Raw genomic sequence first — 55,761 nt, 5'->3', positions numbered from 1 at the left:
TGGTCATGAACACGCCGTTCGGCAACGCCATCACCACGGCCGAACACGCCATTGCCATGATGTTCGCGCTGGCCCGGCAGATCCCGCAGGCCAACGCCTCCACCCACGCCAGCAAGTGGGAAAAGAGCCGCTTCATGGGCGTCGAGCTGACGGGCAAGACGCTCGGCATCATCGGCTGCGGCAACATCGGCTCCATCGTCGCTACGCGGGCCATCGGCCTGCGCATGAAGGTGCTGGCGTTCGACCCGTTCCTGACGCCTGACCGCGCCGTGGATCTGGGCGTGGAGAAGGTCGAACTCGACGATCTGATCGCGCGCGCCGACATCATCAGCCTGCACACCCCGCTGACCGACAAGACCCGGGGCATTCTGGACGCCGAGGCCATCGGCCGCATGAAGAAGGGCGTGCGCATCATCAACTGCGCGCGCGGCGGGCTGATCGACGAGGCGGCGCTGAAGGCGGCGCTGGAAAGCGGGCACGTCGCCGGGGCCGCCCTGGACGTGTTCGAGAAGGAGCCGGCCAAGGATAACCCGCTGTTCGGTCTCGACACCGTGGTGTGCACGCCGCACCTGGGGGCGTCGACCAGCGAGGCGCAGGAGAACGTGGCCCTGCAGGTGGCGGAGCAGATCAGCGATTTCCTGCTGACCGGCGCCGTGACCAACGCGCTCAACATGCCGTCCGTGACGGCGGAGGAGGCGCCGCGCCTGCGCCCCTACATGAAGCTGTGCGATCAGTTGGGCGGCTTCGCCGGCCAGATCACCGAAACCGGCATCCGCACCGTCCGGATCGAGTATCAGGGCGGGGTCGCGGGCCTCAACACCAAGCCGTTGACCGCCACCCTGCTGCGCGGTTTGCTGTCGCCGCTGCTGGAGGCCGTGAACATGGTCAGCGCGCCGATCGTGGCGCGGGATCGCGGCATCGAGGTGCTGGAGACCAAGACCGAGACCTGCCGCGACTACCACAGCCTCATCAAGCTGGAGGTTACGACGGAGCGCCAGACCCGCGGCGTCGAGGGCACGCTGTTCGGCGACGCCCTGCCGCGCATCGTGGACATCAACGGCATCGGGGTCGAGGCCGAGCTGGGTGCCGACATGCTCTACCTCATCAACGACGACAAGCCGGGCTTCATCGGCAGCTTGGGCACGACCATCGGCGAGGCCGGCATCAACATCGCCTCGTTCCACTTGGGGCGCGCCAAGGAAGGCGGTCAGGCGATCTGTCTGTTGCAGGTCGACGGGCCGGTGCCGGAGGAGGCCCTTGCGGCCGTCAGCGCCCTGCCGCATGTGGTGCAGGCCAAGGCGCTGAAGTTCTGACGGACCGCCAGTCGCGGATCGGGATGGGGGCGTGCCGCCGGGCGCGCCCCCTTCGTTTTCGGGAGCGGGCGAGCGGCGTTATTCCACCGCCTGACGCAGGGCGGCGCTGGCCGCCCAGGGGCACAGCACCAGGGCCGCGAGCAGCATGGCACCCAGGATCATGAGCTGCGCCTGGCTCTCCAGCCCCATCACGGCCGCGTCCACGGCCGAAACCCCGAACACCAGCACCGGGATGTAGAGCGGCAGCACCAGCAGGGACAGCAGCACGCCGCCCCGCCGGGCGCCCAGCACCAGGGCCGCGCCCACGGCGCCGATTAGGCTCAGCGTCGGGGTGCCCAGCGCCATGGCCGTCAGCAGCACGCCGTAGCCCTCCGGCCGCATGTGCAGCAGCAGCGCCAGAACGGGCGAGGCCACGATCAGGGGAAGGCCGGTGGTCAGCCAGTGCGCCGCGACCTTGCCCAGTACGATGGCCATGGTGGGCGTGGGCGTCAGGGTCAGCAGGTCGAGGCTGCCGTCCTCGTAGTCGGTCTGGAACAGCCGATCCAGCGACAGCATGGCGGCCAGCAGCGCCGTCACCCACACCACGCCCGCGCTGATGCGCTCCAGCACCGTGATTTCCGGGCCGACGCCGAACGGAAACAGCGCCACCGTGATGACGAAGAACGCCACCACCATCAGGCTGTCCGCGCCCTGACGCAGGGCTAGCCGCAGATCGCGGCGCAGAACGGCAAACACGGCCCCGATCATACCGGCATCTCCTCGTCGGGGTGTGCGTTGCCGGGCAGACCCCAGGCCCCCGCCTGTTCCACGGCGTAGTCGTCGAGGTTCAGCACCCGCGCCTCGGGCAGTGTGACCGGCTGGTGCGTGGACAGGGCGATCATGCCGCCCCTGGCGCGGTGCTCGGCGAGGATTTCTTCCAGGATGGCGATGGAGCCCACGTCCAGCGCGGTGGTCGGTTCGTCCATCAGCCACAGCGGTGCCGGCGCGGCCAGCAGGCGGGCGAGGTTGAGCCGCCGCTTCTGGCCGGCGGACAGCATGCGCCCGGGCACGTCGGCCAGATGGGACAGCGTCAGCCGATCAAGCGCGGCGGCGACTCGGGTGTCGAGATCGGCGCGTGTGTCGTCCGGTCCGGCGCAGACCCGCGCCCAGAAGGTGAGGTTCTCGCGCGCGCTCAGCACCGGCTTGATGGCGTCCGTGTGCCCGACGTAGCGGGTGCGGGCGCGGTGGCGCTCCGGCTCGTCCGCGACTGGCCCGTCGTGCCACGCCAGCTTGCCGCCCGCGGGCCGCAACAGCCCAGCCATCAGGCGCAGCAGCGAGGACTTGCCCGAACCGTTCGGGCCCAGCAGCAGAAGGGCCTCTCCGGCGCTCAGGGCGAGGTCGAGATGCGCGAACACGATCCGCTCACTGCGGATGCAGATCAGGCCTCGACCTTCGAAGCCCCCCTCGAAGCGGGACGTGGCGGTGTGCGCGGGCGAAGGCGGTGGGGCGGAGCGGGGCGCGGCGGACATGCGCGCGATCCTACGCGAGCCGAGGGGTGAAGGAAAGGCGAGGAACGGAGTGGTGCCGGGAGGCGGGCCACCGCCCGCCGCCGGTTAGCCGCCTCGCAGCACAGCGAGCAACCCGTCGTGGATCTCCGCCGTCGCGGCGGCGACCACGCGGCCGTCGGATTCCAGCGTCAGCGGTGCGCCGGTCCAGTCCGTGATGATGCCGCCCGCGCCCTCAACGACTCCGACGGCGGCCATATAGTCGTAGGGGAACAGGCCGTGGTCGATCACGCCGTCGACCCATCCGGCGGCGAGTTGGGCGTAGGGGTAGCAGTCCACGGTCGGGCGCAGGAACCGCCCCGTGCGGACCAGGCGCTCGGCGACGTCCGGCTGGTCGCGGATCAGGGTGCCGAGGTCGTTGCCGCACAGGAAGGCATCGGCCAGCGCGACGCCCTTGCGGCAGTGCACCGGGCGGCCGTTGAAGCGGCAGCCCAGGCCGGCCCCGCCGCTGAAGGTCTCACCCAGGCCGGGCATGTGGATGGCCCCGGCGACCACGCGGCCGCGATGCAGCGCCGCCACCAGCACGCCGAACAGGGGCACCCCGGAGATGAACGACTTGGTGCCGTCGATGGGGTCGATCACCCATATGATGTCGCGGTCGGTGTTGGCGCTGCCGTACTCCTCGCCGACGATGCCGTGGTCGGGGAAGCGGGTCGCGATGATGTCGCGCAGGCGGGCCTCCGTCTCCCGGTCGGCGCGGGTGACGGGGGAGGCGTCGGTCTTGCTGTCGTAGGCCAGCCCGGTGCGGAAGTGGCGCATCGGGATGTCGCCGACCCGGCCGGCGATGTCCTCGGCGGCCTCCAGGAGGACGTCGCGCTGGTCAAGGGCGAGAGGTTCGATCGCTGGCGGCACGGTGGGCGTCCTTGCGAGAGAAAGGGGAGCGGGCGGCCGGTCAGGGGGACCCGACGGTTCGCCCGGTGTCCCGCAGCAGGCGGACTAGGCCCGGGAAGGCCGGATTGGGATGCAGGACCACCCGGGTCGGCACCCCGGCCAGATAGTCGCGGAACCGGCCCTTGGCCTCGAAGCGGTCGCGGAACGGCGAGGTCTGGAACCGATCCCGGTTGGCCGGCACGATCCCGCCGAGGATATAGACCCCACCAAGGGCGCCGGCCGACAGCACGAGATTCCCGGCCACCGTGCCCAGAAAGGCGAACATCATATCCACCGCGCGCACGGCGCGGGCGTCAGTGCCCGCCTGCGCGGCGGCGGCGATGGCGCGCGGGCCGGTCTGGGCGGGCGGTTCGCCGTCCAGGGCACAGAGCGTTTCGTACAGCAGTGCGAGGCCCGGACCGCTGACGAGCCGTTCGGCGGAGACGTGGTCATAGGTGTTCCACAGGTGGGCGATGACCCGGGCTTCCTCGGCGGTGGTCGGGGCCAGCGTGACGTGCCCGCCCTCCGTGGCGAGCGGACGCCACAGGTCGGGGCCGTCCGGCACCAGCAACGCCACGCCCAGGCCCGTGCCTGGACCCAGCGCAGCGATGGGGGCGGAGATGGGGGTCGTGGCGGGTGCGGGCTCCGGGCCGACGTTCAGCGTATCGGCGGGGCTAAGCTCGGGAATCGCCATGGCGTTGGCGACGAAGTCGTTGACCACCGTCAGGGCGTCCAGCCCCAGCGCGGCCCGGCTGCTCGCGATGGAAAAGGTCCAGGGGTGGTTGGTCAGGCTGACCTCATCCCCCCCCACGGGGCAGGCGATGCACCATGCGGCGCGGTCCGGCGCGTTTTCGTCGCGCGCATGCCGGGCCAGGAAGGCGCGCGCGGCCTCCACCGGACCCGGGAAGTCACGCGTCGCCAACCGTTCGGCCGCGATCACACGGCCGTCCGGCTTGACCAGGGCGAAGCGGGCGTTGGTGCCGCCGATATCGGCGATCAGGCCCGGGCGGGGCGGGGCGGGCATTGCGGTGCCGGTCCGGGACGGCTCAGGCACCGGCGACCGACGTGGCCTTCGAGGCCGCTCCGGTGTCGCGGCTGGACTGCAAGGCCATCGGGGTCGGCACGGCGCGCAGCACCTTCAGGAATCGCTCCCGCCAATGCTCCAGCGAGTTCTCGCGCACCTTGGCCATCATGCTCTGCCAGCGTTCGCGGCGTTCCTCCAGCGACATGACGAGGCCCTGGTTGAGCGCCGCTGCGACCGCGTCGTGGTCATAGGGGTTCACCAGCAGGGCGGTGTCCAGCTCCCGCGCCGCGCCGGCGAAGCGGGACAGCACCAGCACGCCCGGATACTGCGGGTCCTGGCTCGCCACGTACTCCTTGGCGACGAGGTTCATGCCGTCGCGCAGCGGGGTGACGACGCCGACACGCGACAGGCGGAAGAACCCGGCCAGGGTCTCACGCTGGAAGTTCTTGGTGAGGTAGTGCAGCGGCATCCAGTCGAAATCGCCGTAGCGACCGTTGATGTAGCCGGCCTGCCCCTCCAGCGTGTCGCGGATGTTCTTGTACTCCGGCACCTCGGAACGCGACAGGGGCGCGATCTGCATCATGGAGACCTGCCCGCGATGGGCCGGATACAGCTCCAGGAAGCGCTCGAACGATTTGAAGCGGTCAGGAATGCCCTTGGAGTAGTCGAGGCGGTCCACGCCGATCATCAGGCTGCGGTTGTGCAGGGTGCGTTCCAGCCGGCGGGCCGCGCCCTGTTCCACCGCGCGTTCGGCCGCCGCCTCCATCTGCCCGCGCTCGATGCCAATGGGGAAGACCTCGGTGTGCACCAGCCGGCCGTAGGCGCGCATGGTGGTGGCGTCCAGCTCCTCGCCGTTGGCCTCGTGCACGATGTAGTCGCGAAAGGCGCGCAGGTCGTTCTCGGTCTGGAAGCCGACCACGTCATAGGCGCACAGGCTTTCCACCAGCAGGGCGTGGCTGGGCAGGGCCAGCAGCACCTCCATGGCCGGGAACGGCGTGTGCAAGTAGAAGCCCATCGGGTGCTCGATCCCCAACGCCCGCAGTTCGCGGCCCAGCGGGATCATGTGGTAGTCGTGCACCCAAATGTGATCGTCATCCCCGATCAGGGGCCGGACCTTCTCGGCGAACAGTGTGTTGACCCGCAGATAGCCAGCGTAGTTCTCGTGGCTGAACTCCGCCAGATCAAGGCGGTAGTGGAACAGCGGCCACAGGGTCCGGTTCGCGAAGCCGTTGTAGTATTCGTTGTAGTCCTTGCGACCCAGGTCGAGGGTCGCATAGGTGACCGGCCCGATTTCGGTGATCGAGGGGGTTTCGGCGGTCTGGGCGGCGGTCTTGCCGCTCCAGCCGAACCAGACGCCGCCGCAACTTTGCAGCGCATCGCGCAGGGCCACCGCCAGGCCGCCGGCCGTCGCGGACTGAGCGTCCGGCACGGCCACTCGGTTGGACACGACCACAAGACGCGACATATTTGCTCCTCCCTTCGGTCCCCGCGCCGGCTCATGCCGGACCATCCACCGGGACCGCTCCATCAGGACAAGCGGCGCCCCGACTCTGTCCGAGCACCGCCGTCGGTTTTGCCTAATTTTAGGCGATCCGGGGCCGTAACGCCACCCGTCGCGAGTTGACCGCCGCGGCGCGCCACCGCGCGCCGGGCATTGCCTCACGTGGCCTTACGGGCCCTCATTTGACGTGTCCTCAGTTAACGTGTCTTCACTTGGCGGCGGCCGGGGCCGCCTTGCCCGCTTTCTTGGGCGCCTTGTCCCGGTGGTTCAGGTCGAACACCATGGTTTCGCCGGGGTTCAGCTCCCGCTCCTCGCCCCGCACGCAGATGGTGAGGGGATCGGCCCAGCCGTGTTGCGCCGTCACCGTCATTTCGTCCGTGCCGACCACCACCTGAAGCCAGCGGCCCCGGTGGCGCAGCTTCAGCTTCACGGTGCCCATGCGGTCGGTGAACACCGGATCGAAGTGCAGCGCGTGGTCGCGCACGTCCAGGCCGGTGAAGCAGCGTTGCACCAGATCGACCGTGCCGGCCATGGCGCCCAGATGGATGCCTTCCGGCGTGGTGCCGCCCTGGATGTCGTCGATGTCACTGTGCAGCGCCTGGGTGAACAGCTGCCAGGCCTTTTCCGGGTGACTGCGGGCCATGACGGCGGCATGGACCATGTACGACAGCGTCGAGCCGTGCGACGTGCGGGCCAGATAGTAATCGATGTTGCGCTGCCATTGCTCCTGCGTCAGGGGATTGTAGCCCAAACGCTCGAACTGGGCCGAGAGTTCCTCGCGCGAGAACAGGTAGAACAGCATCAGGACATCGGCCTGCTTCGACAGCTTGTAGCGGTCGGCGCTGTCGCCCTCGGCCTCCAGAATGCGGTCGAGGCGCTGGATGTCGCCGTACTTCTGGCGATAACCCTCCCAGTCGAACTCCTGGAGGTTCTCGTAGCCCTCGAACTGGCTGATGATGCCCTCTTCGTGGAAGCAGACGGTCATCTTCCGACTCATCTCGTCCCACAGCGTCAACTCGCGCTCGTCGAGCATCAGCTTGTCCAGCAGCTCGTCGCGGTGCGTCGCGTCCAGGCTGGCCAGGGCCTTGAGCGCCACACTGCACAGCCACGCTACCATGATGTTGGTGTAGGCGTTGTTGTTCAGGCCGGCGTCGTCGCTGTCCGGATAGGCCTCGTGGTACTCGTCCGGCCCCATGACGTGATGGATCTCATAGCGGCCGGTGTGCGTGTTGAGGTGGGCGAGCGAGGCGAAGAAGCGCGTGATCTCCAGGATCAGCTCGGCGCCGCGCAGCTCCAGGAAGTGGTCGGCCCCGCTGATCTCGAAGTGGCGCCAGACGTTGTAGGCGATCGCCAGACTGACGTGGCGTTGGATGCAACTGTTGTCCGGAACCCAGCGGCCGGAGCGGGGGTTCAGGTGGACCTTCTGGCTTTCCTCGCGGCCGTCGCTGCCCGACTGCCAGGGGAACATCGCCCCCTTGTGGCCGTCCTCCACGGCGGCGCGGCGCGCCTCGGGCAGGCGCAGGTGGCGATAGCGCAGGCACGAGCGCGCAATGGCCGGCAGGCGGAAGTTCAGGAACGGCAGGATGAACAGCTCGTCCCAGAACACGTGTCCGCGATAGGCCTCGCCGTGCCAGCCGCGCGCCGGCACACCGACGTCGAGGTCGATGGTGTTGGGCGACAGCGTCTGGAGCAGATGGAAGATGTGCAGCCGCAGGATCATCTGGGTGTTGCGGCCGTCGTCCAGCTCGATATCGCAGCGGTCCCACAGAGTGCGCCAGACCCGGGCGTGATCCTGGGCCAGCCGGGAGAACGCGGGGGCGTGAGTCACGGCCTCGCGGGCCGCGATGCCGGGTTCGGCGATCGCGGAATCCCGCGACGTGTACAGGCTGGCCAGCTTCTCGACCACGAGGGTCGCCCCATGCTCGACCTGCGCGGTGACGAGTTGGCGCACATAGCCTTCCTCGTTGTCGGCCCGGGTTTTGGATTCAAAGGCGTGCGGGTTGGAGACCACGCGGGTCCGTGCCGCCTGGGCGACACGCAGGCGCGACTGTTTGGTCTCGACCACGATTTGGGCCATCTGCTCGCCAGTGTCCGGGTTCTGGAACGTATCGGCGGCCAGCGGGGTCAGGTGCGAGCTGTTGAGGTCGCGGTAGCGCTTCACGCCGGCGTTGATGACACGGCCATCCAGGCCGGACTGCACCTCCACGGTGCCGGACCAGTTGTGCGCCGTCAGCATCATCTGAATGCCGGCCATGTGCATGTCGGCCATGCTGACGAGGCGCTGGGTCTTCAGCGTGCTTTCGCGGTTCTGCTTGTCGCGGAACCGGACCTCGACCTCCAGAACGCCCTCGCGCATCTTCAGTTCCTGGCGGAACGACAGGATGGTGACGGCCTGGATGTTGAACCAGTCGCCGTCGTCGATGCGGAAGGTGATGGCCGACCAGTTGGGCAGGTTGACGAGGTCTTCGTTCTCGATGACCCGGCCGGCGATCTCCGTCTGGGCGCGGTTGTAGCCGCCGGCCAGATAGGTGGCCGGGTAGTGGGTCTCATCGGCCATGACCCAACTGAAGGCGCCGCGCGTGACGAAGTAGCCGTTACCGGTGGCGGACAGAGCCTCGCGGAGGCCCTGGTTCTTAGGATCGAACTGATCGTAGACCAGCGACCATGTGGACATAGCGCGGTCCTTTCGTGGCTGAGGCGGTGGGACCGTGGACAGGAGACAAACACGGATACGCGGAGGGAACGGGCGGCCGTTAGGGTGTGAGCCGCCGCAGAAGGTCGAGAACCTGGTCCGGGTCATCCACCCGGAAGTCGGCCGCCGACACCCGGCCCTGATCGCTGTCGCTGGCCGGCGCGGCGAGGACGCCGATACCGTTCATGCCTTGCAGCGCCTTGAACGCATCCTCGTCGGTGACATCGTCGCCGAAGAACATGGGGGCGTGTTCGGGGTCGTCCAAGCTGAGCGTGCCAAGCAGGTGTTGCACCGCCTTGCCCTTGTCCCAATCGATCGCGGGCTGGATTTCGAACACCTTTTTGCCGGGCTTTTCCTTCAGCCCGTGCACGGCGCCCAGAACCCGGTCCAGGACGCTGCGGAACAGCGGGTAGTCAAGGTCCGGAACCAGACGGTAGTGCGCGGCGACGGAGAACTTCTTGCGCTCCACCAGGGCGCCGGGGATTTCGCTCAGGCCGGCTTTCAGGCGGCTTTCGACCTCATCCATCAACGCGGTGTAGTCGCCGATGCCCTCCAGCGTGAGCACGCCGGCCGCAGGCGTGCGGATGTCGAAGCCGTGGCTGCCGGCGAAGGTCAGGGAGTCGATGCCGACCAGCTTTTCGACGTCGGGCCGGTCGCGGCCGCTGACCACGGCCACCGGGCGCTTGCGGGCCAGGGTGTCGACGACAGCGCGGCCCTCGTCGGACAGGATGGCGTCCTCCGGGCGGCTTACGATGGGGGTCAGGGTGCCGTCGTAATCCAGGAAAATCGCGGGTTCGCGCCCGTTCAGGGCCGCGTCCAGGGCGTCAAAGGCCTCCAGGGCGTGCGGCAGGTCGCGCACCGGGCGCAGGCGGGGTTCAGTGGTCACCGAAAAAATCTCCCAAATCCTTGACGACAATGTCGGCGCCGTTCTCGCGCAGGGCGGCGTCACCCGCGCCCCGGTCGATCCCGATCACCAGTCCGAAACCGCCATCGCGCCCGGCCTGGACCCCGGACAGCGCGTCCTCGACCATGATGCTCTCGGCAGGGGTGACCCCGGCGAGGCGGGCTCCCTCGATGAAGGTGTCCGGCGCGGGCTTGCCGGGCAGTCCCTTGGCGGCCGCGTACACACCGTCCACCTGGGCGTCGAACAGGTCGAGCAGCCCGGTGCTGGCAAGCACTGGGCCGCAGTTCTTCGACGAGGACACCACGGCGGTGCGCAGGCCCTCCGACCGCAGTTGCCGGATGAGGGCGACGGCTCGGTCGAACACGGTGACACCATCGCGTTGGATGACGCTGTTGAATTCGGCGTTCTTGCGATTGCCGAGTCCACAGATCGTGTCCAACTCCGGAGAGTCCTCCGGCGACCCCTCGGGCGGGGCGATGCCGCGCGAGGCAAGAAACGTGCGGACCCCGTCATAGCGGGGCCGGCCATCCACATAGAGCAGGTAGTCTTCGGTGGAGAAGGGGACGAACGGCACCCCCTCCCGTTCGGAGTGCGCGCGCAGCACGGCGTCGAACAGGTTCTTCCAGGCGGTGGCATGCACCGCCGCCGTGTCGGTCACGACCCCGTCGAGATCGCAGATGATAGCCTTGAGGCCTTTGCCCGCCCAGGGCCACGGTGTCGGGTGCGGCATCTCTCCCCTTTCCGGTTGTGAGGCGCGCGTTCCGCCAATGGGGAACGGATCATCCGACGGCACGGACCGGGCGTGTCACCCAATCCGGACACGGGTCATAAAAACCCTCGCCGGAGGACAGCCCTCGCGGGCTCGACGACAGCGATGACGGGTATCATAGCGACATTGTCCGGCTGAGGTCACCCCCCGCGACACTGAAAACCCGTGACGCGCGTGTTGCATTGGTCCTTAGGGTTGTCGCGTCCATGGTGCTTTGGTCCGGGTCCCGAGCAAAAGGTGGGCCGATCAATCCGGCCTTGAAATGTGGCCGGGAGGGGGGCAGGGTGAGCCGAAGGCCCGCTCCTTTCGAAGGGCCTTCTTTCGGACCAACGACCTGGGTCGTCGCACGGTCCGCGATCGCGCCGGGGTCACGGGAGATCGACCGCCATGTTCCCGTTCTTTCCCTTCGGACCGGTGCCGCCGGTGCCGTTCCTGTTCCCGTTCAAGGCTTTGTCGGCGTGGTCCGACGCTCTGGCGTCCGCAGGGCCGTTCGGTCCGCGGGCGGCGGCCGGGGATGACGCGGGCGCGGCCCGATCCGCCTTCGGGGCGGGCTTCGGCGCGGGACCGGCGTCCCTGATGAGCATGGCCATGATGCCGGTCCTGGCGCCGTTCGCCATGGGCTCGCAGATGGCGCGGGTCATGGAGGACGCGGGGCAGGTGGCCGCCCAGGTGCGCGATTCGCTGGAGCGCGACGACGGCCCGGTGCATGTCGTGGTGGGCGATCCGGACGGGCCGCTTGGCCTTGCCATCGGCCTGACGTTCCTGCGCGGGGGTGGGCGGAGCCATCTCGCGGACGGCACATCCCGGCCCGAGGCGCTGGTGGACGTGACGCCGAAGCCGGCGGAGGAGTGAAAGCGCCGTCCGGCTCTTGCGCCGCCCCTCTACTCCGCAGATTGCGCGTGACGGCAGGTGGGCTGTGGATCGACCAGCACGCCGTCGCGCAGGCGGAGCGTGCGCGTGACCACCTTGCGCCGGAAATGGGCGTCGTGTGAAATCACGATCATCGCCTGCGGCAGCGCGTTGAGCACCGTGACCATCCGGTCCGTCGTTTCCTCGTCGAGCGCGTTGGTGGGCTCGTCGAGCAGCAGCACGTCCGGCTCCATCGCCAGCACGCTCGCCAGCGACACCAGCCGCTTCTCGCCGCCGGACAGCTTGTGCGTGACCCGGTCCGCGAACCCGGTCAACCCCACTTGATCCAGCACCCGCGTCACGGTGCGCAGCGCCTCGTCGCGCGACTGACCGATGTTGAGCGGGCCGAAGGCGATGTCCTCCGCGACCGTGGGGCAGAACAGTTGATCGTCCGGGTCCTGAAAGACGTAGCCGGCCCGGCGGCGTACCTCGGCGAAGTCCGCCTCCTCCCGGCGCTCGGTGCCGAACGCCACGACCCGCCCGGCCTGCGGCCGCAGCAGTCCGACCAGGATTTGCATGAGCGTGCTTTTGCCCGCCCCGTTCGGGCCGGTGATGGCCAGCCGCTCACCAGGGACCAGCGTCATGGAGGCGCCGGCCAGGACCGGCGGCCGGTGCGGGTAGGCGAAATGAAGGTCGGTGGCCTCAAAGCAGGGCGACATGGCTCAGATCCAGAACAAGCAGGCCGGTCAGAACCCCGGCCAGGAGAACGGCGAACACGGCGTCGCGCGCGCCGAAGCGGAGCGTATCAAGCAACGGCAGATGGCCGGTGAAGCCCCGGCACTTCATGGCCTGAAGGATCCGCTCGGACCGCTCCAGGGCGCGCACCAGCAGCATCCCGATCAGATAGCCTACGCTCCGCAGCGTATGCCCGTTGGTGCGTGGCCGGAATCCGCGCGCCTTCATGGCGCGGCGCATGCGGTGGTATTCGTCGTCGATCACGCCGATGTAGCGCACCGTGAACAGCAGCAGATGGACCAGCGCCATCGGCGCCTTCAGGCGGGCGAGGGCATGGCCGAGTGTGGTCGGGTCCATCGACCCCACCAGCGACAGCAGCATCAGCACGATGGCGTTGGCCTTCAGCGCGATGGCGGCGGCCTTCTCCAGGCCCGGCCAGGAGGCCGGCCAGCCGAGAACCGTGAACGCGACCGGTCCGGGCACGGTAAAGGGCAGCATCAGCAGTAGGACAAAGATGAAGCCATCCATCATGACCATGCGCTTCAGCGTCGGGCCGGGTGCCAGACGGGCCGTCAGCATGGCCACCACCGCCAACAGCAGCGACACGGTCAACAGAACAAGGTCGCTCAGGCTGACGGTGACGACGGCGAACGCGGCGGCCGCCAGGATCCGTGTGCGTGGGTCGAGCGCCTGGATCGGGTCCGGACGCGGGGCTTCGCCGACCGCGCGCCCCGGGGTGTCCGGTGTCGCTGTCCGCTGTCCGAGAACGTGGCTCATTCGGCGGGGGTCGCCGGGCCGCCGCGTGCGTCGCGCCGCCGGGCCATGAGGAAGAACGCCAACCCGAACAGACCGACGATATAGCCGATGCCGCCCAGGATGGTTTGCAGGTCGTTCTTTTCCTTGTAGGCGCTGATCTCCCGGCGCAAGGGGCGCATTTCGTCGCGCACCGCCGTGGCGATCAGGGCCGTCAGTTCGGCCGGGGGCAGGCCGGTGGTGGCACCACCCGACGTGTCGGCCGACGGTGCGGCGCCGCCGGACGCTGGGGCGGGCATGTCGGCGGCGTCCAGGGTGAACTGGGCGACGTGACCGGCGCCCAGGTCGGCTCGGAACACATGGGTCACAGTCTGGGTCGGCGTGTACGTGAAAAAGCCATCGGCGTCGGTCCGGGCCTCGCCCATCTTGGTGCCGTTTTCGTCGAAGACCTCGACCACGGCGTCGGCGGCCATATCGCCGTTGGAGAAACCGACCTCGCCCTCGATCATGTCGCCGGCCGGGTAGGCGGCGGCGACGACCTTATGGGCCAGGGCAGGGGCGGCGGTCAGGGCCATCAGGCCCAGCGCCAGACACGCGGCGCGGATCATGGGGGTGTCCTCCTCAGGCGGGGCGGGCGGCGTTGGGCGCGGGGCCCATCACGCCGAACAGGTCCGGCTTCACACGGTGGATCAGAATGACGGCGGCGGCGCAGATCACGCCCTCGATCACCGCCACGGGCAGGTGCGCCAACACGACCAGTTTCGCGGCCGGGATGAAGGCGTCGCCCGACAGCCACAGGGTCAAGGCCACGATGAGGGCCGTCATAATAATGGCCGACGCCCCGGCCAGCAGGCCGCCGAACGCGGCCACGCGGACATTGGGCGCCGTGACCATGCCCCGGAACATCAAGCCGACCAGGACCGCCGGCAGCGCGATGTTGACCGTATTGACGCCCAGGACCGTGACGCCACCGAAGCCGAAAAAGACGGCTTGCAGCAACAGCCCGACGAACAGCGCCGGAAAGGCCGCCCAGCCGAGCACCAACCCGGCGAGGCCGTTCATGATGAGGTGAACGCTGGACGGCCCGATCGGAACGTGGATCAGCGCGGCGACGAAGAAGGTCGCGCTCAGCACACCGGCGGCCGGAATGCGCTCCAGCGTCAGGGCGCGCAAGCCGAGCGCGATTCCCCCAGCGGCGATGACCCCACCGGTAATGACCACCGGGGCGCTGAGCGCGCCGTCAACGATATGCATGGTGCCCCCTCCGTCCGCCGTGAACTACTTCAAGTCGTAGGCGCGGATCCAGATCACCGCATCCTGGCTCAGTTCCTTGCCCTCGTGCTCGGTTTCGGGACCCGACCCCAAGGCGGCGAAGCCCCAGTACCCGGCCTTCGGGATGCCGAACGTAAACGTCCCGTCGGCGTCCGTGACCGCGACCACGGACCCGCCCGGCAGGGGGGAGACGGTCGGTTCGGTTGTGCTGTTGGCCGCCATATCGGGTTCGGCGGCGATGTACTCGATCTCGATCTCGGCGCCGGGGACGGGCTCGCCGTTCGACAGCACGACACCGGAGAAGGTGGAGCCGGCGATGATGTTGGTCGGCTTGTTCAGCGGCACGATCTCGGTCGGCAGGCCCTGCGCCTCGGCCCAGTCCGTGGGCATGGTGCCCCGGTTCAGGTAGGCCTTGGTGATCTGCTGGATGTAGATGTCCTCGCTTTCCTCGTAGTAGGGCGCGGGCACGGTCACAAGCACGTAGTCCCCGGCGCGCTTGACCGGCACGGTGGCTTCCCAGGCGTCGGCGGTGTTGTCGGCCCCCTGGAAGGTGATCGGCGTGAGGCGGTCGGTCAGGTCGGTCTTCTCGCCGCGATGGATCATGTAGAAGTCGAGCGGCTTCGCCATATCCATGGCGTGGCCGTTCTCGAACGGGTGCCAGAAGATCAGCTTGACCGGCACGTCACCCGGCCGGTCGATCTGCACCTCGGGGGTATAGCTGAGCTGGAAGTGGGCGTTTGCGGCGGCCGGCAGCATGAACGCGGCGGCGGAGGTTAAGGCCAAGGCCGCCGTGGCGGCCCGGAAACGGAAGGTCATTGCGCGTCGCTCCCAAAGCGCGCAGGCGGCAGCGTGTCCGGGCTGCCGCGCGCGATCCATTGAAAGGACGGACGGGGAGAAGTGGCGCCGAGGGGGCGATGCCCGAAAAGAATACACTTCGGATCCGGGACCGCCGGCTTCGAACGCCAGACGCACACCCCGGCGTCCGGTCGAGCCCGCGTTCCGTCGTCAGGACGAAACACGGATCGGCGGCAGGTCTCCTGGCTCGCGGGTCGTTGCATGGGCGTCGCCTTCCCGGATCGGCCGTTGGCCGTGGATCCAGTGGCGGGGTGACGCCGGCTCTCCGCTTACAGTTGCGGGGGCAGCCACGGTTTTGGTCCCTGTTGGGTACGCCGCACCGTGTTCCCTTTTCACCCGGCCGCGTGGCGCCCGGGAACCGTCGATGCCCCGAGCTATCCCTATTCCCGAACGGGTGTCAAGAGGACGTCGGGATGGACTGCCCGCGATGCCGGGGCGTGACGTCTCAGGGTATCCCGGGGCGGGCATCCGGGTGTATGCCAGCGCTTGCGTGGCGGCGTGCGGCGTCCCAGGTTTGAGACCCATGCGCCCGCCCCGTGTTTTGCGTCCGCGCTTTGTTTCACGTCAGGAGACCCAATCCCATGCCGCATGGTCCGGCCTCCTCGTCGGTTTCCGGTTCCGACGAGGCCTTGGAGATCCAGTCCAGTGTCGCGATGATCCGCCGGCTGGTCGGGTTCGACACCACGTCGCGCGCGTCCAACCTGGCGCTGATCCATGCGGTGCGGGACCACTTGGCGGCGCACGGCGTGCCGGCGACCCTGATCCACAACGCGGAGGGGTCGAAGGCCAACCTGGTCGCGACGGTCGGGCCGGCGGTCGAGGGCGGCGTTGTGCTCAGCGGCCATACCGACGTGGTGCCGGTCGATGGGCAGGCCTGGGATAGCGACCCGTTCACGCTGACGGAGCGGGGTGGCCGGCTGTACGGGCGCGGCACCGCCGACATGAAGAGCTTTTCCGCCATCGCGCTGGCGCTGGTGCCGGAGATGGTGGCGGCTGGCCTGAAGCGGCCGATTCATCTCGCGCTGTCCTACGATGAGGAGGTGGGGTGCCTCGGCGCGCCCTCGATCATCGCGGAGATGGCGCGCACCGTCCCGACGCCCGCCGCCGTCATCATCGGCGAGCCCACCGGCATGAAGGTGGTCGGCACGCACAAGGGCATCCGCGTCTATCAGGTCGACATCACCGGCCTTGAGTCCCATTCGGCCCACGCCGACCGGGCCGTCAGCGCGGTCATGACCGCCGCCGAACTGATCCACTGGCTGGGCGAGCGCGCCCGGGAGCGGGCGGCGGCGCCGGTGCCGGGGTCCCTGTTCGATCCGCCGTACTCCACCATTACGGCGGAGGTCATCAAGGGCGGTACGGCCCACAACATCATCTCCAAGGCCTGCTCGTTCGTCTGGTCGGTGCGCGACGTGCCGGAGGACGACACCGATGCCCTGGAAGCGGCGTTCCACGCCCAGGCAGACGCGATGCAGGCCGCCATGCGACGCATTGCGCCGGAGACCGGGATTCGGATCGCGCGGCTGGCGAACGTGCCGGCCTTCCGCCGCGAGGCGGACTCCGACGCGGACCGCCTGGTGCGGCGCCTGACCGGGGACAATACGACGGGGGCCGTGTCGTTCGCGGCCGAGGCGGGCCAGTTCCAGCAGGCCGGCTATTCCACCATCATGTGCGGCCCGGGCTTCATTGACCAGGCGCACCAGCCCAACGAGTTCATCGCGATCGATCAGGTGCGCGCCGGGGCCTCGTTCCTGCGCGGGCTGATCGCTCATCTTTCCGCGTGAGGCCCGCCGCGCTGGCGAGCCGCCGGCGCGGTCGCTCCCGTCACGGAGACGTACGATCATGATCGGCAACACCGACTACGGACCTTCCGGCATCGTCGCGGAAATCGCCTGCGCGGGCTGCGGCAGTGTGGTCGATCCCAACATCACGCTGGGCCTGCGGTGCCCGCTGGCCGGCACCGGGGATGGGGTCGATCACAGCCTGAACCGGTTTCTCGACGGTCCCAAGCTGGGCTTTCCCGAAAGCCTGGACCGCAACCCGTTCGTCCGCTACCGCACGCTGATGACCGGCTACCACGTCGGGCGGCGGCTGGGCTTGACCGACGACGCCTATGTGTCGCTGGTCAGCGATCTGTCCCGCCGCGCCGAGGATCTGCTGGGTGAGCCGTTCCTTATGGCCCACATCGCCGAGTTGCCCACCGACAGCGCCGACCTCGGCATGCCGGTGCGCCGGCTGGAGGCGACCAGCACGATCCTGCCGTGGCCGACGCGCGGTCTGTTCGCGATCCTGGTCCATCTGGCTACGCTGGAGGCGGCGGGCCATCGCGCCGTCGCCGGCCGCGAGACGGCGCCGCTGGTCACCCTTGGCGATCCGGAGCTTGTGCGCACGGCCGTGGTGATGGCGCAGGTGTCGGCGCGACCGCTGCACGTCGTGGTGCCGAACCCGTGCCCGCGCGATCTGCTGGACTTCCTCCAGGCCGCGCGCGTTACGCCGGTGCCCGCGGACGGGGCGACCGGGGCGGCCTGCCGGGCGCGCTTCCATCAGGCGCTGCGCGAGGGCGGGGTGCCGTTCACGCCCTACGGCGCGCACGCTCTGCCGGCGCGCGACGGGCTGTCCACGCTGGCCTATGACATCGCCGAGGCGCTGCATGCCCGCTCCGAGGTGCTGGCCCTGATGGTGACGCCGGCGCGCGGCGGCGCCCTGGCCTCGGCGCTGGCGAGCGGCCTGTCGGAGGCGTTCCTGGTCGGGGGGCTGACGCGGTTGCCGCGTCTCGTGGCGCTGGACACCGAGCCGGAGGCGGTGCTGATGGGCGCCATGGAGCACCTCGACGCTGCCATGGGCGGGATTGAGGATCCCCGGCCCGAGGTCTATGTCCCGGCTTTGCGGGATGCAGCGCGGGATCCGGACGCGGTGCTGGTTCCGCCCGACGAGGACGAGGAGTCCGGTTTGCGGCCCTGGGCGGCGCAACCGCCGGACTGGCTGGCCTGCCTGGAAGGGGTCATCCGGACGCGCGGTGCCCTGGTGTCCATCGAGGGGGTGGACACCGATGACGACGCCGGCGGCGCCGATGCGGAGCGGGACGAGGGCTCGGCCTCGCTTGCGCTGTCCGTCACGCTGGAGGCGCTGCGCGAGATTCCCGACCGGCGGCCGCTGGACGACGACTACGAAGACGGCGTCGCCCTGATTATCAGCTAGTATCACTCGCCAGACCGGGGCATCCGCCCGACATACGCAAGGACCGCGTTTGCCGGGCGGCGCGCCGTCGGATCAGGGCGTCGCGATGTCGTCGGTGTAGCGTCCTTCGCCCATGCCATACCCCATCAGGTGCTGAAGCGGATTGACCGCGGCGTCGGCCACGTCCGCGTTGGCATCCAGATAGGCGCTGGTGTCGAACGCCGCCGACGGGTCGCGGCCTTCGCGCCAGCCGTACAGAGCGTAATGCTCGAACGGGTTCACCCCGGCCTCGGCGACGTCCGCGTTGTTGGCCAGGTAGAACGACGTGTCGAAGAAGGCGTTCGGGTCGCGGCCCTCCGCCCAGCCGTACAGCGCGTAATGCTGTGCCCCGTTGGCAAAGGCACCGGCACGGACGGCGGCCGCCACGTCATCGTTGGTGGCGAGGTACAGGGCGTCGTCGAACCAGCTTTTGGTTCCGAACACCGCGTCGTCACGGGCGTCGAGGTTCTGGATGCGCAGATCCCCGCTGGCGTCGGTGTCCACGCCCGCGTAGGCGCGCCCGTCCGGGTGGTTGGCGATCAGGTATTCGGCCAGGGCGTCCTGCTCGCTGCCCGGATCGGCGAAGGTCGAGGTGCCCGCGTCGGTCAGCACATCGCCGAGGTTGACGACGTTGGCCGTCTCCGCGCCCAGGGCTTCGGCAAAGGTCGGGAACGGGAAGCTGTCGCCGCCGTTCTCCACCAGGAAGTCGAGCCCCACCACGCGCACGGTGCCGTTGGCGTCGCCGACGAACTGGCCGTTGGCGACCAGAACCGTCACGACGGTGCCGTTGTCGTCCACGATGGCGGCGTTGACGATGCGGCTGCCGGCCTCAAGGCTGGTGTCGTAGCTGTAGCGCACGCCCGCGACCTGGGCGAACTGGCCAGGTGTGGCCCCCTCGCCGGACTCCGCGACGCCGTGCTCCAGCACCTGAACGAGCTGCTCCTGCGTGATGGTCTGCAACGCCAGACCGTTGTTGAAGCGCAGCGCGTTGACGATGTCGAGCTGGGAGACGTCGCCCACATCCTTGCCCGCGTCGGCGTTGCCCTGGGGTGCGACCAGGGTGCCGTCGGACTCGACCTCGCCGATCTGGGCGCGGATGCCGCCGCCGTTCTTGATCGAGACCATGACCGAGGAGTCATAGGACTTGGCCAGCGCCAGATTGGCGTCGGCGGTCAGGTCGCCCAGGTTGGTTTCCTGGGTGCGGACCTGGGCGCGGCGGCCTTCCAGGAAGACGTCGGTCGTGCCGGTCAGGGTGCCGTCCTGCGCGGTGACGATGGCCTCGACGCCGGCCACCAGTTCCCGGACCTGATCGCCCGGGCTGCCCTCGGTGAAGGCCGCGTCGGTGCTGCCGTACAGGCTGGACACCATCGCGTCGGTGGAGGCGTAGGCGCCGCTGTCAGCCGCGCTGATGCTGTCCGGGTTGAGCACGCCGTTTTCGTCGAAGCCGACGACCAGACGGCCGACGTAGCTGTACTCGCCGTCCGTGCTGACGATGACGGCGGCGTCGCCGTCGGCGTTGGTGGTGACGTAGGGATACGTCTCGGCGGCCACATCGCCCGGGCGCAGGGTGTCGGTCTCGTCGGCCAGCAGCGTGTCGGAGCCGCCCGCGACGATGATGTCGACACCGTGCAGCAGGCCGACCAGCTCCTTCTCCAGCGCGATCTGCTGGAGGTGCGAGGTCAGGATGATCTTGTTGGAACCGGCGGCGATCATCTGGTCGATGACTGGCTGCAGGATGGCGGCCAGCGCGGTCATGTTGTTGTCGCCGGCCGCGACCACGACATCACCGGTCGACGAAATGGTGTCCAGCATCGGGGTGGTGGCCCCGACCACGCCGATCAGCTCGCCGCCGACCGTGAACAGGGCACCCGGGGCGATGCGCGGCGATTCGGTGCCGGCCGCACTTTCGGTCGGTCCGCCGTGAACATAGGTGCTCATGTCCAGAATGTCGGTCGTCGCGGTGCCCGACAGCGAGCCGTCGGCGGAGAAGTCCAGGTTGGCCGACAGGTAGGGGAACGTCGTGCCCAGCCACTCGTCGTCCGCCAGGCCCTCGCCGCCCAACGACGGACGGATGTAGTCCGCCATGGTGTCGGTGGCGAGGTCGAACTCGTGGTTGCCCAGCGCCGAGGCGTCGAAGCCGATGGCGTTCATGATCGCCATGTCGATGCGGCCGCGCGCCCCTTCCAGTGCCGCGTACATCTCATCGGAGGTCAGGCCGAACAGCGCGTTCGCCGCCGTGTTGAACACCGCCGCGTCCGTGAACAGGGCGGCGTTGAAGAACGGCCCCGGGATCACGTTGTCGCCGGCCGAGAGCGTCAGCGTATTGCTCATCGTGCCTTGGAAGTGGTCGACGATGGCGGCGAAATTCGCGGCGCGGTCGATGGCGTCGACGCCCCCTTCCAGGTCGGAGGCATGCAAAAGCTGGAACGTAAAGGCGTCGCCGGAGGCGTGCGCCGGACTGCTGGTGCTCATGTGGCGGGTCCCCATCCAGGTGTCAGACATCGGGATCAGGACGCTACCAGCGGTGTGTTTCACCGCGATGTGATGCAAATGAAGAATTTGTTGTTGCTTAGTTCCGTTCGGGTGGGCCTGCCCCCCTTTAAGAATGGGTCTGGCGCTGAGACAGCCGGGAGGTGCCTACAGCCAGTCGCGCACCCGGTGCACCGCCATGGCCGCCACCAACAGCGGCGTGCGCAAGCGGCGCCCGCCGGGGAAGGGCAGATGGCGGATGCGGGCCATCAGGTCGAACCGTTCCTCCTGGCCCTCGATCATCTCGGCCATAAGCTGCCCGGCGAGGCTGGTCAGCCCGACCCCGTGGCCCGAGAAGCCTTGCGCGAACAGGGTCCTCCGGCCGATGCGCCCGAAGTGCGGCAGCCGGTTGACGGTGATGGCGACATAGCCCCCCCAGGCGTAGTCCACCGCCACGTCGGACAGGTCGGGGAAGGTCGCCAGCATGGTCCGCCGCATGGCGCGGGCGACGCTGGCCGGTTCGATCCGCGAATAGCTCACCCGGCCGCCGAACAGCAGGCGGTGGTCCGACGACATGCGGAAATAGTTCAGGACGAAATTGACGTCCGAGACCGCCTCGTTGCCGGGTATGAGCGCCCGGGCGCGCTCTTCGCCCAACGGCGCCGTGCCGATGATGTAGGTCCCGACCGGCATGATTCGGTGGCCGATGGATGGGACGCGCTGCCAGAGATAGGCGTTGCCGCCCAGGATCAGCCAGCGCGTCCGCACCACACCGTGCGGGGTCTGGACGGCGACGCGGTCGCCCTGCTCCTCGAACCCCACCAGCGGGGTCGCCTCGTGGATCACCGCGCCCGCGCGTTCGGCGGCCGCCGCCAGGCCCAGCGTGTAGTTCAGGGGGTGCAGATGGCCGCCGCCCGGATCGTACAGCGCGCCGATGTAGCGCGCGCTGGCCACGCGGGACTGCGTGAGGCGGCGATCCCACACCTCCAAGCCCTTATAGCCGAGTCGCCACCACTCCTCCGCCGTGTCCACCAGGTCCGCCACCTGACGCGGCTTCAGGGCCACGTCGATGTGGCCGGGGACGAAGTCGCAGGCGATGCCGTGGCGCTGGATCCGATCCTTGACCAGGGTGACGGCCTCGGTCCCAAGGTCCCAGTACGCCTGGACCTCGTCGGGGGCCAGTTGCGAGCGGATCGGTCCCAGCCCGGCGGCGAAACCGGCGATGAGTTGTCCGCCACTGCGGCCGGAGGCGCCGAAACCGGTGATGTGCTCCTCCAGCACGCGCACGCGATAGCCGCGTTCCGCCAAATGAAGCGCGGCGGCGGCACCGGTCATGCCCGCACCGACGACGCAGACGTCGGTTTCGGTATCACCGGTCAGCGGCGGCCGCAACGGACTCGGCGCGGTGGTGTCGGTGTACCAGGACCGCGGCAGGGTCTGCGCGGGCGGAAGACGGGGAGCGACGACGGGCATGGGGCGGGCACAACGCAGGCAGACACACGATCCTTCCCCTATACGGCAGCCCGCCGACTCCGTCCAGCATCCGGCGGCGGCGGCGCTCCGGCTTCGGCGAAGACTCGCAACCCGGCGTATCCGTCTTATGTATGACGACGCATCGTGTCGTCGCGCGGAGCCGGTCCGCGTTCGGGCGCGGTTTGGCCTGCGACCCACAGTCGGGGTTCGTCGCATCGTCGGGCGGTTCGGGGTGTCTTGCCCCGCCGCCGCCTGTCCCGCACCATACCCACCGCATTTAACCCCATGATCTTGTTCTCGCCTGGAGCTTGCCTATGCCCCTGACCGCGATCCGAAACTTCCTGCGCATGGAGGCCTCGGGCGGCATCCTTCTGATGATCGCCGCCGCCCTGGCCCTGATCGTGGCCAATTCGCCCGTCGCGTCCTATTACACCGCGTTTTTCGAGACCCACCTCATCATCGGGTTCGGGGACTACTCCCTCGACAAGACGCTGATCCATTGGGTGAACGACGGCCTGATGGCCGTGTTCTTCCTGCTCGTGGGCCTGGAGATCAAACGCGAGGTGGTCCAGGGCGAGCTATCCTCGCCCTCCAAGGCCGCGCTGCCCCTGATCGCCGCCATCGGCGGCATGGTGATGCCGGCGCTGGTGTACTTGGTGTTCAATTTCACGGATCCGGTCACCAGCCGGGGCTGGGCGATTCCCGCCGCCACGGATATCGCGTTCGCGCTGGGCATCTTGATGCTGCTGGGCTCCCGCGCGCCGCTGTCGATGAAGATCTTTCTGACGGCCCTGGCGATCATCGACGACCTGGGCGCCATCATCATCATCGCGCTGTTCTACACCGAGGACCTGTCTCTGGTGGCGCTGTACGCCGGCCTGGGCTGCGTGGCGGTGCTGATCACGTTGAACGTGGCCGGGGTCCGCAAGGTCGCACCCTATGTGCTCGTCGGCATCATCCTGTGGGTCTGCGTGCTGAAAAGCGGGGTGCATGCCACGCTGGCGGGCGTCGCGCTGGCGCTGGCCATTCCGTTGGGCGAGCGCGGCAAGGACCACAAGGATCTCGCCGGGCATCTCGAGCATGAACTGCACCCCTGGGTGGCCTATGCCATCCTGCCGCTGTTCGCTTTCGCCAACGCCGGCGTGTCCCTGCAAGGGCTGACCCCGGCCGCGTTGCTGGCGCCGGTGCCGCTGGGTATCGCGCTCGGCCTGTTCGTGGGCAAGCAGATTGGGGTCATGGGCTTCCTATGGCTGGGCAAGGCGCTGCGGTTGTGCAAGCTGCCTGAGGATGTGACCTGGAGCCATATTTACGGCGTGGCGCTGCTGACCGGTATCGGCTTCACCATGAGCCTGTTCATCGGCACCCTGGCGTTCGAGCACACACCGGACTACGCCGACGACGTCCGGCTGGGTGTGCTGGGTGGCTCGATCCTGTCCGGGTTGGCCGGGTACGTCGTGCTGCGGTTCGTGGCGCCCAAGGCCCGCGACGTGGGCGCCACCCCGCTGACCGCCGAGTCCTAAGGCCCGGAGGCCGGGCGCCTACTCCGCCGCCAGACGGGGGGCGGGGGTGTCGAAGGAGGCGAGGAGGTCCGCCTCCTTCGCCTGGGCGGCCGCCACGTTGGCCTCCAGCACATGGCCGAAGCCGCGCATTTCCAGCGGCAGCGCGGCCAGGGCGACGGCGGTGGCGTGGTTGTCCGCCGTCAGGCCCTCCGCCAGCCGGTCCAGAAGGGTCCGGTAGTCGGCGAGCAGGCGGCGCTGCATCACCCGCTCCGCTGTGCGGCCGAACGGATCCAGCGGCGTGCCGCGCAACGCCTTCAACCGCGCCAGCACGCGGAAGGCCCCGAACACCCAAGGGCCGTACTCCCGCTTGATCAGATGGCCGGTGCGGGGGTCCCGCTTTGCGAACAGCGGCGGGGCGAGGTGGACGCGCGCGCGGGGCGTGCCGCCCTCGAACCGCTCGGCCAGCATCGCCTGGAACCGGCCATCGGTGTACAGGCGGGCCACCTCGTACTCGTCCTTGGGACTCATCAGCTTGAACAGCGCGCGGGCCACGGCATCCGTCAGCCGTGTCTCATCCGGCCCGACCACGCGGGATTCGGCCGCCCGGATGCGCGCCACGGCCTTGCGGTACCGCTTGGCGTGACCCCCGTTCTGGTAGGCACGCAGAGACGCCGCGCGGCGCTCGATGCGCTCGTCCAGGGTGTCCGACAGGCGGCGGTCACCGGTGGTTTCCGCCGTTGGGCCGACCAGGGCCAGCACCCGCTCCGGCTGCTCGGCCATGCGCCGACCCCACAGGAAGGCGTCCAGGTTCGCCCGCACCGCCGCGCCGTTCAGCGTCACCGCGCGTTCGATGGCGGCCCGTCCGATGGGGATCAGGCCCTTCTGCCACGCATAGCCCACCATGAACAGGTTGGCCGTGATGCTGTCGCCCAGTAAGGCGGTGGCGACGCGGGTCGCGTCCACATACAGCGTCTCCTTCGCCGCATCGACGATGGTGTCGCGGAGGCGCTGGTCCGGGTAGATCGTATCCGGGTGCTGGGTGAAGTCGGCGGTCATCACTTGATGCGCGTTCAGCACCGCGACGGTCAGGCGGCGGCGCATCTTCTCCAGCACATCCGCGCCCGCCGCCGTCACCATGTCGCAACCGAGCAGCAGGTTGGTGTTGCCGGCGGCGATGCGGACGGCGTGGATATCCTGATCGCGCCGCGCCAGCCGCACATGGCTGACCACGGCGCCGTTCTTCTGCGCCAGCCCGGTCTGGTCGAGCACGGAGACGCCCTTGCCTTCCAGATGCGCGGCCATGCCCAGGATGGCGCCGATGGTCACGACACCGGTACCGCCGATGCCGGTGATGAGGATGTCGTAGGGGGCCGCCTGCGTGATCTCCGTTTCCGGCTCCGGCAGGGCGGGGAATCCGTCGTCCGGACCGGCCGGGCCGGCCTTGGCGGTGCGTTTCTTCGGCGTGACGCCCGAAACGGTGACGAAGCTGGGGCAGAAGCCTTTGACGCAGGAGACGTCCTTGTTGCATGTCGACTGGTCGATGGCCCGCTTGCGGCCGAACTCGGTCTCCACCGGCACGATGGACACGCAGTTCGACTGCACACCGCAATCGCCGCAGCCCTCGCAGACGGCCTCGTTGATGACCACCCGCACGTCCGGATCGACCATCTGGCCGCGCTTGCGGCGGCGGCGCTTCTCGGCCGCACAGGTCTGGTCGTAGATCAGCACGGTGACGCCCGCGACCTCCCGAAGGTCCCGCTGCACGGCGTCCAGGTCGTCGCGGTGATGTACCGTGGTGCCCGGGGGCAGGTCGGCCCCGGTGTACTTTTCGGGATCATCGGAGACCAGGGCGATGCGCTTGGCCCCTTCGCCCTCCAACTGGTGGGCGATCTGCGGCACGGTCAGGGTGCCGTCCACCGGCTGACCGCCCGTCATGGCCACGGCGTCGTTGTACAGCAGCTTGTAGGTCACATTGGCCCCGGCCGCGACCGCCTGCCGGATCGCCAGCGACCCCGAATGGAAGTACGTGCCGTCGCCCAGGTTCACGAACATGTGCCGCGTTTCGGTGAACGGCGCCAGGCCGACCCAGTTCGCCCCTTCGCCGCCCATGTGGGTGAAGGTCTTGGTGTTCCGCTCCGGCATCCAGGTGACCATGTAGTGGCAGCCGATGCCGGCGAGGCCGGCGCTGCCCTCCGGTACCTTGGTCGAGGTGTTGTGCGGGCAGCCGGAGCAGTAGTACGGCAGCCGCTTGGTCGGCGCCGTCTTTTCGGAGAGTTCGGCCTCCTTGCGCTCCAGCCAGGCGAGGCGCTGCTCCATGGTGTCCAGCGTGACGAAGCGTCGGAGCTGCCCGGCGATGGCGCGGGCGACCATGGCCGGGGTCAGTTCCCCGGCAGAGGGCAGGATCCAACTGCCGGCTTCGTCGAACTTGCCGACGATGCGGGGGCGCACGTCCTCCCGCCAATTATAAAGCTGCTCCTTGAGCTGGTTTTCGATCAGGGCGCGCTTTTCCTCGACGACCAGGATTTCCTCCAGCCCTTCGGCGAAGCGGCGGATGCCGTCGCGCTCCAACGGCCAGGGCATGCCCACCTTGTACAGCCGGATGCCCATGTCGCGGGCGACGCGCTCCGTGATGCCCAGGTCGGCCAGCGCCTGCCGCACGTCCTTGTACGCCTTGCCGGAGGCGACGATGCCCAGGCGCGGCTCCGGGCTGTCGAAGATCACCCGGTCGATGCGGTTGGCGCGGGCGAAGGCGAGGGCCGCGTAAATCTTGGTCCGCATCAGGCGGTATTCCTGCGCCAGCGGGGTGTCCGGCCAACGGATATGGACCCCGTCGGGCGGGACCTCGAAGTCGGTCGGGGTGACGATCTCCAGCGCCAGCGGGTCGATGTCCACCGCGCCGCCGCTGTCGCAGGTCTCGCTGATCGCCTTCATGGCCACCCAGACGCCGGCGTAGCGGCTCATGGCGATCCCGAGCAGGCCGTACTCCACCACCTCGTCGACGCCCGCCGGGTTGAGCACCGGGATCTGCGCGCCCGACAGGGCGTGTTCGGACTGGTGGGCGATGGTGGAGGACTTGGCGGCGTGGTCGTCGCCCGCGATCAGCAGCACGCCGCCGTGGGGTGCGGTGCCGGCCATGTTGCCGTGCTTGAACACGTCGCCGCTGCGGTCCACGCCCGGGCCCTTGCCGTACCAGACGCCGAACACGCCATCGACCTGCGCGCCGGGGAACAAATGGACCTGCTGTGTGCCCCAGACGGCGGTGGCGGCCAGATCCTCGTTCACGCCGGGCTGGAAGTGGATGTTCTCCGCCTCCAGGTACGGTTTCGCCTTCCACAGTTCCTTGTCGTAGGCGCCGAGGGGGGAGCCGCGATAGCCGCTGACGAACCCGCCCGTATTGAGGCCGGCCGCTTTGTCGCGCTGGCGCTGGGCCAGCAGCAGGCGGGTCAGGGCCTGGATGCCGGTCAGGAACACCCGGCCGTTCGGCTGGCTGTACTTGTCGTCCAGCGTGACCTGATCCATCGGGAGGGGAGACAGCGCGGTCATGGCGGGAACCTCCTGCGGCGAGGGGGACACGTCATCATGTGGGCCGGGTCGGGCCGTCGCGCCAATACCCAACACTCGCAGTCAGTTTAGCGCACCCCGCCCCACCGCGCAAACGGGACAGGATGTCTGACGTTTCTGGTGGGGGTTGGGGGCGTAACGGCCTGTTCCGACGTTGGCGGCCCTGGCCTCATCCCGAGGCGCCCGCAGGGCGCGAGGGATCTCGGGCGGTTGTGTGAGACGGAGGGATGCGCGCAGCCGGTCCAGATCCCTTCGCTCATTTCGCTCGGTCGGGATGAAATCCTCGTCGGTGTCACGCCGGGCGGCGCTGGCGTAACGCCCCCGCACAGGCACCCTCGACCCCGGCGGACCGGGGCCAAGGGCGGTCGGCTCAGCGGTCGGTGACCTCAGCTGTACTTGATCGTGTCGAAGCCCATGAACTTATACATCGGGCATTTGCCCATCAGGCCGGTTGCCAGCGGGACGACACCCACCCAGCCCACAATCATCGACGGACCACCGAACACGGCGCCCGCGATCAAGACCATGCCAATGACGATGCGGGCGATGCTGTCGTAAAAGCCCACGTTCCTCTCGAAGTCGAACATCGTCGGTCTCCTTCATCGGACCAGCGACTCGGGCACAAGCACCCGGTGCCGATCCCGGGACGAATGCAGTACCTTGGCCGGCTTCACCCCCGTCGACGCAGACCATCCAACGCGGCCCGGTCCTCGACCATGACGTGACCGCGGGCGGCGGTGACCCATCCCCGGCGTTCGAAGTCCTTGATCTGACGGCTGATGACCTCGCGGGCGGAGCCCAGCTCGATCGCCAAATCCTGGTGGGTCGCGACCACGATTCCCGACGCATCCGCGCGGGTCAAGAGGAGTTGCGCCAGACGCATATCGATACGGCCGAACGCAACCTCGTCGATCAGCATCAACAGGTCGCCGATCCGGGTGGCGTAGGCGGAAAAGACGAAGCGCCGGAACACAGCCGAGGTTGCCAGAAGCGCCTGGAACGGGCCCACCGACAGCACGGCGGCGGCGACGTCGGTTTCGGTCACACCCTCGGCGCCGTAGGGCAGGGCGGCCAACAGGGCGTTGGTGGTCAGCACACAGGTCTGCCCAGGCTCGACCCGGTACAGCACGATCTGGCGCCCGGTTTCGGAGACCTTCTGCACGCGCACCCGGCCCTCCAGCACCAGGGTGAAGGACTCGCAGGCGTCGCCGTCGCGGAACAGCACGCTGCCGGCCGAGATGGTGGCCGGGCGCACATTCTGCTCCAGCAGGCGGCGCGCCTCGGGCTCTAGCGTGCCGAGCGGGCCGAACCCATCCAGCAGGCGGGCGATGAATGCCGGCCGCGATACGGCAGACGGAGACGTTGACGTGGACATGACGCGGAGTGTGCCCCTCGCGGCCCCGGTTGCCAAGGGGCGGCCAGTGCGCCGACGGGGCCTCAAGAGGGGGCCGGGCCCGCGCCGTCAAGAGGCTGGCGCAGGGGCGCCCGCCCGCGTATGCTCCCGGCGCATATCAAATTGGTGACCGTATAATGCCTCTGCCTCCGCGCCCCCTGGCCCCCGACGACTTTTCCGCCGCGCTGGCCCTGAACAACGCCGCGCTGCCCAACGTCAACGAACTGGACACGGCCGCTCTGACCGATCTGGTCGCCATGTCCGCCCTGGCGGCCGGGGCGCACGGCGACGATGGTACGCTGCTTGGGTTCGTGCTCGCCCTGCCGCCCGGCCGGGATTATGACAGTCGGAATTATCGCTGGGTGTCCAACCACCGCGCTCAATTTCTCTATGTGGATCGGGTGGTTGTGACGCCGCGCGCACGGGGCCGCGGCGTCGGACGCGCGCTGTACCGGGCGGTCATCGACACCGCCCATGCCGAGGGCTACGGCTTCGTGCTGGCCGAGGTGAACGAGCGGCCGCCGAACCCGGGATCGATGGCCTTCCACACGGCGATCGGGTTCCGCGTGGTCGGGCATGCGGACTATGGTCCGGACGACAAGGCCGTGGCGTTCGTGGAATACACCCGCGACACCTGACGATGTGCTATCGGTCGGACACCGAGGGCGCGGGGGCCCTCGGCGCCCTCGTGACCGAGATTTTTGGTGCGGCCGGTGTCGCGGTGGTATTCCGCCCGGCCGACACGGTCGAGGCCGCCCTGGCGTGGCTGGCCACGCAGCCGTGAAAACCCGTGGCTGGCCACGCAGCCGTGACCGCCCAGGATCAGCCGGTGCGGTCCGCGTTTGACCCCGACACCAACATCGAGCCCGGCGCCCACGCGGGCAGGCGCCGCTCCTCCACCGCGTGACACGCGACGGCGCCCCCATCGTTCGCCTGGCCCTCGCCGTGCGGCCGCAGGGCCGGGCGTTCGGTCCGACAGCGGTCGTTCGCCAGAGGGCAGCGCGTGTGGAACGCGCAGCCGGGCGGCGGGTCGAGCGGGCTCGGCACCTCGCCGGCCATGGGCTTGCGGTCCCGGTCCGGGGCGCGCAGGTCGGGCACCGTCTCGATCAGAAGCCGGGTATAGGGGTGGCGCGGGGCGGCGAACAGGCGGTCGGCCGGGGCCACCTCGCACAGCCGCCCGAGGTACATCACCCCGATGGTGTCGGCGATGAAGCGCACCACGGCCAGATCGTGGGTGATGACCAGGTAGGTCAGGCCCAACTCCCGTTGCAGATCGCGCAGCAGGTTGAGGATCTGCGCCTGCACCGAGACGTCGAGCGCGCTGGTCGGTTCGTCGCACACCAGGAAATGCGGCTTGGACGCCAGCGCCCGGGCGATCGACAGCCGCTGGCGTTGGCCGCCCGAGAACTCGTGCGGGAAGCGCTCGGCATCGGCGGCGCGCAGGCCGACGTGCTCCAGCAGCATGCCCACCCGCCGCCGGATGGCCGTTGTGTCATCCATCAGGCCATGCGCCCGGATCGGCTCGGCGATGATGCGCCCGACCCGCCAGCGTGGGTTGAGGCTGGCGAACGGATCCTGAAAGATCATCTGCATGCGGCGGCGGAACGGCGCCAGCGCCCGGCGGTCGGACAGACGACCGATCTCCGTGCCCTCGAACTCCAAATCCCCCGCTGTGGGCGTGTACAGCGTGACCAGCATGCGGGCGACCGTGGACTTGCCGCAGCCGGACTCGCCCACCAGCGCCGTGGTGCGGCCGCGCGCGATGTCTAGGTCGAGGCCGTCTACGGCCTTGAGCACGCGGCGGCGTTTGCCCTCCAGCAGGCGGGACAGCAGCGGCGGCGACAGGTCGAAATGCTTGCTCAGGCCGCGCAACCGCACCAAGGGCGCTGGATCGTCGGTGTTGGGGGCCGGCGGTACTGTGGGCGCGGTCATGAGGGCGCGCTCACGGCGGCGGTCCGGTCCGCGTTCGGCGCCCACAGCCAGCAGGCCGCCGCCGACGGCGGGTTCTCAAACAGGGGGGGGCGTTCGGCCACGCAGCGATCATGCGCGCGCGGACAGCGGGGGTGGAAGGCGCAGCCGGTGGGGATCGCCCGCAGCGACGGCATGCTGCCCTCGATCTGCGCCAGCCGGGCGGGGCGCGCGTGCAAAGTCGGGATGCAGGCCATCAGGCCCTCGGTGTAGGGATGGCGGGGGCGGTTGACCACATCGTCGACCGGCCCAACCTCGGCCACCCGGCCGCTGTAGAGCACCGCGACGCGGTCGGCGGTTTCCGCGATCACGCCCATGTCGTGGGTGATGAGCATCACGGCGGTGTCGTGCTCGCGGCACAGGCGCTTCAGCAGGGCCGTGATCTGCGCTTGGATCGAGACGTCCAGCGCCGTGGTCGGCTCGTCGGCCAGGATCAGGCGTGGGCCGGCGCAGAGGGCCAGGGCGATGACGACGCGCTGGCGCATGCCGCCCGAGAACTGGTGCGGGTAGGCGTCCAGGCGGTCCTTCGCCCCCGGGATGCCGACCTCCTGCAACAGCTCCAGTGCGCGGGCCCGGGCGGCGCGCTCGCTCATGGGGATGTGGGTCCGGATCGTCTCCGCAAGCTGGCGGCCGACGGTGTACAACGGGTTCAGGCTGGTCAGCGGGTCCTGGAACACGGCGCCGATCTCGCGGCCGCGCACTTTGCGCCATTGGTCCGCGGTCAGGCCGTCGATGCGTCGGCCGTCCAGCCGGATCTCCCCCCCGGCGACACGGCCCGGCGGCTCCAGCAGGCCGATGATGGCGGCGCCGGTCTGGGACTTGCCGGCGCCGGACTCGCCGACCACGCCCAGGATCTCCCCCGGGTGGATATCGAACGACACGCCGTCCACGGCGGTCAGCACGCCCCGGCGGGTGGGGAACTCGACCCGCAGGTCGCGCACGGAAAGCAGGGGTTCGGTCATCGCGTCGTTCCCCTCACCGCAGCTTCGGGTTCAGGGCGTCGCGCAGCCAGTCGCCCAACAGGTTGACCGACAACACCAGCAGCACCAGGGCGATCCCGGGGAAGACGGTGATCCACCATTCCCCCGAGAATAGGAAGTCATTGCCAATCCGGATCAACGTGCCCAGCGAGGGCTCGGTCGGGGGCAGGCCCACGCCCAGGAACGACAGCGTGGCCTCGGTGATGACGGCGATGGCGAGGTGAATGGTGGCGATCACCAGCACGGGTCCCAGCACGTTCGGCAATACGTGCCGGACCGCGATCAGCACCGGGTGCACCCCCATGATGTGTGCGGCCATGACGTATTCGCGGTTCTTCTCCACCATGGTGGAGCCGCGCACCGTGCGGGCGTACTGCACCCACCCCGACACACCGATGGCGAAGATGATGACCCAGATGGCGGTGTCGTGGTGGACCTCGCGGGGCAATATCCCCCGCGCCACGCCGTCGACCAGCAGGGCGATCAGGATCGCCGGAAACGAAAGCTGCACATCGGCCACTCGCATGATGAGGGCGTCGACCCAGCCCCCGGCGTAGCCCGCCAGAAGCCCCAGGCCGACACCCAGCACCATGGCGAACACGACCGACGCCGCGCCCACGAACAGCGAGATCCGCATGCCGTACAGGATGGCGGACAGCATGTCGCGGCCCTGGTCGTCGGTGCCCAGCAGGAACTCGGACACGCCGTCCGGTGTCCAGGCGGGGGGGGTGAACGCGGCCATCAGGTCCAGGGTTTCCAGCGCGAACGGGTTGGTCGGAGAGATCAGCGGCGCGGCGAGCGCCGTCCCCACCAGGACCAGCGCGACCACGGCGGCGACGATCGTGACGGGCGAGTGGCGGAACGAGTACAGAATGTCGGAGTCCCAGGCGCGCCAGAGGGCGCCGCGCAGGCGGCTGACGCGGTGCAGACCCGGGTCTTCATCCAGGCGGGCGGCGGGTTCGGTCATGATCCGTGCCCCCCTGCTGCGCCGCCGACGCGCAGGCGCGGATCGACGACGACATAGAGGATATCCACGACCAGATTGATGACCACGAACACGAAGGCGACCAGCACCAGATACGCCGCCATCACCGGGATATCAACAAACTCGATCGCCTGTATGAATAGAAGCCCCATGCCGGGCCACTGGAACACGGTTTCGGTAATAATGGCGAAGGCGATCACGCTGCCGAGCTGAAGCCCGGTGATGGTGATGACCGGGACCAGGGTGTTCTTCAGGGCGTGGCCGAAGTTGATGGCGCGCGCGGACAGTCCGCGCGCCCGGGCGAACTTGATGTAGTCCGTGCGTAGGACCTCCAGCATCTCCGCCCGCACGAGGCGCATGATGAGGGTCATCTGGAACAGGCCCAGGGTGATCGACGGCAGGATCAGGGCGCGCAGGCCATCCCAGGTCAGGAAGCCGGTGGTCCACCAGCCGATCTGCACGGTCTCGCCGCGTCCGAACGAGGAGAGCCAACCGAGCCAGACCGAAAAGACTAGGATCAGCAGGATGCCGATCAGGAAGGTCGGCAGCGAGACCCCGATCAGGGAGATGGTGAGGAAGGCCTTTGACAGCCAGCCGCGCCGGTTCAGCGCGGTGTAGATGCCCATGGGCAGCCCGACGGCCAGCGCGAACAGCCCGGCCGCGAAGGAGAGTTCCAGCGTGGCCGGCGCCCGCTCCACCAGAAGGTCCTCGACCGGGCGGCCGTGGCGGTAGGAGATGCCGAAGTCCGCCTGGGCGGCGTTGACCACAAAGCGGGCGAACTGCACCGGGAAGGGATCGTTCAGCCCCAGGTCCTCGCGGAGCTGCGCCCGGTCGGCCAGACTGGTGTCATGCCCGACCAGATTGTTGATCGGATCGCCGACGTAGTGGAACAGCGCGAAGCCCACCAGGGCCACGGCCAGCATGACGAGGACGGACTGGATCAGGCGGCGGACGATGAACGCGATCATGGGGGATCCGGCGCGAGTGGAGAAGCGGCCGGCGGGGACCTAACACCCGCCGCCGCACGTGCTTCGTCATAGCACGGCTTTGGGGGGCTGTGTCATCCCGTCCTGTGGCGGCACGGGGCGGGTTTGCGCCCACCGATCCACCCTAGGGGATCGAGGTTCCGGTGGCGCCATCATCCCGGTTCCGCCGCCCCCGGCCAGCGGTGCGCCGTAGCTTTTCGCCGGAGCTGCGGCGGTCGGTGTCGCATCAGTCGTCCGTGTTGGCGGCCGACGGGGCGCTGTCGTTCTCCTCCAGGCCGCCGGGGCCGGAAATCATGGCCTCGACGATCAGGCCCTCGTTGGCGCGCACGGCGTTCTCGATTTCCTCCGCGATCGCCGGGTGATCGCGGAGGAACTGCTTGGCGTTCTCGCGGCCCTGGCCGATGCGCTGGGAGTTGTAGGAGAACCACGCGCCCGACTTCTCGACGATGTTGGCGCGGACGCCGAGATCGATGATCTCGCCCATCTTGGAGACGCCCTCGCCGTACATGATGTCGAATTCGACCGTCTTGAACGGAGGCGCGACCTTGTTCTTGACCACCTTGACGCGGGTCTGGTTGCCGACCGTCTCGTCCTTGTTCTTGATCGCGCCGATGCGGCGGATCTCCAGACGGACCGAGGCGTAGAACTTCAGCGCGTTGCCGCCGGTGGTCGTCTCTGGGTTGCCGAACATCACACCGATCTTCATGCGGATCTGGTTGATGAAGATGATGAGCGTGTTCGACCGCGCCACGGACGCCGTGAGTTTGCGCAGCGCTTGGCTCATCAGGCGGGCCTGCAGGCCAACGTGGGCGTCGCCCATCTCGCCTTCCAGCTCGGCCCGGGGCACCAGGGCGGCCACGGAGTCGACCACCAGCACGTCGATGGCGCCGGAGCGCACCAGCGTGTCGGCGATCTCCAGCGCCTGCTCGCCGGCGTCCGGCTGCGCCATCAGCAGGGTGTCCAGATCGACCCCGACCTTGCGGGCGTAGCTGGGATCGAACGCATGCTCGGCGTCGATGAACCCGCAGGTGCCGCCGCGCTTCTGCGCCTCCGCGATCACATGCATGGCCAGCGTGGTCTTGCCCGAGCTTTCGGGCCCGTAGATTTCCACGATGCGGCCGCGCGGCAGACCACCGATGCCCAGGGCGATGTCGAGCCCGAGCGAGCCGGTCGACACCGATTCGATCTCGACCGCGCGTTCGCGCTGGCCGAGCCGCATGATGGAGCCCTTGCCAAAGGACCGTTCGATCTGGCTGACGGCGGCGTCGAGCGCCTTCTGCTTATCCATGGTATCCCGATCCACGAGGCGGAGCGCGCTTTGCGACATGATGAGGTCCCCTTATTCCACACGGGTCCGGCCGGGTGCAAGGCTGGCCGGAGTGCCGCCAGAGCCGGCCGCGGCGCCGAACGCGGCCTGTTGCTCCCCGTCCGCGTCCCATCGGCGTACCGTACATGGTTTGTTCCGTCGCGCAAGCGAAAAGAACAGGACGGGAACGCACGAGAGCTCCGGTACGGAAAAAAAGGGGGGTAAGGGGAAGAACAGGGGCGGGGGGCGCCGTCAGCGCCGCTCCCGCTTGGACAGGAAGGCGAGGCGTTGGAGCAGGTGCACGTCCTGTTCATTCTTCAACAGGGCGCCGTGCAGCGGCGGCAGCACCGTCTTGACGTCGCCGGACCGTAGCGCCTCGGCCGGAATATCGTCGGCCATCAGCAGCTTGATCCAGTCCAGCAGTTCACTGGTCGACGGTTTCTTCTTCAGGCCGGGCACCTCGCGGACATCGTAGAACATCGCCAGCGCGTCGCGGACGAGGCTCGCCTTGATGTCCGGGAAATGGACATCAATGATCGCCTGCATCGTCTCCGGCTCCGGAAACGCGATGTAATGGAAGAAGCACCGGCGCAGAAACGCGTCCGGCAGTTCTTTCTCGTTGTTCGACGTGATGATGACGACCGGGCGCGTGGCGGCGCGCACCGTCTCGCCGGTCTCATGCACATGGAACTCCATGCGGTCGAGTTCCAACAACAGGTCGTTCGGGAACTCGATATCCGCCTTGTCGATCTCGTCGATCAGCAGGACGGCGCCGCCCTCGGTGGTGAAGGCGTCCCACATCCGGCCGCGCTTGATGTAGTTCGCGATGTCATGCACCCGGTCATCGCCCAATTGCGAGTCGCGCAGCCGGGACACCGCGTCATATTCGTACAGGCCATGCTGGGCCTTGGTCGTGGACTTGATGTGCCAGGCGATCAGGGGCAGGCCGAGCGCCTCCGCGACCTCCTGGGCCAACACAGTCTTGCCGGTACCGGGCTCGCCCTTGACCAGCAGCGGGCGTTGCAGGGTCACGGCGGCGTTGACGGCGACCGCTAGATCCTCCGTGGCGACATAGGTCGAGGTGCCGGTGAATTTCATGGGGCGGGCGTGCTCCGTGCGGGACCGTATCGGGTCTCCCGAAGGTAGCGAGGACCGGGCCTGGGTTCAACGGGGGGCGCCGCGATGCTGCGCCATCTGCTTGCGTTCGCCCTCGCGCGGGCCCGGGGCTACCGCCGTGTCAGCCTGGAGACCGGATCCTCGCCCGCCTTCCCGCCGGCCGTCGCATTTTACACTCGGTTCGGATTTCGCACGGGCGCGGCGTGGCCGCGTTCGATCAGCGACCCCGACCCGCTGCGGTGGGGCGTGCCACGTCACGCGTGAAAAGTTAATCTATTACGGTTTGACACCGAATCGCGCGGGCCGTACGGTGGCATCCAATAAGCGTATACGGTCAACATATTCAACCTTGTTTGGCGAATGGCGGTGCCGTTTTCGCCCTACGAGAAGGGGGAGGCCATGCGTACAGCCGTTTTGGTGGCTTCGGCCATGTTGAGCATTGGCGCGCCGGGTGTGAGTTCGGCGGCCGTCGTGGATTTTTCGTCGGGGACCGTTGAGTTCGATCCCCCGAATCCTGCGTATGCGTATGCCTTCACCTATACCGAGAATGGCATGGTGTTCAGTGGGCGCCCCGATGCGTCCTGGGACTTTTCCGTCGATGGGACTCTAATGATCTCGCCGGGGATGACCGGGTACTGGACGGGGGCGTACGGGCCTGTGTCGATGACCCGCCAGGGCGGAGGCGTCTTTGCGCTGTCCAGCCTGGGATTTGGCTCCACGCTCATGGATTATATGTTCGCCGAGTGCTGGGTCTATGGCGGCCAATCAACCTGCGACGGGCTGTTCGCGTTGGAGGAGGAGGGGAAGGCCGAGCTTGTCGATAGTTATGTTTATGACGGTGAAGGGGACTATACCTATAGGCTTCTCCATCCGACGCGTGATTTTCGCGTTACGGGATACTTGGGCGATACGGAACTGTATTCCGCCGACCTATCCACATTCGACAGCAGCGTATATTCCGCCGCTGAACTCGGGGCGACCGGACTGATCGACCGACTCGTGTTCCGGGCCGTGGGGCCGTACTTCGATGATGCGGGCGATGTCGATGTTGAATGGTGGGGTTGGATGTTTAACGACACGCATCAGGTGCAGATCGACTACGTTGATGTGTACATCACGCCCCTGCCCGCAGCGGTATGGTTCCTGCTGACGGCCATCGCCGGCCTGACCGGGGTCACCCGCCTCGGACGCGGGCGGGCGGTGGCTTCAGTCTGACGCGGAAGCCCTTCGCCGTTCGGTCATGCCAGCGGCGGGATGTCGCCCAGGGCGTAGCCCGCCAGGGTGTCGGCGGCGAAGGCCTCAAAACGGCCGTCGGCGATGGCGGCGCGTAAGCCCGCCATCAGGTCCTGATAGTGCTGGATGTTGTGCGCCGTCAGCAGCATCGGCCCAAGGATTTCGTTCGCCCGGATCAGGTGGTGCAGATAGGCCCGCGAATACTGGCGGCAGCACGGACAGCCGCAGGCGTCGTCCAGCGGGCGGAGATCCTCGGCGTGGCGGGCGTTGCGCAGGTTGACGGTGCCGCGCCACGTGAAGCCCTGCGCCGTGCGGCCGGACCGCGTGGGCATGACGCAGTCGAACATGTCCACGCCGCGCCGCACGGACTCGATGATATCGATCGGCCGGCCCACGCCCATCAGGTAGCGCGGCCGGTTCTCCGGCAGCATGGGCGTGGTGAGGTCCAGCATACGCAGCATCTCCTCGTGCGGCTCGCCCACCGCCAGCCCGCCGATGGCGTAGCCCTCGAACCCGATGTCGACCAGGGCCTCCGCCGACTCTTGCCGCAAATCCTCGTAGACCCCGCCCTGCACGATGCCGAACAGCGCGTAGCCCGGCCGATCCTCGAACGCCGCGCGCGATCGCGCCGCCCAGCGCATCGACAGCCGCATGGATTGGGCGGCCTCGTCATGGGTGGCGGGATAGGGGGTGCACTCGTCGAACGCCATGGTGATGGTCGAGCCCAGAAGGTTCTGGATCGCCATGGAGCGTTCCGGGGTCAACTGGTGGCGCGAGCCGTCGATGTGCGACTGGAAGGTCACGCCCTCCTCGGTCATCGTGCGCAGCTTGGCGAGGCTCATGACCTGGAAGCCGCCGGAGTCGGTCAGGATCGGCCCGGGCCAGTTCATGAACCGGCGCAGGCCGCCCAGGCGGGCGACGCGCTCCGCGCCAGGGCGCAGCATCAGGTGATACGTGTTGCCCAGCACGATTTGGGCGCCGGTGGCGGCGACGTCTTCCGGTCGCATGGCCTTGACGGTGCCGGCGGTTCCCACCGGCATGAAGGCGGGCGTGTCGAAGGCGCCGTGCGCGGTCTCCACCCGGCCAAGGCGGGCTTGGCCGTCCTGAGCATGGCGGGTGTAGCGGAACACGGGTGCGGAGTCGGGCGTGGTGTCGGACGTAGAGTTTGGGGTCATCATGGGCGGGGTGTAGACCGCCCGCCCGGTCCGCTCAAGCAAAAGCCATCGGTCGCCACGGCGGCGTCTACGTACCGCCGAATGTGCGTGTCGTGAGCCACACGCGCCCGGCCGTGGACACCGCACACAGCGCTGCCATGATCCCGGCCAACAGCGGGAATCCGGTCGGCCACAGGCAGAAGGCGATGAGGAACGCCACCGTCTCGCCCCCCTCCATCAGGCCGCTCATATAATAGAAGCTCTTTCGGCCCTGGGCCTCGGTGGTGCGGCCGTGCCGCTCCGCCACGATGGCGTGGGCGAGGAAGGTGGTGCCGGTGCCGACGAAGCTGGCGATCAGCACCGCCGCCGGCAGGCCGTTGGCGGCGGGATCGGCCAGGGCGAAGCCGACGGGCACCAGGGCGTAGAACAGGAAGTCGCAGACGATATCGAGGAAGCCGCCAAGGTCGGTGGACCGGGTGGCGCGCGCGACGGCGCCGTCGAGCCCGTCCAGCAGGCGGTTGGCGAGGACCAGCGCCAACGCGAGGCCCCATTGGTGCCAGGCCAGCGCCGGCACCGTCAGGGCGCCAAGCGCAAAAGCCGCCAGGGTCAGGCCGTTTGCCGTGATTCCCCGGGCTGCCAGCGCCCGGCCCAGCCGGGTCAGCGGAGGGTCGATCAGCGGGCGCAGGCGGGAGTCGAACATCGTCGCATCTCCACGATTCAAACACAGTGGTGTGGCTGTCTCCAGGCCGAATCATGCGACCGTGGGGCGCGCGCCGGACGGCCCCATCCCGCGATCACACCCCAAAGCGCAACGGAGAGGCAACCATGACCCTGCAGCCCATCGACCGGGACATCTGGCTGGTCGAGGGACCCGTCGTCTCGTTCTACGGCCTTCCTTACACCACGCGGGCCGTGATCGTCCGGTTGCCCGACGGCGGTCTATGGGTCTGGTCGCCGGTGGACCTGACCCAGGACCTCCGGCTTGCTGTCGGGGCCTTGGGCACCGTGACTCATCTGGTCAGCCCGAACCGGCTCCATCACCTCTGGCTGGCGGACTGGGCGCGGGTCTGGCCCGATGCCACGCTGTGGGGGCCGGCGTCGACTCAGCGCAAGCGCGCGGATCTGACCTTCGCGCCGGCTCTGGAGGATACCGCGCCGACGGCCTGGGCCGGGGTCATCGACCAGGTGTGGTTGCGGGCGTCGGTCTTGATGGACGAGGTGGTGTTCTTTCATCGTCCGTCCGGCACGGCGATCCTGGGCGACTATTCGGAGAATTTTCCGGAGTCGACGCTCCACGCCCACTGGCCGGCCTGGGCTCGACCGATTGCGCGCCTGTTGCGGATTACGGAGCCGTACGGGTATGCGCCCGCCGAACTGCGCTGGACGACGTTCCGCCGGAGCCGGGCCCGGGCCAGCGTGCGCCGCATGCTGGCCTGGAACCCGGAGCGCGTGGTCATGGCGCACGGCACATGGCAGTCCTGCGACGGACGGCGGTACCTGGAATCGGCCTTTGCGTGGGTGCTCGGCTCCGGTGGTGATGCCCGAGGGGATTGAGGCCGGCGACCACGGCGCGCGCATAGGTGCGGCGGGTCCACGCTGTTGCGATTCGGTGACGCGCCTGTATGATCGGCGCTCGCGATGGTTCCCGCCGCCGCAGTTTGCTGATAGACCGGTTTGTTATAGGCGCTGGTGGCAAACCCGGCGCCCGTTCCGTTCGTCCGAGCCCCGACCAACCGGATACCCTGCGTCCATGGCGTCCAAGACTGCTTCGCCCGTTCCCGAGTCCGACACGGCCGCGTCCGCGCCGCCGCCCGATATCGCGGCGCTGTCCTTCGAGGAGGCCCTGAAGGCCCTGGAGGAGATCGTGCGCCATCTGGAAACCGGGCGCGTGGATTTGGACGCGGCCGTGACCGCCTATGAGCGGGGGGTCTGGTTGCGCAAGCATTGCGAGGCGCGCCTGGCCGAGGCGCGCAGCCGCGTCGAACGCATCGGCGCCGGTCCGGATGGCGCCCCCTCCACCGCGCCCCTGGACGTGGACCCCTAGAGCGGGATCCTTTCGTTTTTCGTAGATCGCCCTTCACCGACCGACAGACCCCGAGGACCTTTCGATGCCCGACTCCGGGACCGCCAGCGAGACCCGTCCGGCTCTCGACCTGTCCGCCGCCATGGCAGAGACCGCCACCGCCGTCACTGAGCGCCTGTCCGAACTGCTGCCGGCACCCGACACCGCCGAAAGCCGTGTGATCGAGGCGATGCGCTATTCCGCGCTGGCCGGCGGCAAGCGGCTGCGGCCGTTCCTGCTGGTGCATTCGGCGGCGCTGTTCCACGTTTCCCCCAGCGCCGCGCTGACCGTGGCGGCGGCGCTGGAGATGATCCACACCTACTCGCTGGTGCATGACGACCTGCCCGCGATGGACGACGACGACTTGCGGCGCGGCCGACCCACCTGCCACCGGCAGTTCGACGAGGCCACCGCCGTGCTGGCCGGCGACGGCCTGCTGACTCGCGCGTTCGAGGTGCTGGCCGATCCGGTGGCGCACGCCGATCCGGCCGTGCGCTGCGAACTGGTGCGGGAACTGGCCGAGGCGGCGGGCGCGCGTGGCATGGTCGGTGGCCAGATGGTGGACTTGATGGTGGAACGCGGCATCGGCGATCTGTCGATGGACGTGGCGGCGATCACCCGCATGCATCAGCTCAAGACCGGCCGGCTGATCCTGTTCGCCTGCCTGGCCGGACCGATCATGGGCAAGGCGTCGGCGAAGATGAGGGCCTGCCTGCACGCCTATGGTCGCGACCTGGGACTCGCGTTTCAGATCGCCGACGATGTGCTGGACGAAACCGGCAGCGCGCAGGACCTGGGCAAGACCCCGGGCAAGGATGCCGCGTCGGGCAAGACGACCTTCGTGACCCTGCTGGGGCTGGACGGCGCCCGCGACCGTGCGCGCATGCTGTCTGATCAGGCCGTCAATCACCTGGATGTGTTCGGCCCGGAGGCCGATATGCTGCGCGCCGTGGCGCGCTACGTGGTCGAACGAGATCGTTGACGCCGCGTGGGTCGTGTCGGCGCCGGCCGGTCGTGTGGCCCGGCGGCGGACGGCCCCGTATTGGCGTGGCGTCATAGGAAGAAGGATCGCAGCGTTGCCCGGACGCCCAGAGACCCCGGTGCTGGACACCGTCACCTACCCCGAGGACATCCGCCATCTGTCGCTGGATGACCTGAACCGCCTCGCCGAAGATGTGCGCAGGGAGATGATTGACGCCGTCTCCGGCACGGGCGGCCACCTGGGCGCCGGCCTGGGCGTCGTCGAACTGACGGTGGCGCTCCATCACGTGTTCGACACCCCGCGCGACCGGCTGGTCTGGGACGTGGGCCACCAGTGCTACCCGCACAAGATCCTGACCGGGCGGCGCGATCGCATCCGCACGCTGCGCCAGCCGGGCGGCCTGTCCGGCTTCACCCGCCGGGCGGAGAGCGAATACGACCCGTTCGGCGCGGGCCATAGCTCCACGTCGATTTCGGCGGGCCTGGGCATGGCCGTCGCGCGCGATCTGGCCGGGGCCGATAACTGCGTCGTGGCGGTGATCGGTGACGGCTCCATGAGCGCCGGCATGGCCTACGAGGCGATGAACAACGCGGGGGACACCAACTCCCGCCTGATCGTCATCCTCAACGACAACGATATGTCGATCGCCCCGCCCGTGGGCGCGATGAGCGGCTATCTGTCGCGGCTGCTGTCGTCCAAGCCGTGGCTGTCCGTGCGCAACATGGCGAAGGATCTGGTCTCGCATCTGCCGGGGCCGATGAACCGGGCCGCCGCGCAGCTTGACGAGTTCGCCCGCGGTCTCGTCACCGGCGGCACGATGTTCGAGGAGCTGGGATTCTACTACGTCGGCCCTCTTGACGGGCACCGCCTGGACCACCTCGTGCCGGTGTTGCGCAATGTGCGCGAGACGAAGCAGGACGGCCCGGTCCTGATTCACATCGTGACCAAGAAGGGCCACGGCTACGAGCCGGCGGAGACGGCGCCCGACAAGTATCACGGCGTCGGCCGCTTCAACGTCGTAACCGGTGCGCTCGACAAGCCGCCGGCGCAGGCGCCGAACTACACCGGCGTCTTCGCCAAGGGCCTGATCGCCGAGGCGGAGCACGACGACCGGATCGTCGGCATCACCGCTGCCATGCCCGGTGGCACCGGCATCGACAAGTTCGGCGTGCAGTTCCCGGAGCGGACCTTTGACGTCGGCATCGCGGAGCAGCACGCCGTGACCTTCGCCGCCGGTATGGCCTGCGAGGGCTACAAGCCGTTCGTGGCGATCTATTCCACGTTCATGCAGCGCGCCTACGACCAGATCGTGCACGACGTCGCTTTGCAGGGCTTGCCGGTGCGGTTGTGCCTGGACCGGGCCGGCTATGTCGGTGCCGACGGCGGCACGCATCACGGCGCATTCGACCTCGCCTATCTGCTGTGCCTGCCGGGCATCGTCGTCATGGCCCCCTCGGACGAGGGCGAGATGATGCACATGGTCGCAACCATGGCGGGGTACAATGATGGGCCTTCGGTGCTGCGCTATCCGCGCGGTGAGGGCGAGGGCGTGGACCTGCCGGAGCGCGGCACGCCGATCCCCATCGGCAAGGGCCGGATCGTGCGGAAAGGCAAAGGCATTGCCTTGCTGTCCATCGGCACGCGCCTGTTCCCCTGCCTGCGGGCGGCCGAGGATCTGACCCAGCGTGGCCTGAACGTGACGGTCGCCGATGCGCGCTTCGCCAAGCCGCTGGACATGGATCTGCTGCGCACCCTGGCCACGGAGCACGAGGCGCTTGTGGTGGTGGAGGAGGGCGCGCGCGGCGGCTTCGGCGCGCATGTCCTCCAGACGCTGGCCATCGAGGGCCTGCTGGACCACGGCCTGAAGGTGCGGACCCTGTGCATGCCGGATCGCTTCGTCGAACAGGGCAAGCCGGAACAGCAGGCGATCGACGCCGGATTCGACGCGGACGGCATCGCGGCCACGGTGTTGGGGCTGCTGGATGCAACGGCCGCCGGTTCGACCGGAGAGGAAGCGCCGGTCCGCGCGTAATCGCCCCTCTCAAACTTAGGGTGACGTCCCCCACCCTCTCGGATGGATGGGGGACCGGCGCCGGGTGGCTGTCAGCGGCGGGGTGACGGGAGGTCGTTCAACGCCCGCACGATGGCGCGGCGGATGCCGGGTTCCATTGCGGCATGGCCGGCGTCGGGCACCATCTCAAGGCGGCTGTTGGGCCAGACCGCGTGAAGGTCCTGGGCCGACACCGGCGGACAGACCATGTCGTAGCGGCCCTGGATGAGCACCGCCGGAAGGTGCGCGATCCGGCCGATGTCACGCAGCAACTGGGCTTCCTCCAGAAAGCCGCCGTGCATCATGTAGTGGGCCTCCATCCGCGCCAGCGGCAGGCAGGCGTCCACCGGGCTGTCGCTCACGCGCGGCACCAGCCGGGAGCACGACTCCTCGTAGCGGCTCCAGGCGACGGCGGCCGGGCCGTACACCGCCGGATCCGGATCGCACAAACGCCGGTAATAACTCTCCAGCGGGGTGGCCCGTTCGCTCTCTGGCAGGAACCCGAGGAAGGCGTCCCGGGCCTCGGGATAGAACGTGCCCATGCCGTCCAGGAACCACGCCACCTCGCGCGCGCGGAACAGGAAGATGCCCCGCAGCACGAACCCCAGGCAGCGCTCGGGATGGGCCTGGCCGTAGGCCAGCGCAAGCGTGCTGCCCCAGGAACCGCCCATGACGTGCCAGCGGTCAATGCTCAGGTGCTCGCGCAGCCGCTCGGTGTCCGCCACAAGATCCCAGGTGGTGTTGGCCGTCAGGCTGGCCCGGGGTGTGGACCGGCCGCAGCCGCGCTGGTCGAACAGGACGGCGCGATGGCGCGTCGGGTCGAAGAAGCGCCGGTAGGTCGGCGCGATGCCGGCTCCGGGACCACCGTGCAGGAACACGACGGGCACCCCGTTCCGCGCGCCGCATTGTTCCCAATACATCGCGTGCCCGTCACCGATATCAAGAACACCCGTTTCAAACGGCGTGACGGGGGGATGCAGATCGGAGAGGTCCGCGTGGCTGGTGGCGGCGTGTGCGCTCACAATAGTCCTCGCGTGGGCGGGAGGAGGCGGGACCGAACGGTCCGGGGGGCCGGGCCGCCCGTGGGGGCGAGCCTTCATGATTACGATGAGGCGGCGCCCGAGACCACCGTTTTCCGACTGTCCCGCTCCGGTTCTGTCCGGGCGCGGTCGGGCTTTACGCCCCCGCGATGCCGTTGCGCACGGCCTCCAGGTCGGCGGGACGGTCGATGTCCCGAATCACCGCCGGGTCGTCCACGATCAGGGCGCGCACCCGTGCGGTCTGCGCCTGGATGAGGTCCCGGCCCCCGCGATCCCCGGTCAGCGCTGCGAGCGCCGGCCGATGGTCCGCGCCCCAGAGCACCGGGTGGCCCGGCTGTCCGTCCAGGAACGGCCGGCAGATGGTGTGCGCCGGATCCGAGTCCCCGCTGAAGGCCGCGATCAGCGTGTCCACCGTTTCGGGGCAGAGCCCCGGCATGTCGCCGAGCGCGACCAGGATGGCGTCGAGATCCGGCGGCAGGGCGGTCACGCCCACCGCCAGCGAGGCGCCCATGCCGTCGTTGGGGCAGGGGTTGTGTGCGGATGTGAAGCCCAGCCCGGCCAGCGCCGCCGTCACGGCCTCCGGATCGCGGCCGGTGACGACGATGCGCGGCGCGGTGTGTGGCAAGGCGACGCACAGCGGCAATGCGGCCCGTCGCACCACGGGCATACCGCCCAGGTCCAGCAAAAGTTTGTTCGGTCCAGCCATGCGCCGGCCCATGCCGGCGGCCAGCAACACGAGTCCGATGCGCGGCTCTCGTTGCTCCACGGCGTCGCTCATCGACCTGTTGCCGAGCGGGCCGCCGCCTGCGCCACGCCGGGCGAGTCCGCCAGGATGGCGCGGAGCCCCTCACGATAGGTCGGATACCGCAGCGTGACGCCGAGACGGTCCTTGATGCGGCTGTTCCCAACCCGGCGCGTATCGGCATAAAAGCTGCGCGCCATCGGCGACAGATCGGCGTCCTCCAACGCGACCTCGGGCGGCGTGGTTACGCCCAAAAGCGCGCAAGCCTCGGCGATCACATCCTGTGGCGGCGCCGGCTCGTCGTCGGCGCCGTTGAACACCCAGCCCGGCGACGGGGTGGCCATGGCCGCGCGCAGCATCCGCCCGATGTCGTCGACGTGAATACGGCAGACCACATGACCCGGCTTGATGACCCGGTGGGCGCGGCCAGCGCGGACCGTGTCCAGGGCGCTGCGTCCCGGACCATAGATGCCAGCCAGACGGAACACCTCGACCGGGCGGCCGTGCCGGCGATGCAGGTCGAGCCAGGCCGACTCGGCCTCTCGGCGCCGGATCGAGCGCGGTTGGGTCGGCTCGGTCGGGCTGGTCTCGTCCACCCAGGCGCCCCCGGTGTCGCCATAGACTCCGGTCGTGGAGAGATACCCGATCCAGCGTGGGGTCTCCGCTTGGGCCAGAGCGTCGCTCATCGTATCCAGCACGGGATCCCCGGCCTCGTCCGGCGGGACGGACACAAGAATATGACCGAACCGGTTCAGGGTCTCGACCGATAGTGGGGTCGCGCGGTCGAACAGCAGGGCCTCGAACCCCTCGGCGGTCAGGGCGGCCGTTCCGGTCGACGGGCGCGCGGTGCCGGCCACGTGCCAGCCCTCGGCCTGCAGCCGGTGGCCGAGACGCCGCGCGGTGTAGCCCATTCCCAGGCACAAAAGGGTGGGGGGGGAGGACGCGGAGTGGGGAAGCATGGGGCTCTATCCGCCAGTGTGAAAGGGCCTCCCACACATAGGGCGAGGAGGGGCCCGTGACGAGAGGGCAACGCGAGCCGTGACGGGCTGCCTCGCGCCGGATTACGATCACGCATGATGTTCCAGACACAACTCGCGCGGCGGCTTTGTGCCGCCCTTCCGTCTGCGGCCCTGTTGCTTTGCCTCGCCGCGGCCGGCCCGACGTGGGCGGCGTCGTTGCCGGTCGAGGACCCGGCGGCCGCCTACGCCCAGTGTATGGCCTTGACGCGCGAGCGGCCGCGCGATGCGTTCGGCGCCGCCGTGGCGTGGGAGGGCCTGGGGGGCGGCGAGGCGGCCCGTCACTGCGCGGCCGTCGCGCTGTTCGAACTGGGAGAATACGACGAGGCGGCCCACCGTCTGGAAACCCTGGCGCAGGAAAGCCGCCAGCCGCTGCCGTTGCGGCTCGATCTGCTCGCGCAGGCGGGGGCGGGCTGGCTGCGCGGCGGCCATCCCGGGCGGGCGGAGGCGGTGCTGGACACGGCCATTGGGCTGGCGGAGCGGCGGGGCGACGGTGTGCCGTCGGTGCTGCCGGGGCTGCTGATCGATCGTGCCACGGCGCGGGCTGACCAGGGGCGCGATCTGGACGCGGCGCGCGATCTGGATCGGGCGCTCGACCTCCAGCCAGGATCGGTGGAGGCCCTGACGCTCCGGGCCAGCGCGTTGCGCCGAACAGGATCGCTGGCCGCCGCGCGGGCCGATGCGGAGGCAGCCCTGGCACGGGATCCCGCGCATGCGGGCGCGTTGCTGGAGTTGGGCAACATCGAACGCCTCAGCGGGGCGGCGGACTCGGCGCGGGCCGCCTGGATGCGGCTGCTTGCGGTGGCGCCGGACGGCCCCGAGGCGGCGGCGGCGCGGGACAATCTGGCCCGGCTGGACGTTGGCGAATCGAACTGACGTCGCGTCCCGTGCCTGCGCCATAAACCCTGCGTATGTCAGGGGCTTGTCTGGCGTTGTTGTCATGACACATGATCCGGCGCGGGTTTTGCCTTGAAGGGATTGGTGCTATATAGGCGGACGTGAACAGGCGGCCCGAACGGGGCGCGCCGATAGGTATTGGGTGGCGTATGGCGACACGCGGACAGGGCTCGGGCGGCACGCGCTCGGGCTCCCGGACACGGGTGAACGGCGGGGAGAAAAGCGGGGCCACGGGCACGAAGGCCGATCCGCGCGGTTCAGGGCGCGCGTCGCAGCGGTCCGTGTCCGGCGCCAAGCCGGCGGTCCGCGCGGCCAAGGGCACGACTCCGGCGCGCGCGGGCAAGGCGGTGGGGATGTCCCGGACGTCGCGCGCGGCCGGCGGAACGCCCCATTGGGCCGTGTCCGGCAATCGGGGCGCGCGGGCGGCCATGACGCGCTCCGGGTCCGGCGGGGTTGCCCGGCGCGCGCTGTTCGGCGGCGCGGCCGTCACCTGCCTCGGTGTGCTGCTCGGTTTGCGCTGGCAGGGGAGCACGGCGTCTCCCACCGTTCCCGTGGCCCAGGCGTCCCCAACCTCGCCGCCGCATCGCATCCGGCCCGGCACGGTGACGGTCGCAGACGTGCCGCCGCCCGAGTCGGTGCGCATCGACCTGCCGATGGCCGAAGGGGCGTCGCCGGACGTGCTGGCGTCGCCGACGGTGGCGCCGCGCGTGGCGGTGCCGGACCGCTCCGTGCTGGCCAGCCTGCCGCCGACGGCGGACTCCTCGATCCTGGAGTCTCGGGCGCCCGCCCTCACGGGTTCGAACCGGGCGACACCGTCGGCCGAGTCCCTGCCGCCGGAGCCGGACGCGGTCGCGGCCCTCGCGCCGGTTCCTGCGCCGGGGCCGAAGCCGGAAGAGGGCCACCATCAGCGGCCGGTCCAGGTGGCGCTGACGACGCGGCCCCCGGTGCTCGCGCCGCCGAGCGTCCCGGCCGCCCCGGGCGCGCCGTTGTGGCTGGCCAACGCACTCAACGTCGCCCATCCGGGCCAGCGCCCGATGATCAGCGTGGTGATCGACGATCTCGGCCTTGACCGGGGCCGCACGCGCCAGGTTCTCGCGCTGCCCGGGCCGTTGACGCTGTCCTTCATGGCGTATGCGGGGGATTTGTCGGCGCAAACCGCCGCCGGGCGGGCGCAGGGGCACGAGCTGATGCTGCACATGCCCATGCAGCCGGGCAGCGCCACCGTCGATCCCGGGCCGGGCGCCCTGCTGGTCGATCTGCCGGCGGCGGAGAACCGGCGCCGGCTGGAGCGTGCGCTGACGGCGTTCTCCGGTTATATCGGGCTGAACAACCACATGGGTTCGCGCTACACCGCCAACACGGCGGGCATGCGGGTGGTGATGGACGTGGCCCGCCGCCGCGAACTGCTGTTCCTGGACAGCCGCACCACCGGATCGTCGGTCGCGCCGCGTCTGGCGCTGTCCGCCGGGGTGCCGTTCCTGGAGCGGGCGGTGTTCATCGACCACATCCCCGGACGCGGTCCGGCGGACAAGGCGCTGGCGGAACTGGAGCGCGTGGCGGCCCGCCACGGCCATGCGGTCGCCATCGGCCATCCGCGTGATGCGACCATCGCGGCGCTGTCGGACTGGATCGAGCCGGCGCGGACGCGCGGCTTTGCCCTGGTGCCGGCCAGCGCCATCGCCCGCTTCGCCCGGAACGTTTAGGGCGGATCGCTCCTGAAAGGGAGTGGTTCGCATCAGGAGCGGCCGCCTTCACCGTGGTGTGATTTAGGCGCCCGCGCCCCGCCCGCCGTTGCGCTCCGACCAGCCGACCGGATCGTGCAGGAAGTCGCGCACGCCCTCGATGGCGGCGTGGGGGAAGGCGTGCTGTGCTTCCGCCTCCTCCAGCACGTCCCACCAGGTGGCCAGGAAGTGCAGGGTGACGCCGGCCTCTTCCAGGGACTTCAGGGCGCCCGGGAACACGCCGTAGAAGAACACCACGAAGGCATGGGACACGTCGGCCCCGGCGCTGCGCAGCGCGTCACAGAATGTCAGCTTGGAGCCGCCGTCGGTGGCCAGATCCTCGACCAGCAGCACCCGCGCGCCTTCCTTGAACGTGCCCTCGATCTGGGCCATGCGGCCGAAGCCCTTCGGCTTTTTGCGCACGTACAGCATGGGCAGGTCGAGCGCATCCGACAGCCACGCGCCGTAGGGGATGCCGGCGGTTTCGCCGCCCGCGACGGCGTCGAACACCTCGAACCCGGCGTCCCGCTCCAGCTGGTCCTTGGCCAGCGCGATGATGCGCCGACGCGCCCGCGGGAACGAGATCAGGCGGCGGCAATCGATATAGACCGGGCTGGCCCAGCCGGCGGTCAGCGTGTACGGCTCCTGCGGCCGGAAGTTGACCGCGCCCGTTTCCAGCAGGATGCGCGCGATCAAACGGCCCGCGTCCTTGTGTCGGGTCTGCCGAGTGTCTTGAAGGGAAGGGGCGGGGGAGGCGGCGGCGCTCATGCGCGATGCTCCGGGCTGGAGGGTGGGGGAGGGGGTCGAGGTTGGATTTTGGGGGCGGAATGACGGGAATTCTACGTCGATTGCCCCTTGTTTAGCGGCTATAAGGGCGCGATCGCAATTCTCCCGTGGCCCGACCCGAGGGGGGGGCCGTTCACCGCAGGGAATGTCTCATGTCCGCCCATGCCATTCTGACCAGTCGCTCCGACTCCGGACTCGTCGCCACCGTCACCCTGAACAAGCCGGACAAGCTGAATGCACTCGACCTGCCGATGTGGCAGGGCCTGGCTGAGACGTTCGAGGCGCTGGGCGAGGATGCGGGGTTGCGCACGGTGGTTCTTCAGGGCGCCGGCAAAGCGTTCGCGGCCGGGGCGGACATCGGGGAGTTCGATACCGTGCGCGCCACCGCGCGGCAGGCCAAGGAGTATGACGTGGTTATGCGCCGCGCTCTAAGGGCCGTGCGCGAATGCCCGGCTCCGGTGGTCGCGCGCATCGATGGCGCCTGTGTGGGCGGGGGCCTGGAACTGGCCGCTCAGGCCGACCTGCGGGTGGCGACGACGCGCTCGCGCTTTGGCGTGCCCATCTCCCGCATTTCGGTGGTGATGGCCTATCCGGAGATCGAGGGCATTCAGCGTCTGATCGGGGCCGCCCGGACCGCCGAGATCCTGCTGGAGGGCAAGATCCACGATGCCGCCTGGGCGTATCAGGCCGGCTTGATCAACTACGCCGTGGAGCCGGAGGCGCTTGACGAGACGATGACCGGGGTCATCGACCGTATCGGTCAGGGCGCGCCGCTGGTCGCCCGGTGGCACAAGCGGTTCATCCGGCGGCTCGTCACCCCGCACCCGGTCTCGCCCAGCGAACTGGACGAGTGTTACGATTTCTTGTCGACCGCCGACTACGTCGAGGGCGTCAACGCCTTCAAATCCAAGAGAAAGCCGACGTTCAAAGCCCAATAGGCGTGGTGCGTCGGCGGCGACAGGAATCCGGTTTCGCCGCCGTTCGAAAGACAGTAGGATGCGCCGCCCACCGACCCGCCCCCGCCGTCCCGGCGCGGGGCCGGTCCCTGATCTTGCGCCCCTGACCCGTGTGGAACCCCGTCGCCATGAAGAAGAACGCCCTGCTCAACGCCGCTGTCCACAACAGCCGGCCGATATCGAAGGATGGGGCGCTCGAACGGCTGTTCACCCTGATGTTCCGGGGCTTCGTCTACCCGCAGATCTGGGAGGACCCGGAGGTCGACCTGGACGCGCTGGAGCTGACGGCCGACAAGCGTATTGTGACCATCGCGTCCGGCGGCTGCAACGTTCTGAACTACCTGACCGAAAGCCCGGCGCGCATCGACGCGGTGGATCTCAATCCGGCGCATGTGGCGCTGAGCCGGCTGAAGCTGGCGGCCCTGACCCACTTCCCGGATCACGAAACCTATTTCCGCTTCTTCGGTCACGCGGACGAGCGGGGCAACCGCCGCGCCTTCGTCCGCTACCTGCTGCCGCACCTCGACGAGCACACCCGCCGTTACTGGACGGCGTGGACGCCGCTGCACGGCCGGCGCATCAATTACTTCACCAAGAACATCTACAAGTTCGGGCTGCTGGGCCGGTTCATCGGGTCGGTGCACACGATTGCCCGCATCCACGGCATGAACCCGCGCGTTCTGCTGGCCGTGCGCACGCCGGAGGAACAGCGCGCCATCTTTGACGCGACCATCTCGCCGCTGTTCGAGAAGAAGCTGGTGCGCGCCCTGTGCGGTATGCCGGTCACTCTGTACGGCCTGGGCATTCCGCCGGCGCAGTTCCAGTCCCTGATGGCGGCGTCCAACGGCGATATCTCCAAGCTGCTGCGCGATCGGTTGGAGCGGCTGGCCTGCGACTATCCGATCGAAGAGAACTATTTCGCCTGGCAGGCGTTCGGGCGCGGCTATGACCGCCACTATCGCAAGGCCGTGCCGCGCTATCTCCGCCGCGAGAACTACGAGCTGCTGCGCGATCTGTCGGAGCGGGTGACGATCCATCATGCCTCCATGACCGACTGGCTGTCGAACCAGCCGGCGGAAAGCCTGGACGGCTACGTCCTGCTCGACGCACAGGACTGGATGAACGAGCGTCAGATGAACGCCCTGTGGGCGCAGATCGTACGGACGGCCAAGCCGGGCGCGCGCGTCATCTTCCGCACCGCCGGCGAGGACAGTCCACTCAACGGCAAGCTGACGCCGGATCTGCTGTCGGTGTGGGACCACGACGTGGAGGACTGCCGGGAGCGGTCGCGCCACGACCGGGCGTCGATCTACGGCGGCTTCCATCTGTACATCCGCCGCCCGAACTGATCGGGAGCGCGCAAACCGATGGATGCCCGCGACCTGATGGACCGGATTTACCGGCAGCAGCGGCATATTTACGACCTGACCCGGAAGTACTACCTGCTCGGACGGGACGAACTGATCGCCGATCTCGGCGCGGCCCAGGGCGAGACGGTGTGCGAGGTCGGGTGCGGCACGGCCCGCAATCTCGTCAAGATGGCCCGGGCGTGGTCGCGCGCCGACCTGATGGGGCTCGACGCCAGCACCGAGATGCTGAAGACGGCTCGGGGTAAACTGGCCCGCGCTGAGTTGGCGGACGAGGTGCCGGTGGCTCACGCGCTGGCGCAGGACTTCGACCCGGTGGCCCTGTTCGGCCTGACCCGGCCGCTGGATCACATCGTGTTTTCCTACAGCCTCTCGATGATCCCGCCCTGGCGCGAATCGATCGATCACGCGCTGGATCTGGTGCGGCCGGGTGGGCGCATCCACATCGTCGATTTCGGCGATCAGGCGGGCCTGCCGCGCTGGTTCCGGTCGGTGCTGTACTGGTGGCTCGGGCTGTTTCACGTCCAGTTCCGGCCGGAGCTGATCGCCTATCTCCGGGAGATCGACGCGGAAGGGCGCGCCCATGTCGCGCTGAAGCCGCTGTACCGGGGCTATGCCTTCTCGGCCGTGCTGACGCGGCCCGAGGCGGTGGCGTCCGGCCGCGTGACGGTTCGACACCCCACCACCGCGTTGCCATCGACCCCGGTTCCGGGCTAAAGGTCGCCGGCCTGCACGTGAGCCGACCATCGGAGCCGCCATTCATGGATACCCCGTCCGCGTCCGCCTCCGCGCCGCGTTCCGTTGTCATGCCGGGTGACGACGATCCGTCTCCCGGTGCGCGGGGGTTGGACGGTGTCCTGACGCTGGTCGCCGCCGCCGGCAGTGACGCCTTGACGCCGGCTGCTGTGGACAGCGTGCGCGCCGCCCTGGAGCGGCTGGGGGCGGAGGGCGACCGCGCCCGCTGGCTGGCGGAGGGCGAGGCCTGCGACATCGCGTTCGCCGGGTTGGCGCCCGAACAGGCGGACGGCGCGGCCCGTATTGCGCTGGGCGACCGCCCCGTGGACACCATCGCGCAGCGGCTGGATGCTGATCGCGTCAAGGCGCTGCTGATCGCCGACATGGACTCCACGATGGTGACGTCGGAGACGCTCGACGATCTGGCCGCCCACGCCGGCCTGCGCGACGCCATCGCCAGCATTACCGCGCGCGCCATGAATGGGGAGTTGGACTTTGCCGCGGCGTTGCGGGAGCGCGTCGGCATGCTGGCGGGGCTGCCTGAGTCCGCGTTGGCCGAGACCTGGGCGCACACCCGCCTGACGCCCGGCGCGCAAACCTTGGTCGCGACCATGAAGGCGAACGGGGCGCGCTGTCTGCTGGTCTCGGGCGGGTTCCGCTATTTCACCGGCAAGGTTCTGGACCTCTGCGGCTTCGACGACCATGTGTCGAACGATATGGAAATCGTGGACGGCCACCTGACCGGCCGCGTGATCGAGCCCGTGCGCGACCGCCAGACCAAGCTGGCCACGCTGATGGCCGAGGCCGGGAGGCTGGGGCTGCCGATGGGGCGGACCCTCGCGGTCGGCGACGGCGCCAACGACATTCCGATGTTGCACGCGGCGGGGCTGGGCGTGGCGTTCCGGCCGCGGCCCGCCGTGGCCGAAGTGGCGCGGGTCGTCGTGCGTCATGGCGACCTGACCGCGCTGTTGTATGCCCAGGGCATTGCCCGCGACCAGTTCAGGGAGTCCGCATGACCGTTCCCACCACCGCGCCGGCCGAGGCCAACACCGATTCGCTGATCGCCCGTTTCGTCGAGATCGTGGGCGACAAGGCCGTCCTGGCCACGCCCGAGGCGATGGCCAGCCACATGGTGGAACCGCGCGGCCTGTTTCACGGTCGCGCCCGCGCCGTCGTCAAGCCCGCCACGACCGAGGAAACCGCCGCCGTCGTCGCCGCCTGTCACGCCGCTGGTGTGCCGGTGGTGCCCCAGGGCGGCAACACGGGTCTGGTGGGCGGCAATGTCCCGTTCGAGCACGGCGGCGAGGTGGTGATCTCGACCGCGCGCATGCGGCGGATCCGGCATCTGGATCCGGTGAACCTGACCGTGACCGTCGAGGCGGGTGTGATCCTGGCGGACCTGCAAGCGGAGGCCGAGGCGGCCGACTGCCTGTTCCCGGTCAGCCTTGCCGCCGAGGGCTCCTGCCAGATCGGCGGCAACATCGCCTCGAACGCCGGGGGCACGGGGGTGCTTCGCTACGGCAACACGCGCGAGCAGGTGCTTGGGCTGGAGGTCGTGCTGCCGGACGGGCGTATCTGGAACGGCCTGCGCCGCCTGGGCAAGGACAACGCGGGTTACGCACTGCGCCACCTGTTCATCGGGTCCGAGGGCACGCTTGGCCTGGTGACGGCGGCGACGCTGCGGCTGTACCCGAAGCCGGTGGCGACCGCCACGGCGTTCTGCGGCCTGTCCAGCCTGGACAACGTCACCGCCCTGCTGCGCCACGCCCGCGCCTGGTCCGGCGACGGCGTGACCGCGTTCGAGTTCATGCCCCGGTTCGGGATCGAGATCACCTGTCGGCACATGCCCGGCTGCGCCGATCCGCTGGAGGCGCCTTGGCCCTGGTATGTGCTGATCGAACTGTCGAGCGCGCGGCCCGGCGCCGGGGACGCGGGCGGGGTCCGCGATGACCTGGAGGGGCTGCTCGGCGAGGCGTTCGAGCGCGGACTGGTCGACGATGCCGTGCTGGCCGAAAGCCTGGACCAGCGCGACGCCCTGTGGCGCCTGCGTGAATCCATGAGCGAGGCGCAGGGCTTCGAGGGCGGGTCCATCAAGCACGACGTGTCGCTGCCGGTCTCGGACATTCCGGCGTTCATCGCCCGCGCCAATCAGGCCGTGACCGAAGCCATGCCGGGCCTGCGGCCCTGTCCGTTCGGGCATCTGGGCGACGGCAACGTGCACTACAACCTGACCCAGCCCGAGGGGATGGACAAAGCGGCCTACCTCGACCAGTGGGACGCCATGAACCGGATCGTGCACGACATCGTGACGGAGATGGACGGCTCCATCGCCGCCGAGCATGGCGTGGGCCGGATCAAGGTGGGCGAGCTGGCCCGCCTGAAGAGCCCGGTGGAACTCGACATGATGCGGGCGGTCAAGCGGGCCATCGACCCGGACGGCCGCTTCAATCCCGGCAAAGTCCTGCCGTAGCAGGCGCGGCGGTCCCCTTCGCACGTCCGAGAGCGACGCTCGGTGTCTCCGGCGCGGTGTCACCGTGTCGGCGCGCTGGCGCCTGGCCGAGTCATCGATCGCACCCGAAGCGCGCGAGGCATGCGTTCAACACAATCGGCGGAGATCAACACGTGAATCGAATGTTCCGCTCAATATTTTTAGTGTTGGGCGTGGTTCAAGAGCACTCTCATCCGAATGGAGGAGGGGCGTCGATATCGGCTCATTGGTGAGTTGAGGCCGAAACGTTCTTTTTTTGTACGTTTATTGACCCATCCTTTTGGCCTATTAAAAAGTTGGTGTTGCTCTGGTGAGCGGCACATTAAAGCGTACACCTACGTTTTCTTACGCCGGTGTGCTGGGTTGGTTCCCGGTGTCGCCGGATGTGGTGGCAGGATAGGGGGGCCGGGTGTGGGCACCGGATCGGGCGCGATCGGTAGGGCGGCGCGCCGGTCAACCCGACCGGACCGTCCGCACCGCCGCGTCCCGCTCGAACAGG

Annotated in this window: 50 protein-coding genes and 1 riboswitch (2 of these 51 only partly in view); of the genes, 19 read left to right on the top strand and 31 right to left on the bottom strand. The window is 69.0% G+C overall.

What is annotated here, in order from left to right; genetic code table 11:
- Positions 1–1,313: the 3' portion of a phosphoglycerate dehydrogenase gene (gene serA, locus GGD82_RS05955; protein ID WP_150062317.1), read on the top strand. 265 nt of this gene lie to the left of the window's left edge; the window shows 1,313 of its 1,578 coding nt (coding positions 266–1,578); its start codon lies beyond the left edge, outside the window; it ends in the stop codon at positions 1,311–1,313.
- Between the two features lie 78 nt (positions 1,314–1,391).
- On the opposite strand, the gene ccmB is transcribed toward serA, so the two are convergent.
- From ccmB to GGD82_RS05915, 8 genes are all read right to left on the bottom strand, one after another.
- Complete coding sequence (gene ccmB, locus GGD82_RS05950) at positions 1,392–2,060, bottom strand: heme exporter protein CcmB (RefSeq protein ID WP_150062318.1); 669 nt, start codon at positions 2,058–2,060, stop codon at positions 1,392–1,394.
- Positions 2,057–2,821, bottom strand: a complete 765-nt coding sequence (gene ccmA / locus GGD82_RS05945; protein WP_150062319.1) for a heme ABC exporter ATP-binding protein CcmA — start codon at positions 2,819–2,821, stop codon at positions 2,057–2,059. The genes ccmB and ccmA overlap by 4 nt, the downstream gene beginning before the upstream one ends.
- A gap of 84 nt (positions 2,822–2,905) precedes the next feature.
- A complete protein-coding gene (locus tag GGD82_RS05940; RefSeq protein ID WP_211364761.1) occupies positions 2,906–3,709 on the bottom strand; it encodes an inositol monophosphatase family protein in 804 nt (267 codons plus the stop codon).
- Positions 3,710–3,749: 40 nt separating this feature from the next.
- Entirely contained in the window at positions 3,750–4,751 is a 1,002-nt protein-coding gene (gene glk, locus GGD82_RS05935; RefSeq protein WP_150062320.1) for a glucokinase, read from the bottom strand.
- 22 nt (positions 4,752–4,773) lie between these two features.
- Positions 4,774–6,216, bottom strand: coding sequence for an alpha,alpha-trehalose-phosphate synthase (UDP-forming) (otsA, locus tag GGD82_RS05930; RefSeq protein ID WP_150062321.1), 1,443 nt, complete (start codon positions 6,214–6,216; stop codon positions 4,774–4,776).
- Between the two features lie 244 nt (positions 6,217–6,460).
- A complete protein-coding gene (locus GGD82_RS05925; RefSeq protein WP_150062322.1) occupies positions 6,461–8,926 on the bottom strand; it encodes a glycoside hydrolase family 65 protein in 2,466 nt (821 codons plus the stop codon).
- Positions 8,927–9,005: 79 nt separating this feature from the next.
- On the bottom strand, positions 9,006–9,830 hold the full coding sequence (gene otsB, locus GGD82_RS05920) for a trehalose-phosphatase (RefSeq protein WP_211364762.1): 825 nt from the start codon (positions 9,828–9,830) through the stop codon (positions 9,006–9,008).
- Positions 9,820–10,578: an HAD family hydrolase gene (locus GGD82_RS05915; protein WP_150062323.1), complete on the bottom strand. Its 759-nt coding sequence runs from the start codon at positions 10,576–10,578 to the stop codon at positions 9,820–9,822. The genes otsB and GGD82_RS05915 overlap by 11 nt, the downstream gene beginning before the upstream one ends.
- A gap of 426 nt (positions 10,579–11,004) precedes the next feature.
- Here GGD82_RS05915 and GGD82_RS05910 point away from each other — a divergent pair, with 426 nt between their 5' ends.
- The gene (locus GGD82_RS05910) at positions 11,005–11,469 is read left to right on the top strand and encodes a hypothetical protein (RefSeq protein ID WP_150062324.1); all 465 of its coding nucleotides are present in this window, start codon (positions 11,005–11,007) and stop codon (positions 11,467–11,469) included.
- 29 nt (positions 11,470–11,498) lie between these two features.
- Here GGD82_RS05910 and GGD82_RS05905 read toward each other — a convergent pair whose 3' ends face one another.
- Genes GGD82_RS05905 through GGD82_RS05885 form a run of 5 tightly spaced genes read right to left on the bottom strand, consistent with a single transcriptional unit; the run spans position 11,499 to position 15,042 of the window.
- A complete protein-coding gene (locus tag GGD82_RS05905) occupies positions 11,499–12,185 on the bottom strand; it encodes an energy-coupling factor ABC transporter ATP-binding protein (RefSeq protein ID WP_150062325.1) in 687 nt (228 codons plus the stop codon).
- Positions 12,169–12,978, bottom strand: coding sequence for a cobalt ECF transporter T component CbiQ (cbiQ, locus tag GGD82_RS05900; protein ID WP_150062326.1), 810 nt, complete (start codon positions 12,976–12,978; stop codon positions 12,169–12,171). The genes GGD82_RS05905 and cbiQ overlap by 17 nt, the downstream gene beginning before the upstream one ends.
- Positions 12,975–13,562: a NikL family nickel/cobalt ECF transporter subunit gene (locus GGD82_RS05895; protein WP_170284274.1), complete on the bottom strand. Its 588-nt coding sequence runs from the start codon at positions 13,560–13,562 to the stop codon at positions 12,975–12,977. The genes cbiQ and GGD82_RS05895 overlap by 4 nt, the downstream gene beginning before the upstream one ends.
- Positions 13,563–13,575: 13 nt before the next feature.
- The gene (gene cbiM, locus GGD82_RS05890; RefSeq protein WP_150062327.1) at positions 13,576–14,208 is read right to left on the bottom strand and encodes a cobalt transporter CbiM; all 633 of its coding nucleotides are present in this window, start codon (positions 14,206–14,208) and stop codon (positions 13,576–13,578) included.
- Between the two features lie 24 nt (positions 14,209–14,232).
- Positions 14,233–15,042 (bottom strand): DUF4198 domain-containing protein, encoded by an 810-nt coding sequence (locus tag GGD82_RS05885; protein WP_150062328.1) that lies wholly within the window; start codon positions 15,040–15,042, stop codon positions 14,233–14,235.
- A gap of 194 nt (positions 15,043–15,236) precedes the next feature.
- Positions 15,237–15,459, bottom strand: a riboswitch (cobalamin riboswitch).
- 203 nt (positions 15,460–15,662) lie between these two features.
- Here GGD82_RS05885 and argE point away from each other — a divergent pair.
- Entirely contained in the window at positions 15,663–16,865 is a 1,203-nt protein-coding gene (gene argE / locus GGD82_RS05880; RefSeq protein ID WP_150062329.1) for an acetylornithine deacetylase, read from the top strand.
- A gap of 58 nt (positions 16,866–16,923) precedes the next feature.
- Entirely contained in the window at positions 16,924–18,279 is a 1,356-nt protein-coding gene (locus GGD82_RS05875) for a hypothetical protein (RefSeq protein WP_150062330.1), read from the top strand.
- A gap of 72 nt (positions 18,280–18,351) precedes the next feature.
- Here the strand turns inward: GGD82_RS05875 and GGD82_RS05870 are convergent, their stop codons facing one another.
- Both GGD82_RS05870 and GGD82_RS05865 read right to left on the bottom strand, forming a co-directional pair.
- The gene (locus GGD82_RS05870) at positions 18,352–20,769 is read right to left on the bottom strand and encodes a bifunctional metallophosphatase/5'-nucleotidase (RefSeq protein WP_150062331.1); all 2,418 of its coding nucleotides are present in this window, start codon (positions 20,767–20,769) and stop codon (positions 18,352–18,354) included.
- A gap of 165 nt (positions 20,770–20,934) precedes the next feature.
- On the bottom strand, positions 20,935–22,239 hold the full coding sequence (locus tag GGD82_RS05865) for an NAD(P)/FAD-dependent oxidoreductase (protein WP_150062332.1): 1,305 nt from the start codon (positions 22,237–22,239) through the stop codon (positions 20,935–20,937).
- Between the two features lie 314 nt (positions 22,240–22,553).
- On the opposite strand from GGD82_RS05865, the gene nhaA reads away from it, so the two are divergent.
- Positions 22,554–23,759 carry a Na+/H+ antiporter NhaA gene (gene nhaA / locus GGD82_RS05860; RefSeq protein ID WP_150062333.1) on the top strand — a complete coding sequence of 402 codons (1,206 nt, stop codon included), beginning with the start codon at positions 22,554–22,556 and terminating at the stop codon, positions 23,757–23,759.
- A gap of 18 nt (positions 23,760–23,777) precedes the next feature.
- Here the strand turns inward: nhaA and GGD82_RS05855 are convergent, their stop codons facing one another.
- The 3 genes from GGD82_RS05855 to GGD82_RS05845 form a co-directional block, all read right to left on the bottom strand.
- Positions 23,778–27,281 carry an indolepyruvate ferredoxin oxidoreductase family protein gene (locus tag GGD82_RS05855; protein ID WP_150062334.1) on the bottom strand — a complete coding sequence of 1,168 codons (3,504 nt, stop codon included), beginning with the start codon at positions 27,279–27,281 and terminating at the stop codon, positions 23,778–23,780.
- 404 nt (positions 27,282–27,685) lie between these two features.
- Positions 27,686–27,886, bottom strand: coding sequence for a YgaP family membrane protein (locus GGD82_RS05850; RefSeq protein WP_150062335.1), 201 nt, complete (start codon positions 27,884–27,886; stop codon positions 27,686–27,688).
- Positions 27,887–27,969: 83 nt separating this feature from the next.
- The gene (locus GGD82_RS05845; RefSeq protein ID WP_150062336.1) at positions 27,970–28,674 is read right to left on the bottom strand and encodes a Crp/Fnr family transcriptional regulator; all 705 of its coding nucleotides are present in this window, start codon (positions 28,672–28,674) and stop codon (positions 27,970–27,972) included.
- Positions 28,675–28,829: 155 nt separating this feature from the next.
- On the opposite strand from GGD82_RS05845, the gene GGD82_RS05840 reads away from it, so the two are divergent.
- Both GGD82_RS05840 and GGD82_RS05835 read left to right on the top strand, forming a co-directional pair.
- The gene (locus GGD82_RS05840; RefSeq protein ID WP_150062337.1) at positions 28,830–29,330 is read left to right on the top strand and encodes a GNAT family N-acetyltransferase; all 501 of its coding nucleotides are present in this window, start codon (positions 28,830–28,832) and stop codon (positions 29,328–29,330) included.
- A 2-nt stretch (positions 29,331–29,332) separates the two neighbouring features.
- The gene (locus GGD82_RS05835) at positions 29,333–29,476 is read left to right on the top strand and encodes a hypothetical protein (protein WP_170284275.1); all 144 of its coding nucleotides are present in this window, start codon (positions 29,333–29,335) and stop codon (positions 29,474–29,476) included.
- A gap of 38 nt (positions 29,477–29,514) precedes the next feature.
- Here GGD82_RS05835 and GGD82_RS05830 read toward each other — a convergent pair whose 3' ends face one another.
- The 6 genes from GGD82_RS05830 to GGD82_RS05805 form a co-directional block, all read right to left on the bottom strand.
- Positions 29,515–30,624 (bottom strand): ABC transporter ATP-binding protein, encoded by a 1,110-nt coding sequence (locus GGD82_RS05830; protein WP_150062338.1) that lies wholly within the window; start codon positions 30,622–30,624, stop codon positions 29,515–29,517.
- Complete coding sequence (locus tag GGD82_RS05825) at positions 30,621–31,622, bottom strand: ABC transporter ATP-binding protein (RefSeq protein WP_150062339.1); 1,002 nt, start codon at positions 31,620–31,622, stop codon at positions 30,621–30,623. The genes GGD82_RS05830 and GGD82_RS05825 overlap by 4 nt, the downstream gene beginning before the upstream one ends.
- 13 nt (positions 31,623–31,635) lie before the next feature.
- A complete protein-coding gene (locus GGD82_RS05820; protein ID WP_150062340.1) occupies positions 31,636–32,607 on the bottom strand; it encodes an ABC transporter permease in 972 nt (323 codons plus the stop codon).
- Positions 32,604–33,593, bottom strand: coding sequence for an ABC transporter permease (locus tag GGD82_RS05815; RefSeq protein WP_150062341.1), 990 nt, complete (start codon positions 33,591–33,593; stop codon positions 32,604–32,606). Before GGD82_RS05815 ends, GGD82_RS05820 begins: the two co-directional genes overlap by 4 nt.
- 244 nt (positions 33,594–33,837) lie before the next feature.
- The gene (gene recA, locus GGD82_RS05810; RefSeq protein WP_150062342.1) at positions 33,838–34,938 is read right to left on the bottom strand and encodes a recombinase RecA; all 1,101 of its coding nucleotides are present in this window, start codon (positions 34,936–34,938) and stop codon (positions 33,838–33,840) included.
- Positions 34,939–35,169: 231 nt separating this feature from the next.
- A complete protein-coding gene (locus GGD82_RS05805; RefSeq protein WP_150062343.1) occupies positions 35,170–36,015 on the bottom strand; it encodes an AAA family ATPase in 846 nt (281 codons plus the stop codon).
- 417 nt (positions 36,016–36,432) lie between these two features.
- Between GGD82_RS05805 and GGD82_RS05800 the strand changes: the two genes are divergently transcribed.
- The gene (locus GGD82_RS05800) at positions 36,433–37,248 is read left to right on the top strand and encodes a VPLPA-CTERM sorting domain-containing protein (protein ID WP_170284276.1); all 816 of its coding nucleotides are present in this window, start codon (positions 36,433–36,435) and stop codon (positions 37,246–37,248) included.
- Positions 37,249–37,271: 23 nt separating this feature from the next.
- On the opposite strand, the gene tgt is transcribed toward GGD82_RS05800, so the two are convergent.
- The gene (gene tgt, locus GGD82_RS05795; RefSeq protein WP_246163869.1) at positions 37,272–38,444 is read right to left on the bottom strand and encodes a tRNA guanosine(34) transglycosylase Tgt; all 1,173 of its coding nucleotides are present in this window, start codon (positions 38,442–38,444) and stop codon (positions 37,272–37,274) included.
- 64 nt (positions 38,445–38,508) lie between these two features.
- Complete coding sequence (locus GGD82_RS05790; protein ID WP_150062345.1) at positions 38,509–39,120, bottom strand: CDP-alcohol phosphatidyltransferase family protein; 612 nt, start codon at positions 39,118–39,120, stop codon at positions 38,509–38,511.
- Positions 39,121–39,245: 125 nt separating this feature from the next.
- On the opposite strand from GGD82_RS05790, the gene GGD82_RS05785 reads away from it, so the two are divergent.
- The 4 genes from GGD82_RS05785 to dxs all read left to right on the top strand — a co-directional run bounded on the left by GGD82_RS05785 (position 39,246) and on the right by dxs (position 43,496).
- Positions 39,246–39,974, top strand: a complete 729-nt coding sequence (locus GGD82_RS05785; RefSeq protein WP_150062346.1) for a DUF4336 domain-containing protein — start codon at positions 39,246–39,248, stop codon at positions 39,972–39,974.
- A gap of 196 nt (positions 39,975–40,170) precedes the next feature.
- The gene (locus GGD82_RS05780; protein WP_150062347.1) at positions 40,171–40,464 is read left to right on the top strand and encodes an exodeoxyribonuclease VII small subunit; all 294 of its coding nucleotides are present in this window, start codon (positions 40,171–40,173) and stop codon (positions 40,462–40,464) included.
- Between the two features lie 64 nt (positions 40,465–40,528).
- Positions 40,529–41,464 (top strand): polyprenyl synthetase family protein, encoded by a 936-nt coding sequence (locus GGD82_RS05775; RefSeq protein ID WP_246163871.1) that lies wholly within the window; start codon positions 40,529–40,531, stop codon positions 41,462–41,464.
- A gap of 94 nt (positions 41,465–41,558) precedes the next feature.
- Positions 41,559–43,496: a 1-deoxy-D-xylulose-5-phosphate synthase gene (dxs, locus tag GGD82_RS05770; RefSeq protein ID WP_150062348.1), complete on the top strand. Its 1,938-nt coding sequence runs from the start codon at positions 41,559–41,561 to the stop codon at positions 43,494–43,496.
- A gap of 71 nt (positions 43,497–43,567) precedes the next feature.
- Here dxs and pip read toward each other — a convergent pair whose 3' ends face one another.
- The 3 genes from pip to GGD82_RS05755 all read right to left on the bottom strand — a co-directional run bounded on the left by pip (position 43,568) and on the right by GGD82_RS05755 (position 46,255).
- Positions 43,568–44,536, bottom strand: a complete 969-nt coding sequence (pip, locus tag GGD82_RS05765) for a prolyl aminopeptidase (RefSeq protein WP_246163873.1) — start codon at positions 44,534–44,536, stop codon at positions 43,568–43,570.
- Positions 44,537–44,690: 154 nt separating this feature from the next.
- On the bottom strand, positions 44,691–45,332 hold the full coding sequence (locus tag GGD82_RS05760; RefSeq protein ID WP_150062350.1) for a nucleotidyltransferase family protein: 642 nt from the start codon (positions 45,330–45,332) through the stop codon (positions 44,691–44,693).
- The gene (locus GGD82_RS05755) at positions 45,329–46,255 is read right to left on the bottom strand and encodes an SDR family oxidoreductase (protein WP_150062351.1); all 927 of its coding nucleotides are present in this window, start codon (positions 46,253–46,255) and stop codon (positions 45,329–45,331) included. Before GGD82_RS05755 ends, GGD82_RS05760 begins: the two co-directional genes overlap by 4 nt.
- Positions 46,256–46,369: 114 nt before the next feature.
- Between GGD82_RS05755 and GGD82_RS05750 the strand changes: the two genes are divergently transcribed.
- Both GGD82_RS05750 and GGD82_RS05745 read left to right on the top strand, forming a co-directional pair.
- A complete protein-coding gene (locus GGD82_RS05750) occupies positions 46,370–47,188 on the top strand; it encodes a tetratricopeptide repeat protein (protein ID WP_150062352.1) in 819 nt (272 codons plus the stop codon).
- Between the two features lie 170 nt (positions 47,189–47,358).
- On the top strand, positions 47,359–48,912 hold the full coding sequence (locus tag GGD82_RS05745) for a divergent polysaccharide deacetylase family protein (RefSeq protein ID WP_150062353.1): 1,554 nt from the start codon (positions 47,359–47,361) through the stop codon (positions 48,910–48,912).
- 63 nt (positions 48,913–48,975) lie between these two features.
- On the opposite strand, the gene GGD82_RS05740 is transcribed toward GGD82_RS05745, so the two are convergent.
- Complete coding sequence (locus GGD82_RS05740; protein WP_150062354.1) at positions 48,976–49,698, bottom strand: orotate phosphoribosyltransferase; 723 nt, start codon at positions 49,696–49,698, stop codon at positions 48,976–48,978.
- Between the two features lie 170 nt (positions 49,699–49,868).
- Between GGD82_RS05740 and GGD82_RS05735 the strand changes: the two genes are divergently transcribed.
- From GGD82_RS05735 to GGD82_RS05715, 5 genes are all read left to right on the top strand, one after another.
- On the top strand, positions 49,869–50,654 hold the full coding sequence (locus tag GGD82_RS05735; protein WP_150062355.1) for an enoyl-CoA hydratase/isomerase family protein: 786 nt from the start codon (positions 49,869–49,871) through the stop codon (positions 50,652–50,654).
- 146 nt (positions 50,655–50,800) lie between these two features.
- A complete protein-coding gene (locus GGD82_RS05730) occupies positions 50,801–52,021 on the top strand; it encodes a BtaA family protein (protein ID WP_150062356.1) in 1,221 nt (406 codons plus the stop codon).
- Between the two features lie 18 nt (positions 52,022–52,039).
- Positions 52,040–52,756, top strand: coding sequence for a class I SAM-dependent methyltransferase (locus tag GGD82_RS05725; RefSeq protein WP_150062357.1), 717 nt, complete (start codon positions 52,040–52,042; stop codon positions 52,754–52,756).
- Between the two features lie 128 nt (positions 52,757–52,884).
- A complete protein-coding gene (serB, locus tag GGD82_RS05720) occupies positions 52,885–53,790 on the top strand; it encodes a phosphoserine phosphatase SerB (RefSeq protein WP_150062411.1) in 906 nt (301 codons plus the stop codon).
- On the top strand, positions 53,787–55,244 hold the full coding sequence (locus tag GGD82_RS05715; protein ID WP_150062358.1) for an FAD-binding oxidoreductase: 1,458 nt from the start codon (positions 53,787–53,789) through the stop codon (positions 55,242–55,244). Before serB ends, GGD82_RS05715 begins: the two co-directional genes overlap by 4 nt.
- Positions 55,245–55,715: 471 nt before the next feature.
- Here the strand turns inward: GGD82_RS05715 and recG are convergent, their stop codons facing one another.
- Positions 55,716–55,761: the 3' end of an ATP-dependent DNA helicase RecG gene (gene recG, locus GGD82_RS05710; protein WP_150062359.1), read on the bottom strand. Its footprint extends 2,051 nt past the window's final position; the window shows 46 of its 2,097 coding nt (coding positions 2,052–2,097); its start codon lies beyond the right edge, outside the window — the gene reads right to left on this strand; its stop codon occupies positions 55,716–55,718.

This window comes from Roseospira marina, from assembly GCF_014197855.1.
GTDB classification, from domain to species: domain Bacteria; phylum Pseudomonadota; class Alphaproteobacteria; order Rhodospirillales; family Rhodospirillaceae; genus Rhodospira; species Rhodospira marina.
This window is presented reverse-complemented; position numbering and strand designations above follow the sequence as displayed.

What these genes read in the sequence shown, in the direction of transcription:
- ccmB (WP_150062318.1), bottom strand. Translation starts at nt 2,060, where the DNA reads ATGATCGGGGCCGTGTTTGCCGTTCTGCGCCGCGATCTGCGGCTAGCC.
- ccmA (WP_150062319.1), bottom strand. Translation starts at nt 2,821, where the DNA reads ATGTCCGCCGCGCCCCGCTCCGCCCCACCGCCTTCGCCCGCGCACACC.
- glk (WP_150062320.1), bottom strand. Translation starts at nt 4,751, where the DNA reads ATGCCCGCCCCGCCCCGCCCGGGCCTGATCGCCGATATCGGCGGCACC.
- otsA (WP_150062321.1), bottom strand. Translation starts at nt 6,216, where the DNA reads ATGTCGCGTCTTGTGGTCGTGTCCAACCGAGTGGCCGTGCCGGACGCT.
- GGD82_RS05925 (WP_150062322.1), bottom strand. Translation starts at nt 8,926, where the DNA reads ATGTCCACATGGTCGCTGGTCTACGATCAGTTCGATCCTAAGAACCAG.
- GGD82_RS05915 (WP_150062323.1), bottom strand. Translation starts at nt 10,578, where the DNA reads ATGCCGCACCCGACACCGTGGCCCTGGGCGGGCAAAGGCCTCAAGGCT.
- GGD82_RS05910 (WP_150062324.1), top strand. Translation starts at nt 11,005, where the DNA reads ATGTTCCCGTTCTTTCCCTTCGGACCGGTGCCGCCGGTGCCGTTCCTG.
- GGD82_RS05905 (WP_150062325.1), bottom strand. Translation starts at nt 12,185, where the DNA reads ATGTCGCCCTGCTTTGAGGCCACCGACCTTCATTTCGCCTACCCGCAC.
- cbiQ (WP_150062326.1), bottom strand. Translation starts at nt 12,978, where the DNA reads ATGAGCCACGTTCTCGGACAGCGGACAGCGACACCGGACACCCCGGGG.
- GGD82_RS05895 (WP_170284274.1), bottom strand. Translation starts at nt 13,562, where the DNA reads ATGATCCGCGCCGCGTGTCTGGCGCTGGGCCTGATGGCCCTGACCGCC.
- cbiM (WP_150062327.1), bottom strand. Translation starts at nt 14,208, where the DNA reads ATGCATATCGTTGACGGCGCGCTCAGCGCCCCGGTGGTCATTACCGGT.
- GGD82_RS05885 (WP_150062328.1), bottom strand. Translation starts at nt 15,042, where the DNA reads ATGACCTTCCGTTTCCGGGCCGCCACGGCGGCCTTGGCCTTAACCTCC.
- argE (WP_150062329.1), top strand. Translation starts at nt 15,663, where the DNA reads ATGCCGCATGGTCCGGCCTCCTCGTCGGTTTCCGGTTCCGACGAGGCC.
- GGD82_RS05875 (WP_150062330.1), top strand. Translation starts at nt 16,924, where the DNA reads ATGATCGGCAACACCGACTACGGACCTTCCGGCATCGTCGCGGAAATC.
- GGD82_RS05870 (WP_150062331.1), bottom strand. Translation starts at nt 20,769, where the DNA reads ATGAGCACCAGCAGTCCGGCGCACGCCTCCGGCGACGCCTTTACGTTC.
- GGD82_RS05865 (WP_150062332.1), bottom strand. Translation starts at nt 22,239, where the DNA reads ATGCCCGTCGTCGCTCCCCGTCTTCCGCCCGCGCAGACCCTGCCGCGG.
- nhaA (WP_150062333.1), top strand. Translation starts at nt 22,554, where the DNA reads ATGCCCCTGACCGCGATCCGAAACTTCCTGCGCATGGAGGCCTCGGGC.
- GGD82_RS05855 (WP_150062334.1), bottom strand. Translation starts at nt 27,281, where the DNA reads ATGACCGCGCTGTCTCCCCTCCCGATGGATCAGGTCACGCTGGACGAC.
- GGD82_RS05850 (WP_150062335.1), bottom strand. Translation starts at nt 27,886, where the DNA reads ATGTTCGACTTCGAGAGGAACGTGGGCTTTTACGACAGCATCGCCCGC.
- GGD82_RS05845 (WP_150062336.1), bottom strand. Translation starts at nt 28,674, where the DNA reads ATGTCCACGTCAACGTCTCCGTCTGCCGTATCGCGGCCGGCATTCATC.
- GGD82_RS05840 (WP_150062337.1), top strand. Translation starts at nt 28,830, where the DNA reads ATGCCTCTGCCTCCGCGCCCCCTGGCCCCCGACGACTTTTCCGCCGCG.
- GGD82_RS05835 (WP_170284275.1), top strand. Translation starts at nt 29,333, where the DNA reads ATGTGCTATCGGTCGGACACCGAGGGCGCGGGGGCCCTCGGCGCCCTC.
- GGD82_RS05830 (WP_150062338.1), bottom strand. Translation starts at nt 30,624, where the DNA reads ATGACCGCGCCCACAGTACCGCCGGCCCCCAACACCGACGATCCAGCG.
- GGD82_RS05825 (WP_150062339.1), bottom strand. Translation starts at nt 31,622, where the DNA reads ATGACCGAACCCCTGCTTTCCGTGCGCGACCTGCGGGTCGAGTTCCCC.
- GGD82_RS05820 (WP_150062340.1), bottom strand. Translation starts at nt 32,607, where the DNA reads ATGACCGAACCCGCCGCCCGCCTGGATGAAGACCCGGGTCTGCACCGC.
- GGD82_RS05815 (WP_150062341.1), bottom strand. Translation starts at nt 33,593, where the DNA reads ATGATCGCGTTCATCGTCCGCCGCCTGATCCAGTCCGTCCTCGTCATG.
- recA (WP_150062342.1), bottom strand. Translation starts at nt 34,938, where the DNA reads ATGTCGCAAAGCGCGCTCCGCCTCGTGGATCGGGATACCATGGATAAG.
- GGD82_RS05805 (WP_150062343.1), bottom strand. Translation starts at nt 36,015, where the DNA reads ATGAAATTCACCGGCACCTCGACCTATGTCGCCACGGAGGATCTAGCG.
- GGD82_RS05800 (WP_170284276.1), top strand. Translation starts at nt 36,433, where the DNA reads ATGCGTACAGCCGTTTTGGTGGCTTCGGCCATGTTGAGCATTGGCGCG.
- tgt (WP_246163869.1), bottom strand. Translation starts at nt 38,444, where the DNA reads ATGATGACCCCAAACTCTACGTCCGACACCACGCCCGACTCCGCACCC.
- GGD82_RS05790 (WP_150062345.1), bottom strand. Translation starts at nt 39,120, where the DNA reads ATGTTCGACTCCCGCCTGCGCCCGCTGATCGACCCTCCGCTGACCCGG.
- GGD82_RS05785 (WP_150062346.1), top strand. Translation starts at nt 39,246, where the DNA reads ATGACCCTGCAGCCCATCGACCGGGACATCTGGCTGGTCGAGGGACCC.
- GGD82_RS05780 (WP_150062347.1), top strand. Translation starts at nt 40,171, where the DNA reads ATGGCGTCCAAGACTGCTTCGCCCGTTCCCGAGTCCGACACGGCCGCG.
- GGD82_RS05775 (WP_246163871.1), top strand. Translation starts at nt 40,529, where the DNA reads ATGCCCGACTCCGGGACCGCCAGCGAGACCCGTCCGGCTCTCGACCTG.
- GGD82_RS05760 (WP_150062350.1), bottom strand. Translation starts at nt 45,332, where the DNA reads ATGAGCGACGCCGTGGAGCAACGAGAGCCGCGCATCGGACTCGTGTTG.
- GGD82_RS05755 (WP_150062351.1), bottom strand. Translation starts at nt 46,255, where the DNA reads ATGCTTCCCCACTCCGCGTCCTCCCCCCCCACCCTTTTGTGCCTGGGA.
- GGD82_RS05750 (WP_150062352.1), top strand. Translation starts at nt 46,370, where the DNA reads ATGATGTTCCAGACACAACTCGCGCGGCGGCTTTGTGCCGCCCTTCCG.
- GGD82_RS05745 (WP_150062353.1), top strand. Translation starts at nt 47,359, where the DNA reads ATGGCGACACGCGGACAGGGCTCGGGCGGCACGCGCTCGGGCTCCCGG.
- GGD82_RS05740 (WP_150062354.1), bottom strand. Translation starts at nt 49,698, where the DNA reads ATGAGCGCCGCCGCCTCCCCCGCCCCTTCCCTTCAAGACACTCGGCAG.
- GGD82_RS05735 (WP_150062355.1), top strand. Translation starts at nt 49,869, where the DNA reads ATGTCCGCCCATGCCATTCTGACCAGTCGCTCCGACTCCGGACTCGTC.
- GGD82_RS05730 (WP_150062356.1), top strand. Translation starts at nt 50,801, where the DNA reads ATGAAGAAGAACGCCCTGCTCAACGCCGCTGTCCACAACAGCCGGCCG.
- GGD82_RS05725 (WP_150062357.1), top strand. Translation starts at nt 52,040, where the DNA reads ATGGATGCCCGCGACCTGATGGACCGGATTTACCGGCAGCAGCGGCAT.
- GGD82_RS05715 (WP_150062358.1), top strand. Translation starts at nt 53,787, where the DNA reads ATGACCGTTCCCACCACCGCGCCGGCCGAGGCCAACACCGATTCGCTG.